Genomic DNA, 55,295 nt, shown 5'->3' on the forward strand with positions numbered 1-55,295 from the left:
CGAGAGCGGACGCCGTGATCGCGGCCGACGGCATCGGCAGCAAGCTGCGCGAACAGCTCGTTCCCCGCCACCCCGGGCTACGGCGGACCGGCCGGATGGACCTGCGCGGCATGCTGCCCCGCCCTCCCGGCCTGGTGACAGACCTGCTCGCCAGCCAGCTGGTCGACCGCCGCAGCGGGGCGATGTTCGGCCTGTTCCCCGTCGGCGAGCACCGCCTGTACTGGTTCACCGACTCCGTCCTGCACGGCACGCCGCCCGGCGCGGACGAGGCACGCCGACAGATGCTGTCCCTGATGGCCGACTGGCACCCCCTCGTCACGGCACTGATCGAGGCCACCCCGCCCGCCGACGTCTACGTCGACCCGATCGCTCGCCTGGCCGAACCCCTGCCCTCGTTCACGGTCGGCAGGATCGCGCTCCTCGGCGACGCCGCGCACGCCATGCCACCCGACCTCGGCCAGGGCGCCGGCCAGGCCTTCGAAGACGCGGCCTCACTGACCCGCCACCTGACCGGCGCGGAGCCGGCGGACGTCGCCCAGCGGCTCCTGCGCTACGACGCCGAGCGCAGGCCCATCGCCAACCGCATGATGCGGGCGGCGTCCCGGCAGTCGCGGCTGACCTCCCAGACCGGCGTCGCCGCGTGGCTTCGCGACACGTTGCTGCGCGCCGTACCGTCCCGGCTCGCCACCCGGCAGCTCGCCGCCCTCTGGCACGCCTAGTCGGTGATCGCAGGCGATCGGCGATCGGGTGATGGGCCGACCGGCGTGGCGGTTGTGCCGAATGGCGGCGGTCAGGGCCAGGACGCGCCGGGCGATGCGGGCGCCGATGCCGGCGGCGGTGCGGGCTCCGTGGAGTTCCGGACCGGGCCCGCCCGCTCAGCCGTACATCCCCTCCGCGTAGGAGGGGCCGTAGTAGCGCTCCAGCTCCTCGATCGGGTCCTCAGGCCGCTCCAGCGCCTGGGCGATGCGCGCCCGCGAGGGCAGGGTCTGCGGGTTCCAGCTCTCCGGGCGCCACAGCTCCGAGCGGAGGAACGCCTTGGCGCAGTGGTGGAAGACCTGCTCGATCTCGACCACGATCGCGAGCCGCGGCCGGTGCCCCTTCACCACCATCCGGTCGAAGAAGGGGGCCTCGCGCACCAGGCGCGCCCTGCCGTTGACGCGCAGGGTGTCACCGCGGCCGGGGACGAAGTAGATCAGACCGACGTGCGGGTTGCGCAGGATGTTGTGGAATCCGTCCGCCCTGCGATTGCCCGGCCGTTCGGGGATCGCGATCGTCGAGTCGTCCAGGACCAGGGTGAACCCGGGCGGGTCGCCCTTGGGCGAGACGTCACAGGCGCCGTCGGTGTCCGAGGTCGCGACGAGGCAGAACGGCGAGGCGGCCAGCCAGGCCCGGTCCAGCTCGTGCAGGGTCTTCCGCTCCTTGGCGATCGCGGCCGGTTTGGGGGTGCCGAGCAGCTCCCGCAACTCGTCGGCGGAGTCGATCGATTCCCAGCCCTCGGCCGCCATGTTTCTCCTTCATGCGGAAAGCACTATGCAGAAAGCACGGAAAGTCTATTTTGATGCCGTCCACGTTGGCGAGCGCCGCACCCGGTACGGCGGGCCTCGCGCGAGACCGCCATCGCGACCTCGGGCAGGGGCCGCGGCCGGTTGCGATCATCGACCGGGACCTTGCCTCGCCCGGTAAACGGCTCCACGATGTGGCCCGGCTGTGCCGGCGGCACGCCGGATGGCGGGAAAGGAGTGACCAGGCCGAGGTGGGCCCTCATGGCGGTCGGGGGTGCCGGCTGTCGACTCGACGCGTGCATGGCCGGAGCCACGGCGGGTATCGGTGACCGCATGGCGTGCCGGATCAGCGAGTTGGTGCTCGACAGCCGTGAACCAGAGCGTCTTGCGGCGTTCTGGTGCGAGGTGCTCGGCTACGTGGTGCTCGATCGTGTCGACGGGAGCGTTGAGATCGGCCCGAAGGAGGGCTTCGGCGGCCTACAGCCGACCATCGTGTTCAACCCGACCGATACCCCCAAGGCGGGTCGGCTTCCGCTGCACATCGATGTGAATCCAACCGATCACGATCAGGCCGCCGAGCTCGACCGCCTGCTGAGCATCGGCGCCCGGCACGCCGATGTCGGGCAGACGGGCGAGGAGTCCTGGCACGTCCTGGCCGACCCGGAGGGCAACGAGTTCTGCTTGCTGCGCCGGCGCTTGAGCGGCTAGTTCCGTGATCGGGATGTCCGTCAGGCCCGTGCGACGAGTCCCGTACACCGGACAGCACCACCAAGCCGTTCAGGGGGGCTCGGGGCCGTACGACCTTGCTCCAACGACGACACGCATACGACGCGAGCAACCGTAGAGCGCCGTTGACGACCATGAACAGCCGAGCGTGCGAGAAGAGCCCCCATACCGCGTTTCCGCTGGTGTGGGGTTGTCAAGCGAACTGGATGGTCAGAAGCTTGAAGATCCTTGAGTCACGTGAAGCAAGTACGCTGACCGCGATCGCCCGCGACGGTGAAGGAGCCGCCGATGACCGCCGACCCGACGATGGCCCGGATCGGCCAGGGGGTGGAGCTGCATCACCACCGAGGTCAGCGTGAAGCCGCTCGCGACTTGTTCGCGCAGATCTGGGACGACATCGGCGGCGAGCAAGGCGACCCACTGCATGTTTGCGTCCTTGCCCATTCGATGGCCGACGTGCAGGACGACGTGCACCAGGAGCTGATGTGGGATCTGCGGGCGCTCGCCGCCGCCGATCTGGTCACCGACGAGCAGGTGGCGCAGGCAGGGGTGCCGCTTTCGGTGGCCGGCCTGTATCCGTCGTTGCACCTCAATCTGAGCGACTGCTATCGCAAGCTGGGCGACCTCGGCCGCGCCCGCGAGCACCTCCAGCAGGCGCGAGCCGGGATCGGCGCACTGGGCGACGACGAGTACGGGAAGCTCATCAAAGGTGGCCTGGAGCGGCTGGCCGAGCAGCTGGATGACGCCACCTGACCGTGTCACGACGAATTCTCCGCACCAGTTGTTGACCTTCTTCCTGGATGTTTCGAGCCGGGGTGCCCTCGGGTCGGGAGGTCCAGTGTTTCGGGCGTTTCCAGACTGTCGGCTGCCGCGCTGACATGCCTGGAGCCCCCCTGAATACCGGTGACGCAGGTACGCCCTACCTCACTTGCCTCAGGCCTCCCTGAGCCGGCGAACGGGCGGGAAGGAAGATCGTGATTCTCTCTGCTCGTCTCGAGGCCGGGAACTATCGTCGCGAGCATGGCCGAACACGATGTCCTCAGTACCACCCGCGAGGCTTACGACGCTGTTGCCCTCACCTATGCGCAGCTGTTCCGCGACACGCTGCGTGACAGTCCCCTGGACCGCGCGATCTTGGGCGCCTTCGCCGAGGTCGTACGTGCGGGTGGTGACGGTCAGGTCGCGGACCTGGGGTGTGGGCCTGGCCATGTCACCGCTCATCTTGAAGAGCTGGGGCTGGCGGCGTTCGGCGTCGATGCCTCTCCCGCGATGATCGAGCTGGCTCGACAGGCCTATCCGGGCCTGCGGTTCGACGTGGGCTCGATGACCGCGTTGAACATCGCTGACGGCGTGCTGGGCGGCGTGCTCTCACGGTGGTCCATCATCCACACTCCGCCGCGGGAAATCCCCGTCATCCTGGCGGAGTTCCATCGTGTGCTGGCACCTGGCGGACACCTTCTGGTCGGCTTCTCGGCAAGCGATGATCCGTCTCACCCGACGCAGGTCTTCGATCACACAGTCGCGCCGGCCTATCGGTGGTGGCCTGATCACCTCGCCGCGATGCTGCGCGAGTCCGGGTTGTCCGAGGTGGCCCGGATGGTTCGCGAGCCTCAGCCCACCGACCGACGGCAGTTCCAGGAGGTTCACCTGCTCGCCCGCAAAGCCTGGTCAGGGGCTGTCTGACCGAGCACATGACCGCGTCCAGCCTGCCGCACGAGGAGCCTCCAGGCGTCGACTCGTGATCAGAGCTCACCGCCCGTTCGAGCTCCGATTTGATCGAACGAGGGGACTCCGAGGAACACCCTCGACGACCCGCGCTCCTGGCGGGCATCGAACTGAGCGATCCTCCCTTCCGCCCCGGTGAGGCCGGCTCCTGGCCCTTCGACCTCGCCGGACAGAAAGAGATCGCCGGCAAGCGGATCGGTGACGCGCTGACCGCATGAGAAGCGCGCCGCACGACCAGGGTCCCGGCCACCACCGGGCCCCTTCGGCGGCGGACACGTCCGTCGACGTTCACGATCGTCCGCGCCCGTCGTCACGCGGCCGGCTACGGGATGCGGGAGATCGTCAACGCGATCCTCCACCGGGGCCGGACCGGCCGCCGGTGGGGATCCCGATCGCGGGCAGGATCGCCTGGTCGACTATCGCCGCGAGGTCCTCGTCGCCGGGCGGTGCCCCGTCGATCAGGCGCTTGGTGACGAGGGCCTCGCCGATGTCGGCCACGACCGGGGTGAGCAGCTCAGCCGGGAAGTGGCCCCGGTCGGCGTAGTGCTGCAGCACGGTGCGGGTGAACGTGCCGCCCCGGTTGGCGAAGACCCGCTCGAACAGGGCCTCGGACATCAGTGCGGCGCTTTTCGGGTCGGTGAGGATGGCCGCGACAGCGCGGCCCGCCGGGCTGAGGGCCCAGTCCACCATGAGGCGCAGGGCGCGGATGAGGTCACCGCGCAGGTCGTCGGCCCCCGCCGTCGGCTCCTCGACCGGGTGCTGGTGGTAGAGCGCGTCGAGGAGCACCTCCAGCGGGTCCGACCAGCGGCGATACAGGGTCGTGCGGGGCGTGGCCGCGCGCCGGGCGATGCCGTCCATGGTCAGCCGCCCCGCACCGACCTCCACCACCTCTTCCAACACGGCGTCCTGGATGGCCTTCAGCAGTTCTTCTCCGCGCCGGCGCGTCCGGGCGTTGTGATCGCCCATCGCTCCCCCTTGCTTAGCTGCACGGGCGTATCTTACTCTCAAACATTAGCTACATCTCTGTATCTAATTTCAAGGGGACAACCATGTCCATCGCCCCACCGGCTCCCGTTCACGGGGCCACTCCGATCACCCAGCGCGCGCTCGCGCCCGATCTCGCGCGTGGGCTGATGCTGCTGCTCATCGCGTTGGCGCACGCGCACATGTACCTGTCAGGCCACGAGGCGGGCTTCCGCGGCTACGCGCTCGACGGCGGCCCCCTGGACCAACTGGTCGCCGGGACGCAGATCCTGCTGGTGGACGGACGTGCGCTGCCCATGTTCGCCGCCCTGTTCGGCTACGGCCTGGTGCAGCTCGCCAACCGGCAGCTCGCCACCGGCAGGAGCTGGCCACAAGTGCGCACGGTGCTGCGCCGGCGGAGCCTGTGGCTGCTGGCGTTCGGGTTCTGCCACGCGCTGCTGCTGTTCTTCGGTGACATCCTCGGGGCGTACGGGCTGGTCGGGCTCGTGCTCGTCGGGTTCATCCGGCGCGAGGACAGGGTCGTGCTACGGGCCGCCATCGTAGGGCTGGTGCTGCACGTCGTGATCCTGTTCGGTTTCGGGCTGCTCACCATCTCCGCGCCCAAGGGCGACACGCCCGCCGCCATGGCGGACCCGATCGAGGCGACCGTGATGCGGCTCATCGGATGGTCCGCGATGACGCCCACATACTTCGCCGCCAGCGTGGTGCCGGCCTTCCTGTTCGGGATCTGGGCGGCGAGGCGCCGCCTGCTGGAAGACCCCATCTCGCACCGGGACCTGCTCTCCCGGGTCGCCGTCCTGGGCACCGGACCGGCCGTCGTCGGCGCAGTGCCGCTGATGCTGATCGACACCCGCGTCTGGACGCCATCCGACATGGTGGCCGTGTCGGCGTACGCACTGCACAGCGTGACCGGCATCGCCGGCGGGCTCGCGTACGCGGCCATCATCGGACTCGCCGCCGGCCGGATGCGGCGCGGCCGTTCCGGCCCGGTCGTCAGGGCTCTGGCCGCGTGCGGTCAATGGTCGCTGACCTGCTACCTCCTCCAGTCGGTGATCTTCGTAGCGGTGTTCGCACCGTACGTCGGAGGGCTCGGCACGCGTGTAGGCGACGCCGCGGCGTCCGGCATCGCCGTGGTGACCTGGCTGGCCACCGTGGTGCTCGCCGCGCTGCTGGCGCCCGGTGGGCGAAGAGGACCGGCCGAGGCCGCACTGCGGCGCCTCACCTACTCGCGCCGCTGACTCCCCGTACGTCGGGGTACAAGGCCCGACGGGTCTCGACGGTCGGCCGGCGGACATCCGGTAATGCCAAAGGCCGCTTCCAACGCCCTGGAAGCGGCCTTCGACGGGGATGGGCGGCTCGTCGGCAAGACGCTCAGGGTAGTCGTACCGCCTCGATCTCGGTCTCGGTCAGCAGCGCTTCGATTAGAACGGGCTGGTGTGGTGGCGGCTGGGTGTGAACGTCGTGGTGGCGGGGTGAAGATCATGGCGGTGGATCGTCTGTCAGCGGGCGACAATCAGCCGAACTGCCAGCCGAGCAGGTTCCAGTGCAGGCAGAACCAGACGAGGGCCAGCATTCCGGCCAGCAGGGTCACCTGGTGACCGCGGGCCAGGATGCCGATGGGCCGGTGTCTCCAGCCGATCACGGTGGTCGCGATCGCGGCGACGGTGAGGGCGAGGAACAGCGGGGGAAGAAGCAGCAGGACCCGGAGGGTCGCCGGCACGCCGTACAGGATGCTCGTGTCGCCGGTCAGCATCAGCGCGAACATGACGACGAACACCAGCCCGACGGCGCCGGCCAGGCCGGCGAGGAGGCGGCCGGCACGCCAGGCGCGAGGCGTTTGAACGGGACGTCTCCGCAGTCGCCGGAGCGCGGCGGCCGACGGCAGGCCGAGTACGGCCGTCAGGGCGGTGACGGCGAACACCAGGACGACGACGAGGTTGGCCGGAGGGGTGTCCCACCAGGGGATGAGTTCGTAGGCGGGCCCGTCGGTGGCCGCGTACGTGACGCCGGCGCCGTTCGTGACGAACGCCAGCCGCTGGGAACCGCCGTCCTGCTGATAGAGCCCTGGCGCCAGCGGACTCCACGTCATGCCCTTGAAGGCGAGTTTCCCGCCGTCCTCGACCCGCAGCCGGGAGGAGCCGGTGAGGGTGAGCACCTTCTCGATGGTCGACTCGACGGTGCGGGCCGGCTTGTAGAAGCCCGCCACGGGCGTGGCCGCCTTGCCGGGAGGGGCGGAGGGCGCGGCGCGGTCGCCGGGGAGGAAACGGTTGAAGAAGGCGGGTATGAGCTCGGTGACGGTATCGATGCCGCCCATGCCGTTGGTGGAGACGAACAGGCCGATATCGGCGTCGGGCACCAGCAGTAGCGCGCTCTGGAAGCCTTCCCAGCTGCCGTCGTGCATGATCACGCGATGCCCGTTGACGGTCTGCTCCTTGAACCCGTGGGCGTACCCGTCGATGCGGGGGTCGGCGGCGAAGGACCGCTGGTGCATGAGACGGGCGGTGGGCTCGTCGAGGATGGGCCCGTTCTCCAGATGGGCGATCATGAAGCGGGCCATGTCGTTCGCGGTGGCGCTGATCGATCCGTCGGGCGGGAGGTTGTCGAAGACGAAGGGCTTGCGCTGGTACATCCCGTCTTCGTAGTCATAGCTACGTGCCTGGCCCGCGGCCAGGCGGGCAGGGACCGGCTCGGAGGCCGTGCTGTGCCGCATGCCGAGCGGGTCCAGGATGTGGTCCTGTACGTACCGGTCGTAGGGCTGCCCGCTCACCTGCGACACGATGTATCCGGCCAGCGCCGCGCCATAGTTCGAATAGGCCGACACCTCTCCGGGCGGGCGTATCCGCGCCGGCATGTGCTCGGCGAGATACGTGCCCAGAGGCGGCACGTCGGCCTTGCGCCGCGCGCCCACGCCGATGGTGCGGTCCTCGAACCCGGCGGTGTGGTTCATCAGCTGCGCCAGCGTGATCGGCTGGGGGTACGTCGCGGGGACGCGGAATGTGGTGAGGTAGCGGTTCACGTCCGCGTGCAGGTCGAGCCTGCCCCGCTGCACCTGTTGCAGCACCGCGGTCCAGGTGAACAGTTTGGTGATCGAGGCGATCCGCACCAACGAGGTGCCGGAGTCGAACGGCGTCCCGTTCTCGCGGTCGGCCAGGCCGTACCCCTTGCTGAAGAGGGTTTTCCCGGCGCCCACCACTGAGACCACCGCGCCCGGCACGTGGTTGGCCTCCAGTCCTCTCGGCATGGCGGCGTCGAAGAAGTCCGCCAGTTGACGGGTGTCCGGAACGCGCGCCGAGGCCGCCGCCGCGGCAGGCGGCCAGACGGCCACCAGCGACAGCGCGGCGATGAGCAGCAGGCGTGGAAGGGCGACTGGCCACACGGCGTGACTCCTGACGTTGTCGGGGGTCATCAACGGTGCCGCCGGTGAGGGCGCGGCCGCATCGCCATCACGGCCATGGTCGCATCACACTAAAGTCGGAAATTTTCGGACGGACGGCATCGACGTTCGTAGGAGGTGACGCGCCGCCGCCCTGGCTACGCTGGGCCGATGGTGACGTACCGGAACGCGCTGCGGCGGGTCGTCACACTCGGCCCGCACGCGATCAGCGCGGCCTCCGTGGCGTTCTGCCTGGTCCTGGCCATTCTGGCGGTCAGGGTGCCGTGGGCGCCGCTGCCGCGCGTGGTCATCGCGGCCGCCGGGCTGGTCGCCACGGGTGCCGTGTGGTTCCGCGATCGGTGGCCGACCGCGGTCACCGCCATCGGGGCGGGTGCGTACGCGCTGTCGGGCAACCCCGGGCCGCTGCTGATCGGCCTGTTCTCCGGTGCGGGGGCGCGGCTGGGCCCGCGGTTCGCGGCGCTGGCGGCGATCGGCGTGGCGGGATTCCTGGCACAGCAGTGGGTCGGCAACGGCAGGTTCAGCACGGACGCGCTGCTCTCCGCGATGGCCGCCACCGCCGCCGTGCTGGTGGCCGGCGGGTACACCGCCACCCGCCGCGAGCTCACCAGATCACTGCGGGAACGCGCGGAGCGCGCCGAGACCGAACAGCACCTGCGCGACGAACAGGCGAAGGCCGCCGAACGCGGCCGAATCGCACGGGAGATGCACGACGTGCTCGCGCACAAGGTCACCCTCATCTCGCTGCACGCCGGCGGGCTGGAGGTCAACTCCGGCGCGGAATCGGCACGGATCGAGCGGGAGGCGGCGCTGATCCGGGTCACCGCGCAGGAGGCCCTCGAAGAGCTGCGGAAGATCGTGGGCGTATTGCGGGCCGGACATGACGACGGGTTTCCCGACCTGCGGCGATTGGTGGAGTCCTGGACGGCGGCCGGCAACGCCGTCACGCTGCACGGCGACCTCGGCACATTGCCGGTGGCGACCGCCCGGGCCGCCTATCGGCTCGTACAGGAAGGGCTGACCAACGCGCACAAGCACGCCGCCGGAGCACCCGTCACCGTCTTCGTGACCGGGAGCCCGGATGACGGCGTCACGATCACGGTCACCAACGAGCGATCGCTCCGGCCCGCCGCGCGCCCTTCCGGCGCCCGGGCCGGTCTCGTCGGCCTGGCAGAACGTTTCCGGCTGATCGGCGGAACGGTACGCAGCGCGCCCGGCGATGCGGGAGGCTGGCGTCTCGAGGGCCGGTTGCCGTGGGACGCGTCCGCGAGGGACACACATGATCAGGACGCTGCTGGTGGATGACGAATCGCTGATCCGCGCCGGGCTGCGGTTCATCCTCGAATCCGCGCCCGACGTGGAGGTCGCGGGGGAGGCCGCGGACGGGGACGAGGCGGTCGACGCCGTGCACCGCCTGGGGCCGGACGTCGTCCTGATGGACATCAGGATGCCGCGGACCGACGGCCTCGCCGCCACCGAGGCCATCCGCCGGCTCGCCCGTGCGCCCGCGGTCGTGATCCTCACCACGTTCGACAGCGACGAGCACGTCTTCACCGCCCTGGAGGCCGGGGCCTGCGGATTCCTCCTCAAGGACACCTCGCCGCACGATCTGATCCGTGCCGTACGCCTCGCACACAGCGGTGACGCGATGCTGTCCCCGCAGGTGACCCGGCGGCTGATCCACCGGGTCACCACCGACGTGCCCATCCGGCGTCGCCGTGACGCGCTCGCCCGGCTGGAAACCCTCACCGGCCGCGAGCGGGAGGTGCTCACCGAGGTGGGGCTCGGCCGCTCCAACACCGAGATCGCGGCCAGCCTGCACATGAGCGAGGCAACCGTCAAAAGCCACGTATCCCATCTGTTCGACAAGCTCGCCGTCACCAACCGGGTACAGGTGGCCATCGCCGCCTACCGCGCCGGCCTGGTGGACTGAGCATTTCTGAGCTCCCCCCGTAGCTCGGACAGCGGCGGTGTCCGAGTCGGGCCAGCGCGACAGCGCGCTCACGAAACTCAGGCGAGTGAGATACAGGCACGGGTCTCTTCCTTCCCAGCCGACACAAGGTCGGCTCAGACGAGGTGTTCGTCCTGCGGGGGGAACCTGAGGGGTCCTTCTGCGTTTCAGGAAACTTGTTCTCAGCCCTGTGCCGCCCTGGCGGCCCTAACGGCGGCGGGAACCTCCTGGAGATAGAGCCGGAACCCTTCCGCTTCCGGCTCGAAGCCCAGCGAGGTGTAGAGGCGGTGGGCGCCATCGACGGCATGGCGCTTGTGGGACAGGAGCTGGACCTTGTTGCACCCCGCGGATCGAGCGTCATCGAGGAGTCGGCGCATGATCGCGGTGGCCACGCCCGCGCGGCGATGACCGACAGCGACTACGAGCGCTTCGACGAACGCGGTAGGGGCACAGCCGTAGGTCAGGTTCGGCATCGTCATCAACGTCGCCGTCCCGACCACCTGATCGTCGACCTCAGCGAGGTAGACGGTGAGATCGTCGGATCGCAGCATCCGTGCCCAGGTCCGCTGTTCAAGATCCGAAGCTATGTGGGGAGAGCCATCCTCGGGCTCCCGCTCGGCGGCATAGACCCGCAGGACCGCCAACAGGTCCTCTGGACGGGCAGTCCGAACAGTGCACGGTACGACAGCGTCCATCACCTGATCAGCATGCCCGTCTTGAGCGACCATGGCCACCAGGGCAACGCCCGCGGATTCGCGGCGAGCCGATGCTCAAGGCCACACCGGGCCTCTGACCTCAGCGTGCGGGCCCTACCGCTCCTCCCACACCAACGGCACGCATGATCCGACCGAACGGCTCCGGATCCTCCTGAGCGGCGACCCGTGACGCCCGGCCGGTTGCATGAGAATCACGACCAGCGATGACTGAAGCGTGAAATATCGTCATCCTTTGTCGCACGCACCCAGGACTCCTTTCGATGCGCTCTCACACATAGATCATCCCGGCCGGGAATGCATGCGGGAGGCACGTAGTAGATCAACTTCCGAGAGGAAGCACTGCCAGGATAGGAGTATGTCCCGCGAACGCCTGCGATCCACCTTCGACACCGCGGCCTCCCTGTACCAGAAGGCGCGCCCCGATTATCCGGTTGATCTGTATTCTGACCTACTCGCGATCACTGGGATCACATCACCCGCGCACCTGCTCGAAGTCGGATGCGGCCCGGGTAAGGCCACTCGGCCCCTGGCCCGGATGGGCTTTCAGATCACCGCGATCGAACTGGGCGGCGCCCTGGCGGCGGAGGCACGAAACCATCTCGCCGGATTCGCCGACGTCTCGGTGATCACCTCATCGTTCGAAGACTGGGAGCCGCCCGCGGGAATCCTCTTCGATCTCGTCTACGCGGCCACGGCCTGGAAGTGGGTGGACCCGGAGGTCAAGTACGCGAAGGCGGCCACCCTCCTCGCCCAGGGCGGCCACCTGGCCGTATGGAACGCCGACCACGCGTTGCCGGCGGGCTTCGACCCGTTCTTCACCGAGATCCAGCAGGTCTACGAGGAGATGGACGAAGGCCATGACGGCCCGTGGCCACCACCCGAGGACCGGCCCGACCCCATGGCCGCCGAGTTCACCGCCTCCGAACACTTCGCGGTTGTCGGGACACGGCGGTACGTATGGGCCGTGCGTTACACGGCAGACGAGTACATCGCCCTGCTCGACACGTTCTCCGGCCACATCGCCATGGAGCCCGCCAAGCGCCGGCACCTCTGCCAAGAGATACGCCGCCGCCTCGCCGTACGTCCAGACGGACACCTCACCCGCCACTGGTCGGCCGTCCTGACGATCGGCCGACGCCTGTGACGTCATCGGAGCCCGGACAGCGGGCGGGCCGTGCGGCGGCCGGGCATGCGGCCTGGAGACCGGCGTCTCGGGCCGCCTGCCGTGAGCACCGACGTAGCTCACTTCACTCGGCGATGAAGATTCGCGCCGTCTTCTGGTCGAGCAGGTTTCCGAACATCTCTGTCAGGTCTTCGAGCGAGGGGGTCGTATAGAGTTCCAGCCGATTCTCTACGTGGATGCCATGCACGTGATGGTTCATCTCAGCGAGCAGGGCGGCATCTCTCCCCGGGGTTGCCTGGCGGATCCGTAGCCGTGACGCCACGTACCTCTCCCTCCGGCGTGGGCGCCGAAGAATTCATGATCGCACCAGATGCCAGTACGCATCTCCGGGACCGCACCTCCGCTCGCCCGATCACGCGGTGTCCCAATGCGGCACGAAAAAAGCCGGGGTACGTCGACTGCCGGACAGCGGATGGCTGAATTAGCATGGTGGTCTCGCGGCATGAGCGGGGGTTGAGGATGAGCGGTGCGCAGTACCGGCAAGGTGATGTCCTGCTCGTGGCGGTGGACGCGATCCCGGCACAGGTGTCGCCGGTGGCTCGCGAGGATGGTGTGCTGGTGCTGGCACACGGTGAGGCCACCGGACATCGGCACGCCATCTCCGAGCCGCACGCCAACCTGCTGGCCGTGCCCGGGGAAGAGATCGAGCGGCGGTTCCTTCGAGTCGTCGGTGGTCCGGCTCACCTGGTGCATGAGGAGCACGACCCGATCGCCTTGCCGGCCGGCAACTATCAGGTGATCCGGCAACGGTCATACGAGCCGCAGCCGGGGGACGCCGTCGCGGCCCAGGTCTTGTTCGTGATCGACTGAGATGTTCCCACGGCGGCGGCGGCGTGCGCCCAGCCCGCAGCAGCTGCACCTGGCCGAGGCGATCGTCGAGGAGTGGGCCTCCTGTTCGGTCTCCACCGAGCCCGCCGACCGGCCGGCCGCGGAGCGGGCGATCCGCGAGTTGTACCGCCTGCACGGGTGGCCGGCACCAGGCTTCGTCTGGGTCGACTCACCGCTCGGCGGCGAGGTGGCGGCCTGGATTCTCGGCGCCCGGCCGGCCGGGCCGGACCGCGGGCGGCACAGCCTTCGGGAGATCCTGTCCAAGGCGCCCTGGGACGAGATCGCGCCCGGTTTCCTGGAATCCGTGCTCGCATCGGTGAGGCACGCTCTCGGCGACGAGCTACGGCTCGACGATCCACCGGGCCAACATCTGTATTCCGACACGTGGCCTGACACGTGGGCCGGCGGGCGGGTGCGTCTGCCGTTCTACGTTTGGCTACTGAGCCTGCCCGGCACGTCGCCGTTCCCCGACGGACACCGCACGGGACCGCTGCACATCGAGGAAGCACTGCGGAAGGCGTACCACTCCCAGGTCCGGCACGCCGTTCGCCTGGTGCTCGACGAGTCGTTCACACCGCCCCCACCCGAGCAGTGGCGGCACCTGACCTCGGGCCAGGCTTACCGCGCACTACAAGAAGCAGGCCGCGCTCAAGCTATGTGGTCCAGTCGTCGGATCAGCCCACTCGGTCCCGCGGCGACGCCCGCCGCGAGCTGGATCAGCCGTTATGACCTGTACCGCCGGATGGGCCTGGTCCGGTACCCGCGCGAGATCGACATGATGCTGGACTTGTGTGTCACCGCCACTCGGTCCTGCGGCTTCTGGACGCCCTACCCGCAACTGTGCGTGGTCAGCGACCGGCCGACCCGGTTCGAGTTCGACCTGCCACGACCCCACCAGCCCCGGCCGCACAACGCCACCGGGCCGGCGCTGGTCTGGCGGGACGGCTGGAGCATCCACGCCTGGCGCGGCGTCGGCGTGTCCAAGGCACTGATCGATGGGGAACTCACCATCACCGACTGGCTCAGGGAGCGCAACGCCGAGGTCCGCCGCGCCATCCTGGAACGGATGGGTTACGAGTGGCTGCTGGACAACGGCACTGCTCGGAAGATCGCCACGGATGACTACGGCACACTGTGGTGGATCCTCGACCCGTACTCCCTGATCGGCATCGTCGTGGTCGATGTGGTGAACGCGACGCCGGAACCCGACGGCTCCTTCAAGCGCTACATACTGCGTGTGCCACCGGACCAGACCGTCCCCCGGGACGCGATCGGATGGACCTTCGGGCTACAGCCCGGTGAGTACGGTCCCACCACGATGACCTGACTGTCGTAGCGGACCGTCCGGGCTGAAGCACACGAGGCGACAAGGCCGCCATCGACCGGCAGCGGTGCTCCAAGGACGATTCCATCAACATCGATCCGCATGGTGCAGAGAAGGCTGACGCACCCCGGCGCGGTTCGCCTAACTGATTGTCCGGTATTCGAGCAGGACTACGCGCGCATCGAGAATCTGGGTCTGCCGGAGTTCGTGGCGCTGCAGCTCTCCCTACCCAAAGATGGGATCGCGTCCAGCATCGCCGCAGGTCAGCGGAAATACCATCAGACGCAGCCTGTCAACAAGGCCGGCGATCACTAGGTTACGGACCAGCGAGACGCTGCCCATGGTTCGCAGCGGTATCTGGCTGTCGTTCTTGATTGCCGGCAGCACATCAATCGCATCGCCGGACACGAGGCGGGTGTTGGCCCACTGCAGCGGCTCTGACAGTGTCGATGTCACCACGAGCTTCGGCAACGCGGTCAACTGCTGGGACATGGGGTCCGTTCCAGCGGAGGTGATGGCCGCCATGGCCTCGTAGGTCCTTCGCCCGAAGACGACAAGCTGAGGTTCTTCGAGTTCGGGGTGGCCCAGGGCGAGGCAATGCGCCGGATCTGGGACGCCACCAAGCCCTGAAAACTTGGGCACGTATTCGGCACAGCGCCCCGTAGATGCCCGTTGACGACCATGGACAGCCGGACATACGAGAACAGCCCCCGCACCGCGTTTTCGCTGGTGAGAGGGCTGTTTCTGCTGGTGTGGCAGGTGCAGGACTTGAACCTGCGTAGGCTGAGCCGACGGTTTTACAGGACGTGACCGTTCTTCGAGTGACATGGCCGCTGACCTGGTACGCAGCACGTTCATGGCTCTTCTGTCACCATGATCATTGCACGCATATTGCACGTCACGGCAGACGCGGCCGGAGATCCATCCAGCGATCGATCTGCGTCTTCATCGGCCCCTCCTCCAGCCGATCAGTGATCAGCTCCATGGCGGCGAGGAGGTTCTTGCAGATACGCAACGCCAAGATCTCACCGCGAGGACGCGCCCGCCAGTCCTCCGCCCAGTCGGCTGCCTGCTCCAAGCTCAACGGCAGGGCCTCCAGAACATCCAAGGCAAGCCGATCCGGATCCCACAGCGGATCATCACCGGGACCAAGATCAGTGATCAGCAACGCCCGAAGATGAAAGCGGCCTGCATCCGCGTTCTTTGTGGGACAACCGGCCTGCTCGGCACCATCGAGGGCGGCGAAAGCAACTCGTGCCCAGATTCGCCGAGCCTCACCCCGATCGCGATCCTGCGCATAGGACTGGTTGAGCTGCCACGCGCCCAACCACTCGTTGATGCGATCCACGCTGTCCTCGGCGCCATCAGTACCCTCCATGCCCTTACCATCGCGTTCGCATGATGCCAGCGGTCTCGGTAAGTGTCATCGATCTCCAGTCGCGGGAAACAACGATCGTCCAGCAGAGGGCTTTGCTCATCCAGTTCCCCTCCAGGAGGCGCTGGTAGTAGCGATACGCGTTGGAGGCTTCGGGCCATCCAACATTCATGTCTTGAAGCTCCGTCACCGTTAAGTCTGCAGGTTCAAGATTTACCTCTATGAGATCAACTCGCCAGCACAGCTATCCGTTGGTAAGCCTTTCACATGTCTTCACTAACGCGAGAAGCTTTAGGACAGCTAACTTCCTAAAAACATTTTGTGCATTAATGCCTGTCGTCATAGCGCACACAAATCGCTACCTGGACACAAAAGAGCTCAGCCTGCATCTGAGGATCCATAGTACAAGTTTCCCAATTCGTCGACACCTAAAGCGCATGACGGCTCCCAGTCCGGCGCATTCCCTCATTCTCGCACTAGTTCGCGACTAGTGTCACCAGCGCATTCAGCTTGGCATGTATCGACCCATCTGGCGCACAAAAAGTATCTCAATAATCTTCCACTCCCACAGGCAATAATATAAGATAGACACATGGCCGACTCCGAGAAGAACCAAATCATCCGCCAGCAGGCACTCTCGCTGGCCAACACTCAAGCCACCAAAACCCATTCCGTTGCGCCAATGCCATTCATTGTGATTGCGGGCCGCAAACTCCGCCCCACGCCAGTCTTCGACACTTACTGGCGATTTGCCAGCGAACGCCAAAAAGTATACGAGGCCAGACTGAGCAGGCAGGCTCCTCCGTGGACCGGGGATGCCATTTTACAGAAACATCGATTCACTAATTGCTATAGGGCAGCGGACCGTGTTAGCCAGTTTCTTATCTCCCAGGTCAGCTACCTCGGCAATCAAGACTGGTCTGAGATATTTTTTCGAACCCTCATCTTCAAGTTCTTCAATCGAGTCTCGACTTGGCGGCTTCTAGAAAAGAAAGTGGGAGAAATTAGCTGGAAAGATTACGACTTTACTATATATAATCGCATATTGACAGATGCTTTCGAGTCGGGACAAAAACTATATTCACCTGCCTATGTCGTACCTCCCCCACAGCTAGGCGATGCACGTAAGCATACGAATCACCTTCGGCTGTTAGAAATGATGATGCATACTGGTGCGCCAGAGAAGGTGGCAGATTCCGACAGTATGCGAGAAGCCTTCGAAGCGCTGAGATCCTATCCTGCCATCGGGGACTTTCTAGCCTATCAATATCTGATAGATCTGAACTATTCTTCGGCCCTAAACTTCAGTGAAATGGAATTCGTCGTACCAGGACCAGGAGCACGAGATGGAATCCGAAAATGCTTCGGGCCTGCCGCTAATGGTATCGAGCAGGAGATCATCCACTACATGGCAGAGTCCCAAAAGGATCAGTTTGCCAGGCTAGGGCTGAATTTCGGAGGACTAAGAGGGCGCCCTCTTCAGTTAATTGACTGCCAAAACCTATTTTGCGAGGTGGACAAGTATGCTCGCGTTGCTCACCCAGAAATCTCTGGAATTTCGGGACGAACAAGAATTAAGCAGGTATACAAACGCGACGCAGAGGCGCTAACCGCATGGTTCCCTCCGAAATGGGGAATCAACGCAGGTGAGATGCCCCAACCAGCCGGCGGAGCAGTAACATCATCGCAGAGCAGAGCCGCCGAGAGCTTCGGCTTTACCTCTCTTCCAATCTTTCCCATTTAGCCCCATACGATTGCCGAGTCGGCGTATTCACTGTGCTGATTCAGCTTTAGCAGTTTTGCGGCAAATCTCCGCGTGGTGAGCGCGTTCGGATTTGGTAAGAGGACGTGCGGATATAGTGCGAGCATCTAGATCGCAACAAATAGCAGCATGGCCATAGCTTCGAACCAAACGCCAGACTGAAAACCCTTCTAGAATGGTGCGCTCCCATTCCAAATCTGCGCATTTTCGGACTTCTAGATTGGCGGTCATTCTTCGACATAGTCGAAGGATATCGCCATCTACACATTCAGCGCCCTCGAAGTAGCCAGCCCTTGAGGCAGCTTCGAATATGAACGCACTTAGCCCTTCTTCTATAGCAATCGATCTCCCTCCATCCTCGACATCATCTATAAGCGGAGTTGCCTTTCGTTTACGACCAAGAAGAGCACGAAAAACCGGACTCCATCCCAGAATTGCTAGATAAGCCAAGTGAAACGCGTCGTGGTACCGGTAGCCATCATCATCATAGGAATTATCGCCGAGGATGTTTCCGCACGGCCTTTCCCCCCAGACAGGTAAAACCCGCGGGGAGACATCCGGTGTAACCGTGATGGGGACCGTCGCTAAATGGACTTCCAGCCGCCGAGGCAATCGCTCATCCCGATTTGGGTGTGCCCCGTCAAACAAGTGGGCTGGGCCAAGCCCTCCATGCCTCCCTGGCTCGGGGAGCAGAGGAACGGGGGCCGTGCCATACGGCATCGGCCGACTGTGGCTGGCCCATCTTGCTCTGATCTTCTCTAGGTTCGCCTTCGCTATCTCATCCAAGCTCACGCCCAGCCATGAGGCCGTATCAGCGATGTACCACAGGACATCGCCGAGGTCTTCAATCATGAGACTGCGACTGTCGATGTAGATGGCCCCATCGCGAACGATCTTCTTCTGGTTCGTCTGGAGAGAGCCCACTTCACCACCGAGACCAAGTAGAGCCACCGTCAGCGCTCGCTCCGGCTCGTCAGGGTGCTGGTCGTAGCGCCAAGCCTCCGCCTGATACGTCTCGAAGTCCACCCAACCTCCCTTGATTGATTTTCAAGCAGTGTCCACTTATGCTGACGGATAGTCAAGCAGTAGGGGGGGCCGTGACCGACCGCATGGTCATCCGCGAGGCGATCATTGCCGGCCGAGCCGTCGCGAGCGGTGATAGCCCTGAGGACGTAGAGGCAGCGATAGCGGCTAACGGCGGAGATGATCATTTTGAGCTAGACAGTAAGACTGCAGAGTGGGTCATCGTGTACGTCGAGCAAGTGCTACAGCTGGGGACTAAGCTGCCCACGCCTAGCGATCTCGGCCGAGACCAGTTCGCCACGATTGGGGCATTGATTACAGCTATCGCTGACGCTCTCGGCGTCACTGACTGACAGGGGTAGCAGATGAGCAAATATATTGATGCTGGCAACATCGGGGCAGCGTGGCTGCGAGCTTACGAAGCGCTCATGAGCGCTCCAGGACGGCAAATCGTAAATCTTGCCGTAAACATCTCAGAGCCGCTGATGGAAGATGTCGGGGTAAGAGCATCTTTAGAAGGAGACCTCGCTCGTCTCCGGGACAACCCGACGCGTCGCGGTAACTGGCAAAGCGTACACACAGTTGCAAATACGATCTTCCCAATATCCCTCTATACAGCAGATTTGTCAGACAGCGCTGACCGTTTCTTCAAACATGCAATCGCAGCAGATCGCAACCGTAGAGGGATGCGCAGCGGCTGGGGAACTTACATCGGGCGGCTCTTGGACTACGAGCGACCAGATGGCAGCCGTGTCAACCAGCTTGAAAAGATGCTGGAGGTTCTGGGCGAGGACCGCAAATGGTCAGATCTATATGAGGCGCCGATCACATACCCAGGCGAAATTGCGGATATTACCACCCCAGCAAGTGCCGATTTTCACCTCATCAGCCCTAGTGATAGGCGCCGGCGTGGCGGGCCGTGTCTCGCACATATCAGCATAACCGCACTAGACGGCCAGTTGCACCTGGCTGCGCAGTATCGCCGCCACAGCTATGTAGCACGGGCTTATGGAAACTTCTTGGGGCTTGCTCGCCTCCTGAACTTTCTTGCCATTGAAAGCGGCAATCAGGTCGGCACCATGCTTGTTGTGGGAACGCACGCAGAAATAGAAAAAGAGGCCGGAGCTAATCGCGGAAACTTACTCATGGCAGCGCAAGCTGCAGAAGGAGAAATTCGGTCTATCGAAACCACGAATAGACCTCTAGGCGCCTCTTGGCGTGATCTTGAGCTTCCCATGTCGGGGGCAGGAGCAAAAGTATGAAATCAAGAACTTCTCCCCCTTCCTTGGACGCAGATAGCGAAGAATGCAAAGGATACTGTCATCAGGAAGGCGAACTAACAGCACACGCTGCTACTCGGCTACTGCAATCAGTTGCAGGCGCTACGCAAGCTCCTCTGGTCCGCATAGGAGTCGATGCATGCAATATTACGGCTCTTCAACGCCAGCTTGCGACATCAATTGCTGATGCCTTCCTGAACACTATATACACCGCGAGTGAACTTGACTATTGCAATGGTCGGGTCGAGCGCCTTGCTACCCGATGGGCAGCGAAAGAGGCTGTAGCTAAGGCTATAGGGAGTGGTTTCCGCGGTTTGCGGCCGAGCCAGATCGAAATCTGCCGGCAATCAGATGGCATGCCATACGTTAAAGCAGCCGGTAACCACAGCTGGCCTAACCGGGCCGAAGACTGGACTTGGTCGATCTCTCTCGCTCATGAAGAGGATGTTGCAGTAGCTGTGGCATTGGCAATAGTCCGGCCGCAAGAACAACATCATCAACAGGAGCTATAGAGATAGGAGGCGCACCAATGGATGGTGCGGATCGCACTCGGGATATTCGCGTTGATCAGGAGGGAATGCAACTCGCTGACCGTATTCGAAAAGAGCGCGAATATCTTAATCTGAGTCAGGAGCAGGTAGCAAGTGTCCTTGGCGTCTCCCGGGCGGCCGTAAGCGCAATGGAGACTGGAAGACGTAAGGTCAGCGGCCAGGAGCTCAAGCGTTTGGCTCAACTGTTCGGAACCAGCGTCGACAGGTTGCTGGGAGCCGAGTTGGTAGAGGATCCCACTTCACAGGCTCTATTTCGCGCCGCAAAGAGCCTGTCAGAACACGATCGCGAACAAGTTCTGAGGTTCGCAGAGTTCCTGCGTAACGCAGGAGCACCACCAGCGATAGAGACAGAGGGGTAGTTTGCTTAGGACGCTCGTGTTCCATCTCGAACAGGAGGAAGAGTGCCGACAGAGGCTCAGCGAGCAATCTCAAATGCCAGCATGGAGGCAACACGTCTAATCCAACAGCACAATGTTCCTCTGAATCAACCCGTAGATGTATTCATGCTTGCGCAACGTCTAGGTTTGTGGCTTAGCGCTCAACCTCTTGATAGTGCAGCGGGCTTCTATCTCAGACAAGGGGCTGTAGCGGGTGCCGTAGTGAACAGCCTTCATCCCGAGAACCTCCAACGCTACACATGCGCTCATGAGATCGGTCACCACGTACTTGGACACCAGAGCCATGCTGACAACGAAGACCTTTTGGGGAAGTATTCGAATATTCCAATCCCAGAGCTAGAGGCGCAGGTTTTTGCGGCTTCTCTTTTGATGCCGCTACCGCTTGTAAATGGCACGTTGAGGAAACTTTTTGGTACGGCGAAACCTGCGACCATCAATGCCGCTCAACTTTATCTGTTTAGTCGAGATATAGGTGTCAGCTATGCTGCCGCAGCATGGCAACTTTCTCAGCGTAAGGTAATTGGTGTCAACCATGCACGGGCTCTCATTGAAAGCGGGGCGGCAGCGGCTAAGACGGAATTGCGGGGCATGCGTTGGGTGGAGGACGCGCGTGCTGACGTTTGGTTGTTCGACGAAGGTAGCAACGGCTTAACTGCTGCCTGCCGCGTTGGCGACGAGCTGCACTTCCGACTGAGCGAGAACCTCAGTACTGGCCGGGCTTGGGCTCTGACTGAGCCAACCATGGACAGGTTCGCAGCAATGCGGGAACAAGAGGATATGTTCGCGTGGGATGGTGATGCAACATTGGAGATTGCGGATAATCCGCCTTTCGCTTCGTCCCCCACACAATCCGAAGGGGCAGGTCTGGATCTTGCTTACGACGCGCATGTTGGGTCCAGCGGCGCACGAGAGATTTATGTAAGCGAGGTTCCCGATCTGAATATTTTTCCCACTACATCTGTAGCAGTAGAACAAGATTCACATGCACTAGCGCAACCCGGTAGGCGCGAAATCGTGCTAGTAGCCCGAAAAGCGGGAACTTACAATGTGAGACTCGATTTAAAGCCAGCCTGGGCTTCTACTGGACAGGTAGAGGCAACTATCTACATCGAAATCGCTGTGACCGAGCGCAAGCGCCTACAGCGCGCTGGGTTGGCTTCCCCTCAGAAAGAGATCAGAGTTGAAAGGCTTGCTGCTGCGTGAGTCCAGCTTCCGGTCCGTCACTTCATTGGCTTGCAGACTATAGAACAGCCATGTCTCCTATTGGTGACCAGGGAATTCGTGGCACATGTTTGGCATGGGCCGCAACGGCCGCCCATGAGAAGAGCGTTCATGAACAGCTAAGTGTTGAGTACCTCCACTGGGCATGCGATCCCCCGTCTGGGGGGCGGGGGACTATCCCGGCTTTGACATCTGCACTGCGCAGTAAAGGACAGCCATCGGAATCGCAATGGGCGTACGACGATCTTATCGACGAAAAAGCACCTGGATACGCCCCACCGTCCACAGTTGTAGGGCCCTTTTGGAGGGCGAATCTGAGACGGATAAGTACAGGCCCAAGCGATTTGGCTTCGGAGCTCAACGCCGGACGATTCCCAGTAGCAGCTATACGTGTTACTCGCGCTTTTGTGAAAGCAGAAAAAGGGGTGGTACATGGATCGGATCCCGGTACTGATGGTCACGCTGTCACTATTGTCGGAGTTGCGGAATTAACTCGGAATTTAGGTTCTCTAAGCGTCGGCGAAAGGCTGATCTGCGCGCGTAACAGTTGGGGAACTTCCTGGGGAACTGGCGGGCTAGCTTTGATCTCCGAAACCGCATGGCACGCCTGCGTCATGCTTGCCTTTGTTCTAGAGGGCCCAGTTCCCTAGTAGCGTATGGCAGCGGAACACTCCGGACTGCAGAAATGAACCGCACCGAATTTTGATGTACCCCGGCTCTTTGATTGACTTACATGTCTCCATCCCCCTCAAAAGCGGTTGGCATGTCAAGGAGATGTCCCTCTCTTTTCCCATCCCATCGGGCACGACTCGTGAGCCCTGCGGGGACGCGCATACCCCCGCCTGATCATCCCGTCTGCCGTCGACCCGCCCGAAGGGGAAGCGGGCCGGGGTCATGGGGCCAAGGTGGAGCGCCCGACCGGACGAACGACCTTGGCCCCATGACCCCGGTCTGCTCGGCTTGTCCCGGGTCGATGACAGACGGGATGATCAGGCCCCTACCTCAGCCATCTATGGACCGCGCAAAGAAGCTCGCGATCATCCCGGAGCCGGAGCGCCCCCGCTGAGGGCGAGTTTTCTGTTTTGGCCACATCGCAAGAGCCTCAGCTATATGTTGGGCTTGCTCACGCAACAATGTTCCACCACACCCAGCTGCCACCTCCGGCGTGGCTACTCGTCCTGCTCAAGGCGAGGGAAAGCCGAGTGTCATTGTTAAGTGCGCGCTTTAGTAATGCGCTACAGGGTCCCACCCACTGTGATGTCGGAGATCACACAGAGTAATGGGGCTTCCTGTGGCGCTTTTTGCGTAGAAAGGAGGGATATGGGAGCGTCGGAGGAGATCGGACGGACGGCCCGGTTCGCTGCCACGAACTGGGGCCGTACCGCCCGAATGTGTCTGCTAGTGATGGTCGCCGCCGTAGCGGTAGGAGCCTTCATAGCGACTAGGAACCTGCCCCTCATCACCTGGTAGCAGGTTCCATCCACGAGGTTGCATGCATGCATGGATGCCATGGCATCCATGCATGCATGCAAGACGTACGTTCGAAGGTAGCGGAAGTTCGCGGAAGTTCGCGTAATCTCGCGGAACTTGACGAGACATTGTGGGCTCTAAGGCCCAGGTGCGGTCTCGGCTTCTAGGCTCGGAGTTGGGCGAGATTCCAGACATGAGAGAGCGAGCGGGCTGGCGCAATGTGAAGCACCCGAAGGGCCTCGAAGAGGTTGAGCCTGCCAGTCGAAGCTCTCGCCCTAGGCGGCGGTGCGGCCCCACTGTGGCGGGCGATGGTCGAGTACGGCGCGCAGCCGGTGCGGCGGGCGGGCCGATTCCCGCCGCCGTTCGGGACCGGCGCCCACGCCGCACGCCCGGACGGCGGGCGGTGGGAGGGCCGTGCGGCGGCGCGCCGCGCCGACGCCTTGATACCTCACAAGAACAATTCGGCAACTCGACGACGCGCGGTCGAGCACCTGACTCACCAGCGCCGGCAACAGGGTCCTGACTCGACTGCACATAGACACGGGTCGACAGGGTTGCCTATATGAAGACATGGCCAAACAACCCCACCTTAGTGACAAGGCGTCGGCTTCACGGCTTCAGTCAGCCGCCGACCGTAGTGGCGACCCAGATCTGAAGGCAGCTTCTCAACGCATGCAGTCGGTTGCTGATAAACGAGCGCACCATCAGCGCCAGCAACGCAGCCGGTGATCCCTGGTCAGCACCAAAGAGGTTCGTGTCGACAAAGCCCTTTTGGAACGACTGTCGGGCTTCTACCGCTTTTTCTGTTTCTTCTGCCAGGTCCATGGAGCGGGCCTGCTTCCTTGTGGTGCTTCAGGGTGAACGAACTCCTCGCCCCTGGTGTCCAAGCCACACGAGAGACAAGACCCAGCCCCTTTGTTGCCGGGCACCAAATCATCCGAACTGCAGGACGCACACACGATCTCCGTCATGCCTCCCAATAGAGGCACCCTCGTCGGATCTTGTCCATACGAAGCATCCAGCTTCACGGAGCAACGTGGACGATCTCTGTCCGCTTCTACCCGTGTACGACAGGGGTCTTGGCCGGTAACTTCGCTGTGTGGCTACCAACGAAGAGCGGTCGCGGTGGATCGTGCACGGGGAACGGCTCATCTATGACAACCGGTGGATCCGGTTGGGGCTTGTCGACGTGGCGATCCCGGACGGGGAGCGGTTCGAGCATCATGCGGTGCATCTGGATCGGGCGGCGATCGCTGTGGTGGTCGACGAGCAGAACCGGGTGTTGATGATGTGGCGGCACCGGTTCCTGTTCGACCGGTGGGGCTGGGAGCTTCCCGGCGGTCTGGTCGACGCCGGCGAGGAAGCGATCACGACAGCTGCTCGTGAGGTGGAGGAGGAGACGGGGTATCGGCCCAAGGAGATCGAGCCTTTAATCACCTACCAGCCGATGGCGGGCATGGTCGACTCCGAACACAGTCTCTTCCTGGTGCGAGGTGCTGATCTGGTCGGAAGCCCGACCGGCGAGATCGAGGCGGATCTCATCGAGTGGGTGCCGATGGCAGAGATCCCGGCGATGATCGCTCGCGGTGACATCTGGACGTCGGGGACGTTGATCGGTCTGTTCGCGGCGCGGGATCGGCTCAGCGCAACGAGCGGCTGACAGCTCGGGCGAGTTCCTCGACGCGTCGGCGTTGCCGGCTGGAGCCGGTCATCGTGGCGAGGTGCTGGGCGCGCTGGATATGAGGTTGGGCGGCGTCGGGCTCTCCGCGGGCGAGAAGGGCATGGCCCAGGTCGCAGCGAACGCCGGATTCGGCGCGGTTGTAGGTGCCGTCCATGCCAGCCAGTGCTGAGCGCAGGTCCTCGACGGTTCCCGGGTCACCGAAGCGCACCAGGCAACTGCCCCGCCAGCGGGCCAGGTGGTGCGCGTTGACCGACAGGTAAGGCATGTCGGGGTCGGCGTCGCCGTCGGGCAGGAGTGCGGCGGCTTGTTCCAGGGCGGTACGGCAGGTCGGCTCGTCACCGAGGATGGCGGCGCCTTCGGCTTCGGCTGCGGACATCCAGGTGCGGAGCCGGGCGGGGATGCGGTCGCGGTAGGTGGCGTGGATGTACTGGAGGAGTTCGGTGCCTTCGGCTGGGCGGCCAAGTTCCATCAGGACGTATGCCTGCTCACCGGAGACGTAGGCGATGAGGGCGGGGTCGTCGGCTTCACGGGCGGCAGCTTTGGCGTGCTCGTAGTGGTTCCAGGCATCGTTGAGCGCTCCAGTGTGGATGGCCTGCCATCCGGCCAATGAGGCGGTCTCGGCCAGGACGTGGGCGAGTTGAGCACGGATGCCAGGGCGTACGGCGTGACGGTGGGCGTGTTCCACGTGGGAGATCTGGGCGCGCATCTTGTCGGCGATGGCGATGCCGCCGAGTCGGCGATCCATGAGGCGCAGATTGTTGGTGTCGGTGGTGAGGATCATGACCATGGTGGGGTCGATGGCGGCGGCTGCCTCGATCCGGGCTGTCAGTTCCTCGCTCTGCTCTTGGTGGTGGTCGCCGTAGTTCCCAGTCGGGGATGCGGTGTCGAGCGGGGCCAGGCCGAAAACCATCCGAGCGTGGTCGGGCAGGCCGAGACCGGTGGCGATGCGCTCGTAGACGTCCAGTTCGGTGATGTGGGACTGGTTGTGGCTGATCCTGCTGACGCGTCCTTGGGACAGGCCGGTTGCCGCACCGATGTCCACTTGGCTGGCGCCTGCGTACTTCGCGGCAAGTTTGAAAAGTCCTGCTACGTCGCGATTTTTGAGGATTTCTCTGCTGTCTTCGCGGTCCCATACTTCGGTTGGGATCTTGATCGGCTCGAAAGCGCTCCCGTGCATTCCGCCCTCCGGCTGTCGGTTCCCGAGGTGGTGCGTCGCTACATGTCGAGACCCTATATGCCTTGGTGGAATATACGCGTGGGATAGGGCTGAGAAGTTCTTCCATCGATCCTTTCCGGTATGACAACACCGGTTAAGTGCGATGAATGCGATGGGCGCGGCTGGAAGATCGTCACGCGGCGCGGACATGTCGCCACCTCGTTTCTGGGAGGTGCGGTTTCCTCTCAGGAGGACTGCCTGTACTGCGATGGTCCCGAGCCCATTGTCGAGATGTTCGAGTGGGAGGTCTTCACCTCCGAGGGCGTCGACCGGCTCGGGCCGTGCGGCACCAGCTCGGGGCAGGCGACCTCGATGGACGAGCTGCGCAAGGCGCTGCGCAGGCTGGAGCCGCAACCGGCGCTGTGGGGGCGGATCACGCGGCGGGTCTATGACTTCGGCCTGGCGCCGGGCGATTGGTCACGACAGGTGATCTTTCACGCCACGGTGGACCTGGCCGGTTCGGTGCGTTTCGAGCGGCGGGAATCGTGAGTGAGAATTTTTCCCGACGGGGAGCGTCATGTCTGTCCGAGCATCTTGTTCCGGCCGCTCCGGGGTGCATGCCTTTGGCCTGGCATAGGTCGCGGCGTTTCGGGCGGGTTCGGGTGGTGGCCTGGACCTGTCATGAGCATCGGGTGACGTTTTACGAATTGTGCGATGCGGGCGGGTTGTCGTTCATTCGTAAGACGGTTCAGGACAAAGGGAAGGTGACCGTGTTTCACAGTGATGCGTGGTCGCCTGCTCAGGCACGGGTGGTGTGGATCAGAGTTCTGGCAGGGTTGGCCAGGTAGGTGTTTCCTGCTGTCGCGGGTCCTGACAGGGCTGCTCTTAGCCGGTACTGTACTTGTGCAGACAAGTGGAAGAGTGATCGGGCGGTTAAGATGAGCAAGGATTTCGCCCCTCCGAAGTATGCCCAGGTGATGGGCACAATTCAGGAGCGCATCGAGGCCGGGCAGTACGCGGCCGGTGACATGCTGCCCTCGGAGACGCAGCTCGTCAGAGAGTTCGGCGTAGGTCGCACGACGGTGGTCCGGGCGCTTCAGACGCTGGCCATGCAGGGCTGGATCGAGCGTGAGCACGGCCGCGGTTCGTTCGTGAAGGGCCGTCCCGAGAGTGCCACTGATCGCATCCGGCCAGGGCTGGCGGTGGCCGAGCAGGCCGAGAGCGGTGACCTGGTTACCGACGTTGCCCGTGTTCCGGCTCCTCGCCACATCGCCCGCCTTCTCGGCGTTGAGGACAAGACCCCGGTGATCTCGCGTCGGCGGGTGGCCAAACAGGGTGGCCGACTGTCTGCGGTGGAAACCCTGTGGTTCCCGCTGGAGATCGCATTGGGCACCGACGTCGACAAGCCCGAACCGCTGGCACGCGGGGTGCGTCATCATCTCCAGGCGGTCAAGCATCTGCGTTTCGATCACGTCACCGAGCGGCTGACCGCGCGCAACCCCACCAAGGAAGAGGCCGAGCTGCTCGGCTCTTCCAAGCCCGTCATGGGGGTGCTGGCCAGCGTGCATGATGCTGCCGGGGCTGTGCTCCTGGTGATGAGCGTGGCGCTCCCCGGTGACCTTCACGAACTCCAGGACGTCTACCCGGTGAGCTAACTAGGCGTTGCGCCAGGCATCTGTGACGCAGGAAGCCTCGAAGTGCCACCAACCGTCTTCCTCGCCACGCGTCAGTAGCGCCTTTATCCGGCCGAATTCCGCGCGGGCCGGCACGTTGAAGGCGACCAGCGGCAGTTCCTTACTGAAGACCTCTCCCCCCAGGCCGAACGGTGCCAGCCGCTCGTGTACGGCCTCGGCGCTTGTCCCGAGTGGACCGCTGGGAACAGGCAGGACCCGAACGGTGCAGTTTCCCGACGCTTCCACGCGCTCCGTAGACCAGTGGAGGCCGTCGGCATTGGTAAGAAACCGCACGACATCTCCCTCGGCCACCCCGTCCTGTAGGAAGGGGACGTTTTCCAGACGCGCGGTGTCCTCGCTGATCCGCGTGGCCCAGAGCCCCTCGGTGTCGTAGGGAAGCCAGTCTTCTCGCGGCACGAACCGGAACCAGACCTTGATCCGGTTGTTCTCGGCGGTGTCGTGCTCCGGCGAAGTCATGGAGGCCATGACCGACATGATCGCGCATCCTCCTTGAGCGCCGAGCACCGTTAAGACGCCCGAGGGGCAGGCTGGCACACCTGGCCATCCCCCTCTACCGATCCACTCATTCACTTGTGCGGACAAGTTGTCGTAGGCTACTCTCAACTCAATCGGACAAGTGGACGACCGAACATCGATCGTCCAAGTGAAAGGAACAACCGACATGGCCATCCAAGGCCCCATCCCCGTCCACTTCGGGCAGGTCTTCCCGCACGGCTGCTTCATCGTCGGAGAGGTCGAGCAGGTCAAGGACTTCGACGCCTCGTCCAAGGGCCGCACCGTCTACGCCAAGGACAAGAACACCGGGGAACTGGTGTGGCAGGTCGCGGTCATGGACGCCGACCCGACCGTGAAGGCCGGCCAGAAGACGGTCTCGGTCAAGATCCTGTCCCCCATCCAGCCGACCGTTCCGGCCGCACTGCCGGGCCTGCCGTTCGTGCCAGTGGAGTTCGACGGCATGACCGCCACCGCCTACGTCAACCAGAACACCGGACGACTGGCCTGGTCCATCCGTGCAACCACGATGCGCCCTCCCCGCACCGCCACTGCTCCCCCTCGGCAGGCCGCTCAGGCGCCGGCCAAGGAGACGGTCGGTAAGGACGTGGCCGCATGAGCGAACACAAGCCCTACACCTACGTCACCGCGTCGATTCACGACGGCGTCACCCGATTCGATGTCTCGTTCTGCACCTCGGAGATGTCGGCCAAGGCGTTCGGGGGCGACGGGGAGCGACCGTTCCTGACCCTATCCAGCAGTGAGGCACACATGACGGTCACCACCACGGGCGGCGGGCCGGTCACCGAACAGGACGTGACCCTCGCACGGGAGATCTTCACCGCTTCCGCGCGCTACCTGGCCAACTGCGAGCGCCTCCACGCGGAACAGCCGACCGACCCCACTGACCAGACCACACCGTCCGGTGAGGTCGCGGCCTGACACGTAAGCGGGGCCGCCAGAAGCGCCAACTTCCGGCGGCCCCTCGGTTCTCCCTCGGACGCAAATTCAAGGAAGGCCCCCAGCCTAATGTTCAAGAAACTGCCCGGCGACGAGGCACAGAACCTCGTCTCCACCACCCCCGATACCGCCGTCGTCTTCCGCCCGGCCGTCCTCCGCACCCCGGCGATCGTCACCATTGTGATCTTCGCGTGGCGGCTGCTGGCCGGTGCCCTGCGGCTGCTGTGGCGCCACCCCATCGCCTCGGCCGTCGTGCTCACCCCCGGCGTGGTCACCTACGCCTGTGGCTGGCGTTGGGGCCTTGGCCTCGTCACCGTGACCCCTCTCAGCCTCACCGCCTGGTTCTTCGTCGCTCGTCCCTCCTTCCTTCGCCTGCTGGGCTGGCGGCTGCTGGCCTGGTGGCGGCTGGTGTGGATCTACCGGCGGCACTGGCAACCGGTAATGATCATCTCTGGGCTCGGACGGCACTTACGCGGCCGGGACTACCTGCCTCGCGTCGTCCGCGTCACCTGCACCTCGTGGGCCGACGTGGTCACGGTGCGAATGCTCACCGGACAGGCGGTCAAGGACTGGGCCGACCGCACCGAGCACCTCGCTCACGGGTTCGGTGCCCGTTCCTGTCGGGTCTCCATCGCGCGCTCGGGCCGGCTGCTGCTCGTCTTCCCCCGCCGTGATCCCCTCGCCACTCCGCTCCCGGCCGTACCGGTCCCGGATGAGGCATCGGTGGGGCCGGTAGAGGTCGGTAAGTGTGAGGACGGCAAGCCCTGGCTCTTGAAGGTCCACGGCACGCACGTCCTGGTCGCCGGGGCCACCGGGGCGGGCAAGGGCTCGGTCATCTGGTCGGCGATCCGCGGCCTGCTGCCCGCCACGCGTGCGGGCCTGGCACAGGTCTGGGCGCTAGATCCCAAACGGATGGAACTGTCCTACGGGCGCGACCTGTTCGGCAACCGCTACGCCGCAAGCCCGGCCGACTGCGCCGATCTGCTGGAAGCCGCTGTGAAGATCATGCAGGATCGGGCCGACCGTTATGCCGGACTCCAGCGCTCCCACACTCCCTCTGTCGATGACCCGTTCGTCCTGGTGGTGGTCGACGAGGTGGCGTTCCTGACCGCCTACCAATCCGACAAGGGCCTCAAGCTCCGCATCTCCGCTGCCCTGGCGACGCTCACCACGCAGGGCCGCGCGGTCGGCTTCGGTGTCCTGGCCGCTCTCCAGGACCCGCGCAAAGAGGTCATGAACATCCGCAACCTGTTCCCCGACAAGATCGCACTTCGCCTCGACGAGTCCGAGCAGGTCGACATGGTCCTCGGCGACGGCGCACGGGACCGCGGGGCACTGGCCGATCACATCTCCCCGATCCCCGAGCAGGGCGCCGGTATCGGTTACGTCCGGCTGGAGACCTCACCCGATCCGATCCGGGTCCGTGCCGCCTACGTCTCCGACAGCGACATCCGCGCGATGGCCATGGAGGTGACCGCATGAGGGTCAGCTTCTACGGCACCGACGAGGAGATCACCCGCCTCTGCGAGCGGCCCATCCTCGCCGTTCTGGGACCGCACCATGCTCAGCCCGTCCTGGCCTTCGAACTGTTCAACGTGCGCGTCACCGCCGACCCGTACCAGACCATGTTCCGGCTGGTGGCCGACCTGTCCGAAGTACGGGAGAGGGGCGACCGTGACTGAGCTGGCCTACATCCTCGACGGCCTGCGCTGCGCGGCCTGCCACGCGGTCAACACGCTGTGGCTGGACCTGATCCGCGGCCTGGTCGAGTGCCACGACTGCGGACAAGGCGCACTCCTCGACCACGACCAGGAGGCGGACGCGTGAGCAACCCCAACGACCGCGGCCTGTCACGCGCCGAGCGTCAGAGAATGCCGCTCGCGCTGGATGTGGCGGTGGAGATCGCCAAGCACAACGGAGTGTGCATCCGGCCGATGGTCCTGCGGCGACTCGACACGCGCACCGGGCTCACTGAGGACGTGAACGTGCCCTGCGGGGCCACCATGGACGCCAAGTGCTCGTCGTGTGCCCGGCGTAATCGCTACCTGCGGATGGCCCAGTGCCGGGAAGGTTGGCACCTGGAGGCCGAACCCTCGATCACTCCGGATGAGCCCAACGAGGAACAGCTCTGGCTGGTGGAGTTCCGCGCGGACATGCAGGCTCAGCGCGACGCCGCGGAAAAGGCCAGCGACGACACCACCGACCTGGACGCGATCCTCAGCGGACTGGATGCCGAGATCACCGCGGCCGGGATGCGCGGCACCCTGCTCGGCCATACCACCGCCAAGCGCAACCGCTCGACCCGGCGACGCCAGGACGCCCCCGACCTGCCCAGGAAGGTCCGGCAGAACACCACCCTGGGGCGGACGTTCACCAGCTCCGACGGGATGGTCTACCGGCCGTCGCTGTTCGTCACGCTCACGCTTCCCTCCTACGGCAAGGTACGCAACGGCGTGCCCGTCGACCCGGACGGCTACGACTACCGGCGGGCGGTCCGGGACGCGCTGCACTTCTCCAAGCTCGTCGACCGCTTCGTGCAGAACCTGCGCCGCGTCGCGGGATATGACCTGCAGTACTTCTCCTCCGTCGAACCACAGAAGCGACTCGCACCGCACCTGCACATGGCCATCCGCGGCACCATGCCACGCGCCGAGGTCAAGGCAATCGCGGCAGCCACCTACCACCAGGTGTGGTGGCCCTCGGTCAACGAGGTGCGCTTCGAGGACGATCACCTACCGGTGTGGGTCGAGCGTCCCGCGCGGGAAGACGGCACCCCCTACCCGGACGGCCAGGACGGCGACTACTTCGATCCGGTGACCGGGGAAGTGCTTCCTACCTGGCGCGAGGCGCTCGACCGGCTCGACGCCGACGAGGAGGCCGAACCGCTGCACGTGGTCCGCTTCGGTGACCAGGTCGATGTTCAGGGTGTTCTCGGTGGCACCCCGGATGCCGACCAGTGCATCCGCTACCTGTCCAAGTATCTGACCAAGAGCCTCGGCGACACCCTCGACGCCGCCAACCCTGCCCAACGTGAACACGCGGCCCGCATGGTCGAGGCGCTGCGCTACGAACCCTGCTCCCCGGCCTGCCCGAACTGGCTGCGCTACGGAGTACAGCCCAAGAGTCCCAAGGCGGGCATGGCGCCGGGCCGATGCCGGAGCAAGGCACACAAGCCCGAGCACCTCGGCTACGCGGGTCGTCGCGTCCTGGTCTCGCGTAAGTGGTCGAACAAGACCCTGTCCGAGCACAAGCGCGACCGCCGCACCTGGGTCATGGAAGCCCTCGGCCTGGCCGACGAGCCCGTCGACCCGCACCGCTACGTCTGGAAGCCCGTCCCGGCCGGCGACGGCAACATCCCCTCCCTGGCCCTGCGGCTGCTGCGCATGGTCGCCGAACGCCAGCGCTGGCGAGCAACCCTGCTCACCCTGCAACAAAAAGCGACCGGACACGACCCTTCGGCAATCGAGACTAGGGAGGCAGCGTGAGCAAGCACCGCGACCAGCTCATGACCATTCCGGAAGTCCTCGACGAACTCGGCGGGGTGTCCCGGCGCACCTTCTACCGCTGGCGGGAGATCGGCCACGCTCCACAGGGCCTCAAGCTCCCGAACGGCGAGATCCGCATCTACCGCAGCGACTTCACCGCGTGGTTGGAAACCCTTCGGGAGGCCGCGTGAACACCTCCTACGACGTGAAGTTCTGGGAGATTCGCCGGAACGAGACGAGCAAGACGCCGTCCTACGTGATCCGCTGGAAGGTCGGTGGTCGCCAGAAGTCCAAGACGCTGCGGACCAAGGCTCTCGCCGAGAACCTCCTGTCGGACCTGCGGCAGGCGGCGAAGCGAGGGGAAGCCTTCGACATGGAGACCGGGCTCCCGCTCTCCATGCTCCAGGCCAAGAGCGCCCGGACGGTCTTCGAGTTCGTGCGGGCCTACATCGACATGAAGTGGCCTCACGCGGCGGCCAAGAGCCGCGACAGCATGTCCGACGCGCTCTCGACGGTGCTCCCCGCCCTGACCAAGGATCGCCCTGGCCGTCCCGACGCCGACACCCTGCGAACCGCTCTCCGCAAGTACGCGCTCCTCCCGAACGGTAAGAGCCTCGACGTTCCCGCCGAGATGGCGCAGGCGATCCGCTGGCTTGAGGCGGCCTCCCTTGACCTGGTGGACTTGGAAGAGACCAGGGTCGTACGGCTGGCGCTGGATGCGCTCGCCCTTCGTCTGGACGGCAAGGCTGCGGCGCCGAACACGATCGCTCGCAAGCGGGCCGTCTTCCATGCCGTTCTTGAGTACGCGGTGGAGTTGGAAGAGCTGGCGGCCAACCCGCTGCACAAGGTCAGATGGAAGCCTCCCAAGACCACCGAGACCGTTGACCCTCGCGTCGCGGTCAACCCCCGGCAGGCTCAGGAACTCCTGACCATGGTCACCTACGTCGGCAAGCGCGGACGGGGCCGGCGACTCATGGCGCTGTTCGCCTGCATGTACTACGCGGCGCTGCGCCCGGGTGAGGCGGTCGGCCTGCGTCTCCAGGACTGCCACCTGCCCGCGAAAGGTTGGGGGCGGTTGACGATCGACGTCTCCCGGCCCGAGGTCAACAGGCAGTGGACGGACAGCGGGGACGCTCACGAAGAGCGGGGTCTCAAGCACCGGGGCAGTGCCGACGTCCGGCCGGTGCCGATTCCTCCCGAACTGGTGAAGATCCTGCGGCAGCACATCGACGAGTACGGGACCGGCGCGGACGGGCGTATCTTCCGCAGCGAGCGCGGCGGGGTCATCGCCTCGACGGCCTACACCGAGGTCTGGCAGGACGCGCGGGCACTCGCCCTCACTCCTGCTCAGGTCGCTTCTCCCCTCGGCCGGCGACCGTACGACCTGAGGCACGCGGCGGTCTCGCTGTGGCTCAACGCGGGCGTCTCGGCTCCCGACGTGGCCGAGCGGGCGGGCCACGGTGTGGACGTCCTGCTGAGGGTCTACGCCAAGTGCCTCGACGGGCAGAAAGAGATCGCCAACAAGCGGATCAGTGACGCGCTGACCGTATGAGACGCTCACCGTACGACCAGGGTCCCGGACACCACCGGGGCCCTTCGGCGTTCCAGGGCTGGTTCTCGTCCGTAGAACACCCGGAAAGCCCTACGCTACCTGGGAAAACGGCCCCAAGATCATTGCGCGTATATTACGCGACCACCGACATAGGGCCGCTCAGGGTGGCATCCGACTGCACACCCCGGAAACGCAAAAGAGGCCCCGGAGGGCCTCTGAGCTGCCAGTTTGGCTGGTGGCAGGTGCAGGACTTGAACCTGCGTAGGCTGAGCCGACGGTTTTACAGACCGCTCCCTTTGACCACTCGGGCAACCTGCCGTGTCCTCCGCTTGCGGCGGCGACAGGAAGAAGAATAGCGGACTTCCGGGTGTGACGTGACATCGACGCGGGGCACCTCCCGATACCCACTCCTATCAGGACTTTTGGTACGCATGTCGCCGCTTGTGCCGGTGTCCTCTGGGGAGGGAGTGACGCCAGAGGCGTCGCGGTGCCGGCGAGACGGGCCTCAATGGCGAGGGTTCCGAGGAATGGCCGGGAGGCGGTGCGAGGAGACCGAAGGAACGGGGACACGCCAAGGCGAGCGGGAGGACGGGAGTGGAAACGAGACACGCCGAAGTGGGACAGGACCCGCTGATGGCGGGAGAGGGACACGCTTCCGCCTCGGCATCGGCGGGAGATGCTGGCTAGGCTGATCTGTTACGTACGCGTCTACCGAACCGGCTCGCGGGCGCCACCGCGATTCGAGGTCCGTGGCTTCCGGGAGCCGGGCGGCGATTGATAGTTCCAGCAGGTCAGAGGGGATTGAGCTTTGGCGGATTCATCGTTCGACATCGTTAGCAAGATCGACCACCAGGAAGCAGACAACGCGCTGAACCAGACGGTCAAGGAGGTCGGGCACCGATTCGACTTCAAGGGCACCGGCGCGACCATCGCCTGGTCGGGCGGTCAGAAGGCCGTTGAGATCAAGGCCAACAGCGAGGAGCGCGCCAACGCGGTCCTCGACGTCTTCAAGGACAAGCTGATCAAGCGGGGGCTCTCCCTCAAGATCCTGGACGCGGACGAGCCCAAGCTGTCCGGCAAGGAGTACCGGCTTCTGGTGACCCTCAAGGAGGGCATCGACCAGGAGCACGCCAAGAAGATCTCGAAGATCATTCGTGATGAGGGGCCCAAGGGCGTCAAGGCCCAGATCCAGGGCGAGGAACTGCGGGTGAGTTCCAAGAAGAGGGACGAGTTGCAGGAGGTCATCGCCCTTCTCAAGGGTAAGGACCTGGAGATCGCGCTTCAGTTCTCGAACTACCGCTAGCAGAAGGGAAACCGAGGCTCTGACCTGTGGTTTCAGGACCTTACTGCTCCGGGGAGGGCACATCCAGGGCATACGGCCGGGGCAAGAGGCTCTCTTGTGCCCCGGCCGCTCACCCGTTTCACCAAAGAATTATCGTCCTGTTTATGGGGAAAATTCATGACAGGATTAACGGTCGGCTGCGTGAGTTCATCGGAGCGCAGCCGGTCTACTTCGTGGCGACGGCTCCCGAGCAGGGCGGCCACGTCAACATGTCCCCCAAGGGATACGCCGACACCTTCGCCGTCCTCGATGACACCACCGTCGCCTACCTGGACCTGGACGGCAGCGGGGTGGAGACCATCGCCCATCTCCGCCAGAACGGCCGCATCACGGTCATGTTCTGCGCCTTCTCCGGCCCTCCCAACATCCTCCGCCTGTACGGCACCGGCCGGGTCGTCGTACCGGAGAACCCCGACTTCGCAACACTGATCAAGAAGTTCGGCCCGCATCCGGGCGTGCGGTCGATCGTCGTCGTCGACTGTGACCGGATCTCCGATTCCTGCGGCTTCTCGGTACCGTTCATGTCCTTCGAGAAGGACCGGACGCTGCTGGACGAGTGGGCGGGACGCAAGGACGTCCAGCAGCGGCGCACCCACCGGGCCCGGAAGAACCGCGAGAGCATCGACGGCATCCCCGGCCTTTCCGCGGAGGAGACCGACCCGGTCACACAGCACTCCTGAGCCGGTCGGCCGGTGGCCGCCCCGGGACCGGCCCTCGCGGGGGCCGGTCCGTTCGCCTGCGCCGGAGGGGTTTCCGCTCGCTCCCCGCGATCGGATGACACTCACGGCGACACCGCCGGCCGGCCTCTCCCTGGGCGTACAGTAAGCCGGTAAGCGACGGACACCCCCCGTATGTCCGGAAGACTCGGGGGGCCTCAGTGGGGTTGTTCTGCCGCTTGAGCGTTTGCGTCGGCGCGGTCGCCATGGTCCTGGGGGCGGGCGTCCCCGCGGAGGCCGGAGGTGCGAGCCCTCCGGTCCGGTACGCGGGACTCGACGGGTGTGTCTGTGCTCCGTGGAAACTCTGGGTACGCGGCGGTGGGGTGCTCACTCTCCCCGACGCCCGGGTTTTCTCCGTGGGGAGGCAACGAGCACCGCTGGCCCTGTCGCCGAACGGTAGATATGTCGCGTACTTCCAGCGTCGGGATGGGGCGCTGGTGGTGCGGGAGGTGGCCACCGGCGAGATGCGCGCGGTGCCGGGAGTGATGTGGTCGAACGCGATGCGCGCGGCACGGGTCGATCTCTCTCCCGGCGGGCGGTACGTGGTGCTGGGCATCGGCTGGGAGCATCGGATCCTGGACACGTACAGCGGGGAGAGCATCCCGGTGCCACCTGGCCTGCGACCGTGGAGTTTCAGCCCTGACGCGAAGTTCGTACTCGTGGTGGACGACACGTTCCAGGCGGGGATCTACTCGATGTCGCCCTTCACCGAGCGGGGGCGCGTTCCGGTGGGGGGCGCGCTCGGCCCGGACGGCGAGACCGTCGCCCACTTCACGGCACGTGACGCGGGGATCCGCCTGTGGAACGTGCCCACCGGCGGCATCCCCAGGCACGATCCCATCGCCGTGCCCGTCGACAGGACTCCGACCCGGATGCGCTGGAACCGCGCGGGCCGTCTCGACCTGCAGACGGTCACCCCGCGCAGGATCAGGAAGGGGGGCGGCACCCGCTACACCTGGTATCGGGTCGATCAGGAGTCGGGCGGCACGGAACGGGTGAGTGGCTTCGTCGTGCCCGGGTCCGTCCACAACCCGATCGTCACCGGACTGACTCCCTGACCCAATCGTCACCGGACTGACTCCCTGACCCGTCACGGACCGTAGAGGCTCACGGCGGCACGGAAGCGCGGGGTCAGCGGCGGTAGCCGGCCATGCGCTCCAGGCGGGCGACACGCTCGGCGGTGGGCGGGTGGGTGGAGAACATCCGGCCGATCCCGGCGCCGCGGAAGGGATTGGCGATCATCAGGTGGGAGGCGGAGGCGATCCGGCCGTTCTCCGGGAGGGGCAGCTGGCGGGTGCCCATCTCGATCTTTCTCAGCGCCGAGGCGAGGGCCAGCGGATCACCCGTCAGCCGGGCACCGGACTCGTCCGCCTGGTACTCGCGGGAGCGGGAGATGGCCATCTGGATCATTCCGGCCGCGACCGGGCCGAGCACGATCATGAGGATCGCACCGATGAACCCGGGACCCTCGTCCTCGTCCCCGCCGCCGAAGAACAAGCCGACATAGCCGAGGTAGGTGATCATCGTGGCGAGCGCGCCGGCCACCGAGGAGATCAGGATGTCGCGGTTGTAGACGTGGGAGAGCTCGTGCCCGATGACCCCGCGCAGCTCGCGCTCGTCGAGGAGCTGGGTGATCCCGTAGGTCACGCAGACCGCGGCGTTGCGGGGGTTGCGCCCCGTCGCGAAGGCGTTGGGCTGCATGGTCGGCGAGACGTAGAGCCGGGGCATGGGCTGGCGGGCCTCGGTGGAGAGCTCGCGCACGATCCGGTAGAGGAGCGGCTGCTCCACCTCACCCACCGGCCGGGCGCGCATGGCCGACAGCGCGATGCGGTCGGAGAAGAAGTAGGCGACGCCGCTGGTCGCCAGCGCGACCAGGACCGCGATCTGCACGCCGGTGCCGCCTCCGAACCACGCCCCCACCACGATGATCACCGCGGACAGTGCGCCGAGAAGGACCGCGGTACGCAGACCGTTGTGGTGCACTACACCCCCCTTTCGGTTGATGCTGACTCACCTGTGACAACGTCTCCTGCCAGGTCGAACGTTCCCGGATGGTTCAGCCCGCGCCGATGAGCGCCGCGGGGACGAGGTCGAGGACCAGCTGGGGGGCGGCCGAGAACGCGATCGCGACGATCCCGGCCACCGCGACCGCCACACTCGCGGGTATCCATCCGGTGCCGCGGCTGCCCGTCTCCACGCCGACAGGCACGACGCCGCCCGTCATGGCGCTTCCTGTCACGGCGCCGCCCGGCACGGCACCCCCGATCACAGCGCTCCTCGTCACGGCGTCCCCGATCACAGCGCTGCCCGCCATGGCGCTCCCGATCGCGGGGCTCTCGGTCACCGGGACCGGAGTGAAGATCCGCACGACCCAGGCGACGTAGTAGTAGAGACCCACGACGGTGTTGACCGCCATCACGGCCGCCAGCCAGCCACCGCCTCCGCCGAGGAGCTCCCGGAACACCACGATCTTGGCGAAGAGTCCGGCCAGCCCCGGGGGCAGGCCCGCCAGGCAGATCAGGAAGAAGGCCAGCGCCAGCCCGGCCGCGGGGCTCCGGAACGCCAGGCCCCGGTAGTCGTCCAGCTCCCCGCTGCCCGACCTCCTCGACACCAGCGTGACCACGGCGAACGCCCCGAGGTTCATCGCCGCGTAGAAGATCAGGTAGGCGACCGAGGCGTTCATCGCCTCGTCGTTCCTGATGCCGAGGGGAGCGAGGATGTAGCCCGACTGGGCGACGGACGACCAGGCGAGCAACCGCACGGCGTGGCGCTGACGCGTGGCCAGGAGGTTGCCGACGGTCATGGTCAGCGCGGCGAGAATCGCGACCAGCGGGACCCAGGTGGCCCCCTGGCCTCCCAGGGCGACGACCAGGATAAGGATCAGCCCCGCGAAGCCCGCCGCCTTGGAGATGACGGAGAGAAGCGCCGCGACGGGGATGGGCGCGCCCTGGTAGACGTCACCCGCCCACGCGTGGAACGGCACCGCCGCGATCTTGAAGGCGAACCCGGCGAGGACCAGGACCACGGCCACGGTGACCACGGCGGGCAGGTCGTAGGCGATCTGCAGCGAGGACTCGTAGGCGCCGCCGTCGCCGATGTCTCCCTGGCCGGGCCCGGGGCCGGTGGCCGCGGGGACATCCTGTCGCAACACGTGGGCGATGCGGTCGAGGTAGACGGTGCCGGTCGTTCCGTACAGCAGGGAGACCCCGAAGAGCATCACCGCCGTGGAGACCACGGAGACCAGGAAGAGCTTGACCGCCGCCTCGGAGCTCCGGCCGTCGTAACGCTTGAGCGCGGTGAGCGCGAACACCGGCAGCGAGACGAGCTCCAGCGCGACCACCAGCATGATCAGGTCACGGGAGGCGGGCAGGGCGACGGCACCCGCCAGCGTGCAGAGCAGCAGGAAGTACCACTCTCCGACGGGGATGTCCCCGGAGGAGAGTTCGGCCGCCGACAGCAGCACCACGACGATCCCGGCGAACAGCGCGAGCCCGGCGAAGACCAGCGTGAAGTCGTCGACCACGAACGAGCACGGTGCCACGACGGCCGTGGGCGCCGTCGGCTCGGCGACCGAGGGGACGATGGCGCCGATCACCGCGCGGGGGGAGCCGAGCAGCCCCTCTGGCACGCAGAAGGTTCTCAGCGGCTCTCCGGCGCGTACGGCCTGGGAGATCACCACTGCCAGGGCGGCGACCACCCCGGACAGCGTGACCGCGCCGAGTGCCGTCCGGACGTGCGGCCTGCGGGGCAGGAAGGCGTCCAGGAGCAACACGAGCCCTGCGGTGAGGGCGAGGATCAGGGGCGGCGCGACCGCGTAGTAGTCGATCGACTGGATCACGGCGCGCCCACCAGGGTCCGGACCACCGGATCGGTGAGGAGGAGAAGCGCCTTGGGCCAGAGCCCGAACAGCAGGATCAGCGCGATCAACGGCACCCAGGCGGCCAGTTCGTGGCCCGAGACATCGGGCATGCGCGATCTGCCCGTGCCCGTCGCCCCCAAAGCGACTCGCGAAGTCGCCCCCGCCCGCGAACCCCCCGAAGTCCCCAGAGCAGCCGCAGTCGCAGGGGTCGCCGGAGTCGCCGGAGTCGCCGGAGTCGCCGGAGTCGCCGGAGTCGCCGGAGTCGCCGGAGGGGGAGCGCCACCCCCGCCGACGGTTGCCATGAGGGGGCCCTCCTTCTCCCCCGCCTCGCCGTCGGGGGCACCACCGTCGTGATCGCCCTCCTCCCCGGTCGGTCCCGTGGAGGGCAGGCCGCCCGCGGCGGCCGCGGCGAGGACCGGGACGTGGACGGTCTCGGTGCCCCGGCCGTGGGTGACGCGGGAGAGCATGAGCAGGAAGTAGGCGGCGGTCAGCACGGTACCGAGACCTCCGAGGGCCATGAAGACCAGGTAGAGGGGGCGCGACAGACCCGCGGCCGGTTCGAAGGCACCGAGGAGGGCCAGCATCTCGCCCCAGAAGCCCGCCAGCCCCGGCAGCCCGAGCGAGGCGACGCAGGCGAAGGTGAGCAGGGAGGCGAGGCGGGGAAGGCGTGTCAGCATGCCACCGCCGAGGGCCGGCATGTCGGAGGTGCCGTAGCGCTCCTTGATCGCTCCGGCGACGAAGAACAGCAGGGCGGTGATGAGACCGTGGGCGATGTTGCCGAACAGGGCACCGTTGACTCCGGCCGGAGTGAGCGTGGCGAAGCCCAGGAGCACGAAACCCATGTGGCCGACCGAGGAGTAGGCGATCATCCTCTTGAGGTCACGCTGGGCGAGACAGGCCAGCGAGCCGTAGACGATGCCGATCACCGCGAAAGCCCCGAGCCATGGGGCCATCGCGGCGGCGCCATCGGGCAGGATCGGGATCGCGACGCGGGCGAAGCCGTACGTGCCCATCTTGAGCAGCACGCCCGCCAGGAGCACCGAACCGACGGTCGGCGCCTCGGTGTGGGCGTCGGGCAGCCAGGTGTGCAGCGGCCACATCGGGGTCTTGACCGCGAAGCCGATGCCGACGGCCAGGAAGGCGATGGTCTGCACGGCGGGGGACATGCCCGTTCCCCGTGCCCGCGCGAGGGCGATCATGTCCAGGGTGCCGGTCTGCGACCAGATGAGCAACAGGCCCAGCAGGAGGACCACCGAGCCGAGCAGGGTGTAGAGGATGAACTTGATCGCCGCCGCCCGGCGGGCGCGCCCGCCCCAGATGGCGATCACGAAGTACATCGGGATGAGGACGACCTCGAAGAACACGAAGAACAGCAACAGGTCGAGCGCGAGAAAGGTGCCGATCATGCCCACTTCGAGGACGAGCAGCGTGAACACCAGCGCCCGTGGCCGGTTGCCACCGGGCCGGGGACTGAGCAGCTGCCCGGGGCCGTCGGCGCGCCCCCGGCACAGGTAGACGAAGCAGAGGAAGGTCAGCAGCGTGGTCAGCACGACCAGCGGCAGCGAGATCCCGTCCACGCCGAGGTGGAATCTGAGGTCGAGGCCGGGGATCCAAGCCAGGTCGGTCGCGAACTGCACCCGAGCGGCGTCGCCGTAGTCGAACGCGGCGACCAGCACCACCGACAGCGCGAACGTGAGGCCGGAGACGACCAGGCCGTGCACCCTGAGCAGCCGCCCCCTGGCCGCGACGTCCGACCCGAACGGTGCGAGCAGCGCGGCGGCTCCGGCGAGTGGCACACCGAGGAGCACGATCAGCATCCAGCTCATGGCGTGGCCACCTCACCGAAGTTCGGCACCGGGTTCGGCCCCGAGTTCGCCCCGGTGTCCGGTCCTGGGTCCGGCTTCGTGTTCGATGTCGGGTCCGGGTCCGATATCGGGTCCAGTGTCGGGTCCGGGTCCGGTGTCGGATCCGGTGCCGGGTTCGAGTCGGGTGTCGAGTCCGGTCGTGTGCTCGGTCGCGGAGAGGAGGTCAACGGCGCGTCACCGCCAGACGGATGAGGAGCAGCACGACGAGGGCCACGACGCCCCAGAACAGCAGAGAGATCATCTGAAGATCACCGCCCCGGCCGCGATCAGGAGGACTCCGGCCAGCAGGCCGGTGATGTAGAGCTGGGCGTTGCCGTTCTGCACCAGGCGGACCAGCCCGGCCAGGCCCAGGGTCGCCCGGCCCGAGCCGCGCACGGCACCGTCCACCACGCGACCGTCGGCGCGGACGACAAGACTCGCCAGGAGCAGCACGGGTCGGACGAACAGACCGGTGTAGACGGAGTCGACGTGGAAGGCCTGCTCGCAGGGGGCCCGGAAGGGGCCGAGCAGGCGAGCCGGGTCGGCCAGGGGGTCGGAGCGCCACACGGCGTAGACCGCTCCCGCCCCCAGCAGCGCCACCGCGAGGCTGAGGGCGGCGGCGTCCCAGTGAACGTCGCCGACACGGGCGAAGCCGAGGAGAAGGGCTGGAACGGCCAGGACGAGAATGGGCCAGCGCATGGTGGCCGGAGCCTCGTGAACGGCCGTGTGAGCGGCGGTGTGGACGGCGTGCGGCGCACCGGACGCGGGCTGGCTCTGGGGCTGGGGGGCACGCTGCCCGAAGAAGGTTCGCAGCCACGCGCGGGTGGCGTAGGCGCCGGTCACCGCGACCGTGGCGAGGGCGCAGCCGTAGAGCAGCAGGGCCGCGGCACTCGTCAGCGACCCCGAGGACAGGGAGCCCTCGATGGCCACCAGCACCTCGTCCTTGCTGAAGAAGCCGCTGGCCGGAGGCAGGCCCATGAGCGCGGCGAAGCCGATCGTCATCGCGGCGAAGGTGACGGGAAGCCCCCTCCTGAGGCCCCCCATCGTGCTCATCAGGTTGGAGCCGACCGCGTGGATCACCGCTCCGGCGCAGAGGAAGAGGAGTGCCTTGAAAGCGCCGTGGGTGATCAGGTGAAAGATCGCAGCGCTCCGGGACCCGGCGGCCAGGGCGCCGGCCATGTAGGCGAGCTGGCTGATCGTGGAGTAGGCGAGGACGCGTTTGAGGTCGTCCTGGGCCAGGGCGGCGAGAGCCGCGCCGAGCATGCCGATGGCGGCCAGGACCGCGAGGACGTCCAGGGTGGGGCGGGCGCCGAGGAAGGCCGGGTAGAGCCGGGCGACGACGAAGATGCCCGCGGCGACCATGGTGGCCGCGTGGATGAGGGCGCTGATCGGTGTCGGTCCGGCCATCGCGTCGGGAAGCCAGACGTGCAACGGCACCTGGGCGCTCTTCCCCGCCACCCCGGCCAGCAGCAGCATGGTCGCGGCGATGAGCGTGCCGGAGGACATCTCGGGGACTTTGGCGATGACGTCGGCGATCCTGAAGCTTCCCGCCGCCGTCCCGAGGACGAAGATGCCGAACAGGAATCCGACGTCGCCGATCCGGGTGACGAGGAACGCCTTGATCGCCGCTCGCGAGTTGGCCCTGTCTTCCCACCAGTGCCCGACCAGCAGGTAGGAGCACAGGCCCATGATCTCCCAGCCCACGTAGAGGACCATGAGGTCCGCCGCGTAGACGACCAGCAGCATGGCGCTGGTGAACAGGCTGATGAAGGAGCTGTAGGACGGGTAGCGCCGGTCACCGCGCATGTAACCGACGGAGTAGATCTGCACCGCCAGCGCGACCACGGCGACCAGCACGGCGATCGACGCGGCGAGGCCGTCGACCAGCAGCCCGACCGAGATCGGCACCGAACCCGTCTCGATGACGGTGAACGCCGCGGTGACACCGTCGATCGCCCCCTGGCCTCCCGGCCCGACCGGGGCGGACGGCTCGGCTCCGCCCCCGCCGGTGGCGGCCCAGGTGGCGTAGGCCAGCCAGATCGCCAGGGCCGCGGAGACGGCGGTGGGCACCACGGCGATCCAGGCGGCCCGGTGGTTGGCGGCGGTGTCGGCGTTGACCTTGAAGGCGTCACTCCTGGGAGCGTCGGCCTCGGGGGCGTCGGCCCCGAGGATGCCGCCTTCGCCGGTCTCCGGGGGCCTCACGCTGTGGGGACGCCGAGGGAAACGGGAGCCGAGAAGGCCGGTGACCGCCGCGAGGAAGGGCAGCAGGATCACGAGCGAGGCGATAGTGATCATGGCACGTCACCCGGCCCGGTGTCCGCCTCGGATCCGGCCCCGGACCGGGACCGCCGCGTATCGGTCACGGTCTGCGGGTGTGTCTGCGTCTGGGACGGGCTCCGGGACCCGGCCTGAGGCTGCTCCACGAGCGAGGAGTCCGAGCCGGTGTCGCCGGGACCGGCGTCGGCGAGGTCTGTGTCCGTGGGGTCGGGGTCCGTGGGGTCGGACAGGGAGCGGAGGCGGTCGAGGTCGACGGTCTGGCGGTTGCGGTAGAGCGCGAGGATGATCGCGAGACCGAGGCCGACCTCGGCGGCGGCGATCACGATGACGAACAGCGTGAGAACCTGCCCGCCGTGCAGCCGGTCGCGCAACCACACGTCGAAGGCGACCAGATTGAGGTTGACGGCGTTGAGCATGAGCTCGACGGACATCAGCACGAGGATCGTGTTGCGGCGGGCGAGCACCCCGTACACGCCGATGGAGAACAGCAGCGCCGAGACGACCGCGGGATAGACGACGTGCACGTCAGTCCCTCCCGCGGATGTCCGTGCGGGACAGGACGATGGCGCCGATCAGAGCCGCCAGCAACAGGACCGAGAGCGCCTCGAACGGGAGCACCCAGTTACGGAAGATGCTGGAACCGAGCTCGCCGGCCGATCCACCACCGGGCTCAAGCGGGACGTAGGCCATGCGGAAGCCGTCGACGACGACGGTGACCAGCACGGCCGCGGTGGCGATCGCCACGATCGCCGCGGTCGGACGGTTCGGACTGTCGAGGTCGGCGCTCCTGCCGATCGGGGCGCGGGTGAGCATGATGCCGAACAGGAGCAGGACCACGATCGCGCCGACGTAGATCAGCACCTGGACCCAGGCGACGAACTCGGCGGTGAGCACCAGATAGCACCCGGCCAGCGCGCCGAAGCAGACGACCAGCCACAGGGCCGCGTGGACGAGCTGCCTGGTGGTCACGACGAGCAGCGCCGACCCGACGGCCACCGCGCCCAGCAGAAGGAAGACGATCTCCTGCCCGGTCGGCGACAGGTAGGACGGCACCTCGGTCACCTCTCCTCCTCGGGCTCTCCACTCGGATCCGTGGAAGGAGTCTGCTCCGGTTTGGCCGCCGCCGGAGGTGCTTCACCCCCGCCTGTGGATAACTTCTCGACGGATGGCCCACCTGTGGACGGATCGTTCTTCTTCGGAAGGGCACCCGGTGGCCGGATGGCCCGGACGCTCGCGTGCCCCGCCGAGGTGCCCGGTCTGGACGACCTGCCCGGGGATGGACCGCGCCGCGCGGGCGGCGCGTCGGGGGTGCCGGGAGCGGGCGAGGCGGGTGGCGAGGACGGGGAATCGGACGGCGAGGACCCGGATGACGAAGGCCCGGACGGCGAAGTCCCGGACGGCGAAGTCCCGGACGGCGAGGACGGGGCATCGGACACGGAGGTGCCGGAACCGGGCGCGGACGCTCCAGGGCCCGGCTGGAGACCTGGATCGGAGCGGGAATCGGCCGGGGACGCCGGGGATGCCGGGGCTCCGGACGGTGAAGCAGACGCGCCGGGCGCGGAGGCCGCGGGACCAGGACCGGCGGCGGGACCAGAACCGGCGGTAGGGCCGGAACCGGCTGCGGGACCGGGGCCGGCGGTGAGACCAGGACCGCCTGCTGGGCCAGGACGGGCGGTGGGGCCGGTCCTGGTTCCGGCAGCGGGAGCGGGAGCGGGCTCGGAGGGAGCCGGGCGAGGACGGACCGGTCGGGAGGTGGCCGCCAGTTCCTTGGGCGGATCGGCGTTGGGCTCGTGGGCCGGAGGCGGCGGTACGGTCTGGGCCCAGGCGGCAAGTTTGTCCTTCTCATGAAGAAGGTTACGGATATCGCCTTCGGCGTACTCGAACTCCGGAGACCAGAACAGCGCGTCGAAGGGGCAGACCTCGATGCAGATCCCGCAGTACATGCACAGGGAGAAGTCGATCGCGAAGCGGTCGAGCATGTTGCGGGCCCGGGGACGGCCGCCTTCCGGGGCGGGGAGGGTCTCCTTGTGGGAGTCGATGTAGATGCACCAGTCGGGGCACTCGCGGGCACAGAGCATGCACACCGTGCAGTTCTCCTCGACCAGCGCGATCACCCCCCTGCTCCTCGGGGGCAGCTCCGGCCGGACTTCGGGATACTGCTGGGTCACCGACCTGTTCAGCATGTGGCGAAGGGTTACGGAGAGTCCCTTCGCCAGTCCCACTCCTGGTATCCGTGCCACAACTCAACATCATGGCGCACAGCGGGGCGCTCGGGAATGCGTGGGCCCCGGAGACCGTCGCGGTGAGAGGTATCAGCCGGGGAATCGGGTTATCCACAGAAGTTATCCACAGACTGTGTGTTCGATAACCGCTCCCCAACCACAGGCTCACCACCGAAGCGACTGCAGACCTTCTGAAAAAATCGTATTGTTCGCCACATGTCCCACCAGTACGGGCCGGCTTGGCAGTCGCAACCACCGGCGCGATCCAACACGGCGTGGAGCGTCGTGTGGGCGCTGGTACCCCTGCTGACCTGCGGCGTCGGGACGCCGTTCGTGATCGGCCACGCCGCGCGCCGGCTGCGGAGCCCGTTGCTGGCCGTCGCCGCCGTCTTCTACGGGCTCGGCATCGGCATCTTCATGGTCGCCGCGGCGATCTACGGAAGTTCCGACGACATCCCGGTCGTGCTGGACACCATCGGGACGATCGGCCTGTTGGGCAGCTGGATCGGCGGGCTGGGCCACGCGCTGATCCTCAGGGGATCGGTTTTCCGGCGGTGGCCGTCCCGGGAATTCCATCCGGGACCGCCTCAGGGGTACGGCCACGCGCAGGGCCCGCCCCGGGTGCCGTCGTACCAGACGGGTCCCACCGCGGCCTCGGTCGTGCACCCGGCCGCGCAACGGCCGCAGCCACACCACCAGGAGCCTCCGTACCACGGCGGGTACCAGCGGCCGCCACAGCCCCGCCATGACGACCGGCCGCCGCAGTACGCACCCCAGCACACCCAGGGCCGCTTCGCGCAGGGCCAGCCCACCCACACTTCGCAGGGCCCCCACGATCCCTTCGCGCAGGGCCGACCCACCCACACTTCACAGGGCCCCCACGCCCCCTTCGCGCAGGGCCGGCCCGCCTACACCTCGCAGAGCCAGAACGCCCCGGCCCCGCAGGGCTGGCTCGGGCCGTACCGGTTGATCGGCAGCCTGGGCAAGGGCGGCCAGGGAACGGTTCACCTCGCGCTCAACCCGCAGGGGCAGAAGGTCGCGATCAAGGTGCTGCACGAGCACTTCAACGGCAACCAGGTGGTCAGGGAGCGGTTCCTGCGGGAGGTCGAGGCGACCCGCAGGGTGGCGACGTTCTCCACGGCACGGGTACTCGACGTGAACATCAACGAGGACCAGGCGTACGTCGTCAGCGAGTACGTGGAGGGCGACTCCCTGGAGCAGCTGGTCCGCGACAAGGGTCCGCGCGACGGGGACGGCCTGACCAGGCTGGCCCTGGCCACGGCGGGCGCGCTGGCCGCGATCCACCGGGCCGGCGTGGTGCACCGGGATTTCAAACCGGCCAACGTGCTGATCGGCACCGACGGCCCTCGCGTGATCGACTTCGGCATCGCCCGAGCCCTCGACCAGGTCACCGCGACATCGGGCAACATCATGGGCACCCCCGCCTACATGTCGCCCGAGCAGCTCTCCGGCGGGGCGATCGGCCCGGAGACCGACGTGTTCAGCTGGGCCGCGACCATGATCTTCGCCGCCTCGGGGAAGGTCGCCTTCGGGGAGGACACCATCCCCGCGATCCTGAACCGGGTGATCAACCACCAGCCGGACCTGGCGGCCCTGCCCCGGTCACTGCGCCCGCTGGCCGCCGCCTGCCTGGACAAGCAGCCGGGCAACCGGCCCACGGCCGCCGACATCATGCTGCGGATCGTGCAGTAGGGGACCGGTCTAAGGAACCGCGTCCTTCGCCCGCGCCGTCAGCTCCAGGTACTCTTCGCGGGTCAGCGCGCGGACCTCGAGCTCCAGGCCGTTCCCTGTGGCGAAGCGCTCGACGTCCTCGGCGTCCCAGTGGCCCGGCAGGTGGAACAGCTCCCCGCCCACCATCAGGCCGGTCACCCCGGACTCCGCCGAGTACAGCAGCAGCTCGGACGCGTCCAGCTCGCGGGTCCTGCGCGCGGTCTCCAGCAGCAGGCGGCCATGGACGACCACCAGGCGGCAGTGCGGCTGGCCCTCGCGCCTGAGCACGCGTCCCTCGGCGGTCTGGTTGCGGGACCTGCGGCGGCCGACCCCGACCACGACGACGGCCCCGGCGACCGTCAGCGCGGCCAGCACCAGGGCGGCGATCCCGAGCGGGCCCATCCCCCGGGTGACGTCGGCGCGGGTCTCGGTCAGGTTGAGGAGCACGAGCGCCACGAAGACCGCCCCGTAGGCGAGCACCGCCCACATGAGCACGTACAGCAGCTGCTCGCGCCACCACACCTTCGGCGAGCTCAGAGGCGGTCTGAGGCTTCTCGCGCCGGGCACGCGCAGGCGCGGCAGGGGCGCGGGCGCCCGCCGCCAGGTCACTGCGCACCACCTCGGCGACCTCCGGGCGAGGGCGACCCTGGCCCGCTGCGGCGTGTCGAACGCCCGGAACTCGAACTCCAGCCCGTTGTCAGCGGCGAACGCCTTCACCGCCCTCTTCGACCGAGACCCCGGAGCCTCCAGCATGACCAGGCCGGACTCGTCGAGCACCGCCAGGCCGTATCTCGTCCTGCCCCTGCCGGGATAACCGAAGATCAGCAGCGTGCTCGCCCGGCCCTCCCCGGCGAGCGGCAGCCGCACCGCCGGATGTTCCGGCACATCGACGACCAGTTCATCCTTTTCCACGGCAAGCGCGAGGGTCATGCGTTCCGTCCTTGGCAGGTGGTGTCACAGAGTGTATTTACTCCCTGCCCTGCGTGGGCACTTCGAACGTCAGATCGTTCGGTACGACGGCCCGGACGGTACGCGGAACGGCCGGAAAGGAGGGGATCATCCCACGGCGACCCTGACGATTCCCGTCAGCGCCAGCTGGACCAGGGCCAGCGGTACCAGGCCGACCCAGGCGAGCCGCTGCAACTGGTCCTCGCGCAGGCGGGGATAGCTCACCCGGATCCAGATGATCACGAAGACCAGCAGGAAGACCTTGAGGAGCATCCACACCGGCCCCGGCAGGAACGGGCCGTGCCAGCCACCGAGGAAGAGCACGCTGGTGAGCGCGGAGACCACGATGATCCCGGCGTACTCGGCCAGCATGAACAGGGCGAACCTCATGCCGGTGTACTCGGTCATCGGACCCATGATGATCTCGGAGTCGGCGATCGGCATGTCGAACGGCGGGCGGCGGAGTTCGGCGAGCCCGGCGACGAAGAAGACCACGCCGCCGATCGCCTGCCAGGGCAGCCACCACCACTGCCAGGCCTCCACGATGCCCGGCAGGGAGAGCGTGCCCGCCGCCATCGCGACGCTGGAGGCCGCGAGGACCAGCGGCAGCTCGTACGACATGAGCTGGGCGGCCGAGCGCATCCCGCCCAGGACGGAGTACTTGTTGCCCGAGGACCACCCGGCCATGATCGAGCCGAGCACGCCGACCCCCATCACGGCGAGGACGAAGAACAGTCCGGCGTCCAGGTCGACCCCGACCAGCCCGGGTCCGACCGGGATGACGACCATCACCAGGAGGTAGGGGACCAGCGCCACGCCGGGGGCCAGGCTGAAGACCCGGCGGTCGGCGGCGGTCGGGATCACCTGCTCCTTCTGCATGAACTTGACCCCGTCGGCGATCAACTGGGCCCAGCCGTGGAAGCCCCCGGCGTACATGGGACCGAGGCGCGACTGCATGTGCGCCATGACCTTGTGCTCCATCTGCCCGGCGACCAGCGGCAGCACCAGGAAGATCGCGACGATCACGACAAGCCGTACCGCGACGTCGAGCACCTCGGCGATCACGGGCACCTCCGGTCCTTCGGGGGAAACCCCCGGCCATAACCGATATCGCGGGCATCACAGGCGTCGCGGGCATCGCGAACGTCGCAGGCATCGCGGCGAGACGGCCGCCGGGGAGTCTCAGGTGCCACGTTCGTGCCCCCAGTCGGCGGGCACCCCCGGCGGGAGCGTCTTGCGGCGGCTCGGCGAGCCGTGGCCGGACTCTCCGGGCTCCTTGGCCCCCGGCCAGGCCTTGGCGACCCGGGCGGCGAGCACGAAGTCCTTGCGCAGCGGGAAGCCCTCGAAGCCCTCGGGGAGCAGCAGCGGCACCAGGTTCGGGTGGCCCTCGAAGACGACGCCGAACATCTCGAAGGTCTCGCGCTCGTGCCAGTCGGCTCCGCGGAAGACGCCGACCGCGCTGGGCAGCCGGGGGTCGGCGCGCGGGACCCGGGTGCGCAGCAGCAGGTGGGCGTGCGAGACGGGGGCGAAGAGGTGGGCGACGACCGCGAACGTCTCCGGCGGCTCGTCCACCGCGGTCAGCCAGTCGAAGAACTCGTAGCCCCCGGCTCTGGCGGACTCCAGCAGGCCGATCCAGCCGCCGGGATCCACGTCGACCGTGGTCTGGCCGAAGGACTCCGACACCCGGGCGCCCTCGCCGTACGCGAAACCGGGCACGGAACCGGGCACGGAATCGGGCACGGAACCGTACCCAGGGCCGGGCTCGGGTTTGGACGCGGAACCGTTCCCGGGGCCGGGCTCGGGCTCGGGCGTGGAACCGGATGCGGGTTCGGGCAGGTCAGGCATAGCGGTCACCCAGGTTCTCCGCGGCGATCTTCTCCTGGAGCATCATGATGCCGTGGAGCAGCGCCTCGGGGCGAGGGGGGCAGCCGGGGACGTAGACGTCGACCGGGATGATCTGGTCGACGCCCTTGGTCACGCAGTAGGAGTCCCAGTACGGGCCGCCGGAGTTGGAACAGGCGCCGAAGGAGATCACGTACTTCGGGTCGGGCATCTGCTCGTAGAGCCGCTTGACCGCGGGCGCCATCTTGTCGGTCACCGTGCCTGAGACGATCATCAGATCCGCCTGCCGGGGACCGTTGGCGAACGGGATGACCCCGAACCTTATGAAGTCGTGCCTGCTCATCGAGGTCGCGATGAACTCGATCGCGCAGCAGGCCAGACCGAAGTTGAACGCCCACAGCGAGTAACGGCGCCCCCAGTTCAGGATGAAGCGCATGGGTTTGGGGGCCAGACGCGAGACTGGCCCCACGGTGGGCATCGGGAGATCCGCCATGGCACGCATTCTCCTTCAGAGTCGGTGCTCGCGCTCGCCCGGCCCTTGGAGCCCTCAGGTCCGGTCTGTCGAGCTTCCCAGGCCGGGCTTTCGAGCTCTCAGGTCCAGGTGAGCGCGCGCTTGCGCCAGGCGTAGAGGATGCCGAGCGCGATGAAGCCGAGGAAGACGAACATCTCGACCAGGGTGGTCGTCCCGAAGCCCGGCGCGGCGAAGACCGTCGCCCAGGGGAACAGGAAGACCGCGTCCACCGCGAAGACCACGTACAGGTAGGTGAACACGTAGTAGCGGATCTGGGACTGGGCCCAGCCGTCACCGACCGGGTCGACGCCGCACTCGTAGGTGAGCAGTTTCTCCGGGGTGGGGCGACTCGGCCGGAGTCCCCGGTTGACGAGCAGTGCCCCGGCGACGATGAGCAGGCCGATCGCGAACAACGCGAGGACCACCACATAAGAGCCGAAATATCCGCTCATGGCCTCTCCTCCTCGGGGCCGCCGCCCGAACGCCCCGGGACGCCCCACAACGCTCCGGGACGCCGCACGACCTTCCGCGACGCCATAACGCTCGGGACGCCGCACAACGCTCCGGGACCTGCCGTACGGGGCTCTCCGCCCTACCTATAGCAGTATCCGCGCTTCCCGTCACGCGGGGAAACCGGCGGGCGCGAAACGCTAAAGCCTCTGTCCACTTAACATCAAGACGGGGTAAACACCTCATAACCCCCTATAGCGTTAGTTTATGTTTAAACTGCGATTCGGCGGAGGAATCGCGTTGACGGCCGCGATGCTGGCCGGTTGCGGTGTGGCCACCGCCTCCCCCCACGGGGATTCCCCGATCCCCTCGGAGCCAACGCTGATCAATTACGTCGACCCCTCCATGGTCCAGGGCCTGAGCACGAGAAGCCTGAACGCGGGAGAGACCAAGGGCCGGCGCGTGCACGCCACTTACCCGGCCATCGCCGACGCCCCCCGGCTCACCGAGAAGCTCCTCAAGACGGTGACCAGGAGTCTCAACCGGTTCACCTGGCACGACGTCCCCGCCGACGCCCTGCCCAACCCCGAGTTCAACGTGGACTGGCAGCTCGCCGCCGCGTCCCCCGAGGTCCTGGGGGTGCGGCTGCGCATCGGCCAGTCCACGGGCTCAGGCTGGAGCGAGTCGCGGACCACCGTCTGGTACGACCGGGCGAGCCGGCGCGCCCTGGACTCCCCCGGCCTGCTCAGGGACGGCGCGGCGCTGACCACGCTGGCCGGGATCGTCAGGAGCGAGCTGGCGCTGCGGGGACCGCTGGTGAACCCCAACGCGCTCAGACCGGAACCCTCGATGTTCGACTCCATCGGTTTCAACCCGCGCGGCGACCTCGTCGTGGAGTTCGACGACAAGCAGGTGGGCCTGGGCGTCGCCGGCCGGGTGGCGGTCGCCGTGCCGTCCGCGACCGCGGCGCCGCTGCTGTCGGCGACCGGGCTGCGGGCACAGCGGGCCTCCGTGAGGACCGCGACCCTCACCTCGCAGAAGGACATGCTCGCGGCGAGCATGGACAGGCCCGCGGCGCGCAGTTCCATGGCGGGCACCGTGGACTGCGCGAAGGCCAGGTGCGTGGCGCTGACCTACGAGGACGGGCCGGGCCCCCAGACCGGGCGGCTGCTCGACATCCTCGGCGCGCACAAGGCGAGGGCGACCTTCTTCAGCCTCGGTTCCAACGCCTCCGCGCATCCCGAGCTGCTGCGGCGGATGCGTGACGAGGGCCATCTGGTGGCCAACCACACCTGGTCCCATCGCGACCTCAGCGTGCTGCCCCCCGTCATGCTCGCCGACCAGCTCACCCGCGCGCAATACGCGATCACCCAGGCGATCGGCCAGGTCCCCACGCTGATGCGCCCGCCGTACGGCGTGACCGACGAGCAGGTGGCCGCCATCTCGCGCCGGCTGGGCGTGTCCGTGGTGCGCTGGAGCGTCGACGCCGAGGACAGGCACGACCCCGACCCCCGGGCGATCGCCCGCCGGACCATCGCCCGGGTCAAGCCCGGGGCGATCGTCCTCATGCACGACTTCCACCACGCCACCGTCGACGCGGCCCCCGCGATCTTGCGCGAGCTCACCGCAAAGGGTTATACCTTTGTCACTGTTCCGGAGCTGTACGGCCCGCGCGCGATGGAGCCGGGCCGGACCTACGACTCCGGGGCCATGCCCACCGTGCTGGAAAAGCAATCCCTGTCATAGCCGGAGGCTATGGGGTCATAGCCGGAGGCGATGAGAGCGCCTTCGCGACGGGACATATAGTTGGGCATCGTGATCCCAACCGTCCTCTTCGGCCGCCTGCACGTTGACCTGTGTCGGCTCGCGGCCGGGCTGTGTCGGGCCGACCGTCTGCGATCGTGACTTCCCCGTAGGCCGTACGACGGCCGCGACGCGCGATGTCCGCGCCCAGCTTCGACTCAGTTTCGACTCAGCGGCCGTCAAGGATATGCGACAAAGGTCACTTTCCTTCGCCGAGTGGAACGCGAAAAGACTACGCGTGACCCCGAGGATCTAGCATGGAAAAAAGAATGTGCCACGAGCAACGGCGCCCTGTCGCGTCGAGGAGGACTGAGCTGTGACCAAGCAGGTTCAGCAACTCGACCGCGTGATCATCCGGTTCGCCGGCGATTCCGGCGACGGTATGCAGCTGACCGGTGACCGCTTCACCGCCGGAACCGCGGAGTTCGGCAACGACCTGTCGACGCTCCCCAACTTCCCGGCGGAGATCCGCGCCCCCGCAGGCACCCTGCCGGGCGTGTCGAGCTTCCAGCTGCACTTCGCCGACCACGACATCCTCACGCCGGGCGACGCTCCCAACGTCCTGGTCGCGATGAACCCCGCCGCGCTGAAGGCCAACCTCTCCGACCTGCCGCGCGGTGCCGACCTCATCGTCAACACCGACGAGTTCACCAAGCGCAACCTGCAGAAGGTCGGCTACGACGGCAGCCCCCTCGACGACGACTCGCTCGCCGAGTGGCGGGTCCACGCGGTGCCGCTGACCTCGCTGACGGTCAAGGCCCTCGAAGGCTTCGCGTTGTCCAAGAAGGACGCCGAGCGCTCGAAGAACATGTTCGCCCTCGGGCTGCTGAGCTGGCTCTACCACCGGCCCACCGAGGCGACGATCCAGTTCCTCGAGACCAAGTTCGCCAAGAAGCCCGACATCGCCAAGGCCAACATCGCCGCCTTCCAGGCGGGCTGGAACTACGGCGAGACCACCGAGTCCTTCTCGGTCTCGTACGAGATCAAGCCGGCCAAGCTGGCCCCCGGGGTATACCGCAACATCTCCGGCAACCAGGCGCTCGCCTACGGCCTGATCGCCGCCTCGGTGCAGTCGAGGCTGCCGCTGTTCCTCGGCTCGTACCCGATCACCCCGGCCAGCGACATCCTGCACGAGCTGTCCAGGCACAAGCGGTTCGGCATCCGCACCTTCCAGGCCGAGGACGAGATCGCGGGCGTCGGGGCGGCGCTCGGCGCCGCCTTCGGCGGGGCGCTGGGCGTCACGACGACCTCCGGGCCGGGTGTCGCGCTGAAGGCCGAGACCGTGGGCCTCGCGGTGACCACCGAGCTGCCGCTCATCGT

Annotated in this window: 57 protein-coding genes, 1 tRNA gene and 2 pseudogenes (2 of these 60 cut by a window edge); 35 read left to right on the plus strand and 25 right to left on the minus strand. The window is 66.5% G+C overall.

Annotated features, from left to right (window positions below):
* On the plus strand, nt 1–719 hold the 3' portion of the coding sequence (locus ACTOQ2_RS30030) for an FAD-dependent monooxygenase (protein WP_440104107.1). It extends 427 nt beyond the left edge of the window; 719 of the gene's 1,146 nt are visible here — the last part of the coding sequence; its start codon lies beyond the left edge, outside the window; it ends in the stop codon at nt 717–719.
* A 3-nt stretch (nt 720–722) separates the two neighbouring features.
* Here ACTOQ2_RS30030 and ACTOQ2_RS30035 read toward each other — a convergent pair.
* Together ACTOQ2_RS30035 and ACTOQ2_RS30040 are read right to left on the minus strand one after the other, a co-directional pair.
* Nucleotides 723–857: pseudogene (locus ACTOQ2_RS30035) on the minus strand (IS982 family transposase); the annotation flags it as partial.
* A gap of 18 nt (nt 858–875) precedes the next feature.
* Nucleotides 876–1,505 carry a pyridoxamine 5'-phosphate oxidase family protein gene (locus ACTOQ2_RS30040; RefSeq protein ID WP_440104109.1) on the minus strand — a complete coding sequence of 210 codons (630 nt, stop codon included), beginning with the start codon at nt 1,503–1,505 and terminating at the stop codon, nt 876–878.
* A gap of 330 nt (nt 1,506–1,835) precedes the next feature.
* Between ACTOQ2_RS30040 and ACTOQ2_RS30045 the strand changes: the two genes are divergently transcribed.
* The 3 genes from ACTOQ2_RS30045 (at nt 1,836) to ACTOQ2_RS30055 (ending at nt 3,911) form a co-directional block, all read left to right on the plus strand.
* Entirely contained in the window at nt 1,836–2,210 is a 375-nt protein-coding gene (locus ACTOQ2_RS30045) for a VOC family protein (RefSeq protein WP_440104205.1), read from the plus strand.
* A 306-nt stretch (nt 2,211–2,516) separates the two neighbouring features.
* A complete protein-coding gene (locus ACTOQ2_RS30050; protein WP_440104111.1) occupies nt 2,517–2,981 on the plus strand; it encodes a hypothetical protein in 465 nt (154 codons plus the stop codon).
* Between the two features lie 267 nt (nt 2,982–3,248).
* A complete protein-coding gene (locus tag ACTOQ2_RS30055) occupies nt 3,249–3,911 on the plus strand; it encodes a class I SAM-dependent methyltransferase (protein WP_440104113.1) in 663 nt (220 codons plus the stop codon).
* A gap of 384 nt (nt 3,912–4,295) precedes the next feature.
* On the opposite strand, the gene ACTOQ2_RS30060 is transcribed toward ACTOQ2_RS30055, so the two are convergent.
* On the minus strand, nt 4,296–4,919 hold the full coding sequence (locus ACTOQ2_RS30060) for a TetR/AcrR family transcriptional regulator (RefSeq protein ID WP_440104114.1): 624 nt from the start codon (nt 4,917–4,919) through the stop codon (nt 4,296–4,298).
* 83 nt (nt 4,920–5,002) lie between these two features.
* Here ACTOQ2_RS30060 and ACTOQ2_RS30065 point away from each other — a divergent pair, with 83 nt between their 5' ends.
* A complete protein-coding gene (locus ACTOQ2_RS30065) occupies nt 5,003–6,175 on the plus strand; it encodes a DUF418 domain-containing protein (RefSeq protein WP_440104116.1) in 1,173 nt (390 codons plus the stop codon).
* Between the two features lie 275 nt (nt 6,176–6,450).
* On the opposite strand, the gene ACTOQ2_RS30070 is transcribed toward ACTOQ2_RS30065, so the two are convergent.
* On the minus strand, nt 6,451–8,313 hold the full coding sequence (locus ACTOQ2_RS30070; protein WP_440104118.1) for a serine hydrolase domain-containing protein: 1,863 nt from the start codon (nt 8,311–8,313) through the stop codon (nt 6,451–6,453).
* A gap of 168 nt (nt 8,314–8,481) precedes the next feature.
* On the opposite strand from ACTOQ2_RS30070, the gene ACTOQ2_RS30075 reads away from it, so the two are divergent.
* Nucleotides 8,482–9,633: a sensor histidine kinase gene (locus tag ACTOQ2_RS30075; protein WP_440104120.1), complete on the plus strand. Its 1,152-nt coding sequence runs from the start codon at nt 8,482–8,484 to the stop codon at nt 9,631–9,633.
* Complete coding sequence (locus ACTOQ2_RS30080; protein ID WP_440070557.1) at nt 9,608–10,261, plus strand: response regulator transcription factor; 654 nt, start codon at nt 9,608–9,610, stop codon at nt 10,259–10,261. The genes ACTOQ2_RS30075 and ACTOQ2_RS30080 overlap by 26 nt, the downstream gene beginning before the upstream one ends.
* A gap of 200 nt (nt 10,262–10,461) precedes the next feature.
* Here the strand turns inward: ACTOQ2_RS30080 and ACTOQ2_RS30085 are convergent, their stop codons facing one another.
* Nucleotides 10,462–10,974 (minus strand): N-acetyltransferase family protein, encoded by a 513-nt coding sequence (locus ACTOQ2_RS30085; RefSeq protein WP_440104122.1) that lies wholly within the window; start codon nt 10,972–10,974, stop codon nt 10,462–10,464.
* Nucleotides 10,975–11,350: 376 nt separating this feature from the next.
* Between ACTOQ2_RS30085 and ACTOQ2_RS30090 the strand changes: the two genes are divergently transcribed.
* Nucleotides 11,351–12,139 carry a class I SAM-dependent methyltransferase gene (locus ACTOQ2_RS30090; protein WP_440104124.1) on the plus strand — a complete coding sequence of 263 codons (789 nt, stop codon included), beginning with the start codon at nt 11,351–11,353 and terminating at the stop codon, nt 12,137–12,139.
* Nucleotides 12,140–12,242: 103 nt separating this feature from the next.
* Here ACTOQ2_RS30090 and ACTOQ2_RS30095 read toward each other — a convergent pair whose 3' ends face one another.
* Nucleotides 12,243–12,440 (minus strand): hypothetical protein, encoded by a 198-nt coding sequence (locus tag ACTOQ2_RS30095; RefSeq protein WP_440104126.1) that lies wholly within the window; start codon nt 12,438–12,440, stop codon nt 12,243–12,245.
* A 197-nt stretch (nt 12,441–12,637) separates the two neighbouring features.
* Between ACTOQ2_RS30095 and ACTOQ2_RS30100 the strand changes: the two genes are divergently transcribed.
* Both ACTOQ2_RS30100 and ACTOQ2_RS30105 read left to right on the plus strand, forming a co-directional pair.
* Nucleotides 12,638–12,988: a hypothetical protein gene (locus ACTOQ2_RS30100; RefSeq protein WP_440104128.1), complete on the plus strand. Its 351-nt coding sequence runs from the start codon at nt 12,638–12,640 to the stop codon at nt 12,986–12,988.
* A 1-nt stretch (nt 12,989) separates the two neighbouring features.
* Entirely contained in the window at nt 12,990–14,333 is a 1,344-nt protein-coding gene (locus ACTOQ2_RS30105; protein ID WP_440104129.1) for a DUF6745 domain-containing protein, read from the plus strand.
* 222 nt (nt 14,334–14,555) lie between these two features.
* Here ACTOQ2_RS30105 and ACTOQ2_RS30110 read toward each other — a convergent pair whose 3' ends face one another.
* Both ACTOQ2_RS30110 and ACTOQ2_RS30115 read right to left on the minus strand, forming a co-directional pair.
* Entirely contained in the window at nt 14,556–15,188 is a 633-nt protein-coding gene (locus ACTOQ2_RS30110; protein WP_440104131.1) for a dihydrofolate reductase family protein, read from the minus strand.
* A 40-nt stretch (nt 15,189–15,228) separates the two neighbouring features.
* A complete protein-coding gene (locus ACTOQ2_RS30115; protein WP_440104133.1) occupies nt 15,229–15,708 on the minus strand; it encodes a hypothetical protein in 480 nt (159 codons plus the stop codon).
* A 589-nt stretch (nt 15,709–16,297) separates the two neighbouring features.
* Between ACTOQ2_RS30115 and ACTOQ2_RS30120 the strand changes: the two genes are divergently transcribed.
* Entirely contained in the window at nt 16,298–17,449 is a 1,152-nt protein-coding gene (locus ACTOQ2_RS30120; protein WP_440104135.1) for a nucleotide kinase domain-containing protein, read from the plus strand.
* A gap of 27 nt (nt 17,450–17,476) precedes the next feature.
* Here ACTOQ2_RS30120 and ACTOQ2_RS30125 read toward each other — a convergent pair whose 3' ends face one another.
* Nucleotides 17,477–18,493, minus strand: coding sequence for a hypothetical protein (locus ACTOQ2_RS30125; RefSeq protein ID WP_440104136.1), 1,017 nt, complete (start codon nt 18,491–18,493; stop codon nt 17,477–17,479).
* 71 nt (nt 18,494–18,564) lie between these two features.
* Here ACTOQ2_RS30125 and ACTOQ2_RS30130 point away from each other — a divergent pair, with 71 nt between their 5' ends.
* The 6 genes from ACTOQ2_RS30130 to ACTOQ2_RS30155 all read left to right on the plus strand — a co-directional run bounded on the left by ACTOQ2_RS30130 (nt 18,565) and on the right by ACTOQ2_RS30155 (nt 22,590).
* A complete protein-coding gene (locus ACTOQ2_RS30130; RefSeq protein WP_440104138.1) occupies nt 18,565–18,843 on the plus strand; it encodes a hypothetical protein in 279 nt (92 codons plus the stop codon).
* A 12-nt stretch (nt 18,844–18,855) separates the two neighbouring features.
* On the plus strand, nt 18,856–19,752 hold the full coding sequence (locus ACTOQ2_RS30135) for a hypothetical protein (protein WP_440104140.1): 897 nt from the start codon (nt 18,856–18,858) through the stop codon (nt 19,750–19,752).
* Complete coding sequence (locus ACTOQ2_RS30140) at nt 19,749–20,282, plus strand: holo-ACP synthase (RefSeq protein ID WP_440104142.1); 534 nt, start codon at nt 19,749–19,751, stop codon at nt 20,280–20,282. The genes ACTOQ2_RS30135 and ACTOQ2_RS30140 overlap by 4 nt, the downstream gene beginning before the upstream one ends.
* Nucleotides 20,283–20,347: 65 nt before the next feature.
* Nucleotides 20,348–20,680 carry a helix-turn-helix transcriptional regulator gene (locus tag ACTOQ2_RS30145; protein WP_440104207.1) on the plus strand — a complete coding sequence of 111 codons (333 nt, stop codon included), beginning with the start codon at nt 20,348–20,350 and terminating at the stop codon, nt 20,678–20,680.
* Between the two features lie 81 nt (nt 20,681–20,761).
* Nucleotides 20,762–21,922 carry an ImmA/IrrE family metallo-endopeptidase gene (locus tag ACTOQ2_RS30150; RefSeq protein WP_440104143.1) on the plus strand — a complete coding sequence of 387 codons (1,161 nt, stop codon included), beginning with the start codon at nt 20,762–20,764 and terminating at the stop codon, nt 21,920–21,922.
* Complete coding sequence (locus ACTOQ2_RS30155) at nt 21,919–22,590, plus strand: C1 family peptidase (RefSeq protein ID WP_440104145.1); 672 nt, start codon at nt 21,919–21,921, stop codon at nt 22,588–22,590. The genes ACTOQ2_RS30150 and ACTOQ2_RS30155 overlap by 4 nt, the downstream gene beginning before the upstream one ends.
* Before the next feature lie 1,441 nt (nt 22,591–24,031).
* Here ACTOQ2_RS30155 and ACTOQ2_RS30160 read toward each other — a convergent pair.
* On the minus strand, nt 24,032–24,235 hold the full coding sequence (locus ACTOQ2_RS30160; RefSeq protein WP_440104147.1) for a hypothetical protein: 204 nt from the start codon (nt 24,233–24,235) through the stop codon (nt 24,032–24,034).
* 307 nt (nt 24,236–24,542) lie between these two features.
* Here ACTOQ2_RS30160 and ACTOQ2_RS30165 point away from each other — a divergent pair, with 307 nt between their 5' ends.
* Nucleotides 24,543–25,070, plus strand: coding sequence for an NUDIX hydrolase (locus tag ACTOQ2_RS30165; protein WP_440104149.1), 528 nt, complete (start codon nt 24,543–24,545; stop codon nt 25,068–25,070).
* Here ACTOQ2_RS30165 and ACTOQ2_RS30170 read toward each other — a convergent pair.
* The gene (locus ACTOQ2_RS30170; protein ID WP_440104151.1) at nt 25,051–26,133 is read right to left on the minus strand and encodes an XRE family transcriptional regulator; all 1,083 of its coding nucleotides are present in this window, start codon (nt 26,131–26,133) and stop codon (nt 25,051–25,053) included. The two genes, ACTOQ2_RS30165 and ACTOQ2_RS30170, sit on opposite strands and share 20 nt — an antisense overlap.
* A 405-nt stretch (nt 26,134–26,538) precedes the next feature.
* Here ACTOQ2_RS30170 and ACTOQ2_RS30175 point away from each other — a divergent pair, with 405 nt between their 5' ends.
* Nucleotides 26,539–26,796 carry a hypothetical protein gene (locus ACTOQ2_RS30175; RefSeq protein WP_440104153.1) on the plus strand — a complete coding sequence of 86 codons (258 nt, stop codon included), beginning with the start codon at nt 26,539–26,541 and terminating at the stop codon, nt 26,794–26,796.
* 389 nt (nt 26,797–27,185) lie between these two features.
* A complete protein-coding gene (locus ACTOQ2_RS30180; protein ID WP_440104155.1) occupies nt 27,186–27,902 on the plus strand; it encodes a GntR family transcriptional regulator in 717 nt (238 codons plus the stop codon).
* Here the strand turns inward: ACTOQ2_RS30180 and ACTOQ2_RS30185 are convergent, their stop codons facing one another.
* On the minus strand, nt 27,903–28,415 hold the full coding sequence (locus ACTOQ2_RS30185) for a DUF4265 domain-containing protein (protein WP_440104157.1): 513 nt from the start codon (nt 28,413–28,415) through the stop codon (nt 27,903–27,905).
* Between the two features lie 187 nt (nt 28,416–28,602).
* On the opposite strand from ACTOQ2_RS30185, the gene ACTOQ2_RS30190 reads away from it, so the two are divergent.
* The 8 genes from ACTOQ2_RS30190 (at nt 28,603) to ACTOQ2_RS30225 (ending at nt 34,430) form a co-directional block, all read left to right on the plus strand.
* Entirely contained in the window at nt 28,603–29,052 is a 450-nt protein-coding gene (locus ACTOQ2_RS30190) for a plasmid replication, integration and excision activator (RefSeq protein ID WP_440104159.1), read from the plus strand.
* Nucleotides 29,049–29,375: a hypothetical protein gene (locus ACTOQ2_RS30195; protein WP_440104161.1), complete on the plus strand. Its 327-nt coding sequence runs from the start codon at nt 29,049–29,051 to the stop codon at nt 29,373–29,375. The genes ACTOQ2_RS30190 and ACTOQ2_RS30195 overlap by 4 nt, the downstream gene beginning before the upstream one ends.
* Nucleotides 29,376–29,462: 87 nt before the next feature.
* Entirely contained in the window at nt 29,463–30,875 is a 1,413-nt protein-coding gene (locus tag ACTOQ2_RS30200; protein ID WP_440104162.1) for an FtsK/SpoIIIE domain-containing protein, read from the plus strand.
* The gene (locus tag ACTOQ2_RS30205; protein ID WP_440104164.1) at nt 30,872–31,075 is read left to right on the plus strand and encodes a hypothetical protein; all 204 of its coding nucleotides are present in this window, start codon (nt 30,872–30,874) and stop codon (nt 31,073–31,075) included. Before ACTOQ2_RS30200 ends, ACTOQ2_RS30205 begins: the two co-directional genes overlap by 4 nt.
* The gene (locus tag ACTOQ2_RS30210) at nt 31,068–31,220 is read left to right on the plus strand and encodes a hypothetical protein (RefSeq protein WP_440104166.1); all 153 of its coding nucleotides are present in this window, start codon (nt 31,068–31,070) and stop codon (nt 31,218–31,220) included. Before ACTOQ2_RS30205 ends, ACTOQ2_RS30210 begins: the two co-directional genes overlap by 8 nt.
* Nucleotides 31,217–32,878, plus strand: a complete 1,662-nt coding sequence (locus ACTOQ2_RS30215) for a replication initiator (protein ID WP_440104167.1) — start codon at nt 31,217–31,219, stop codon at nt 32,876–32,878. Before ACTOQ2_RS30210 ends, ACTOQ2_RS30215 begins: the two co-directional genes overlap by 4 nt.
* Nucleotides 32,875–33,069 (plus strand): helix-turn-helix transcriptional regulator, encoded by a 195-nt coding sequence (locus ACTOQ2_RS30220; protein ID WP_440104169.1) that lies wholly within the window; start codon nt 32,875–32,877, stop codon nt 33,067–33,069. Before ACTOQ2_RS30215 ends, ACTOQ2_RS30220 begins: the two co-directional genes overlap by 4 nt.
* Complete coding sequence (locus ACTOQ2_RS30225) at nt 33,066–34,430, plus strand: tyrosine-type recombinase/integrase (RefSeq protein ID WP_440104171.1); 1,365 nt, start codon at nt 33,066–33,068, stop codon at nt 34,428–34,430. Before ACTOQ2_RS30220 ends, ACTOQ2_RS30225 begins: the two co-directional genes overlap by 4 nt.
* Before the next feature lie 233 nt (nt 34,431–34,663).
* Here ACTOQ2_RS30225 and ACTOQ2_RS30230 read toward each other — a convergent pair.
* Nucleotides 34,664–34,748, minus strand: a tRNA-Tyr gene (locus ACTOQ2_RS30230).
* A 490-nt stretch (nt 34,749–35,238) separates the two neighbouring features.
* Here ACTOQ2_RS30230 and ACTOQ2_RS30235 point away from each other — a divergent pair.
* The 3 genes from ACTOQ2_RS30235 to ACTOQ2_RS30245 all read left to right on the plus strand — a co-directional run bounded on the left by ACTOQ2_RS30235 (nt 35,239) and on the right by ACTOQ2_RS30245 (nt 37,546).
* Entirely contained in the window at nt 35,239–35,733 is a 495-nt protein-coding gene (locus tag ACTOQ2_RS30235; RefSeq protein ID WP_362698251.1) for a YajQ family cyclic di-GMP-binding protein, read from the plus strand.
* A 143-nt stretch (nt 35,734–35,876) separates the two neighbouring features.
* Nucleotides 35,877–36,452 carry a pyridoxamine 5'-phosphate oxidase family protein gene (locus ACTOQ2_RS30240; RefSeq protein ID WP_440068127.1) on the plus strand — a complete coding sequence of 192 codons (576 nt, stop codon included), beginning with the start codon at nt 35,877–35,879 and terminating at the stop codon, nt 36,450–36,452.
* A gap of 392 nt (nt 36,453–36,844) precedes the next feature.
* Nucleotides 36,845–37,546 (plus strand): hypothetical protein, encoded by a 702-nt coding sequence (locus ACTOQ2_RS30245; protein ID WP_440104172.1) that lies wholly within the window; start codon nt 36,845–36,847, stop codon nt 37,544–37,546.
* Nucleotides 37,547–37,619: 73 nt separating this feature from the next.
* Here ACTOQ2_RS30245 and htpX read toward each other — a convergent pair whose 3' ends face one another.
* The 7 genes and pseudogenes from htpX to ACTOQ2_RS30280 all read right to left on the minus strand — a co-directional run bounded on the left by htpX (nt 37,620) and on the right by ACTOQ2_RS30280 (nt 46,651).
* Nucleotides 37,620–38,471: a zinc metalloprotease HtpX gene (htpX, locus tag ACTOQ2_RS30250; protein ID WP_362698260.1), complete on the minus strand. Its 852-nt coding sequence runs from the start codon at nt 38,469–38,471 to the stop codon at nt 37,620–37,622.
* A gap of 73 nt (nt 38,472–38,544) precedes the next feature.
* On the minus strand, nt 38,545–40,326 hold the full coding sequence (locus ACTOQ2_RS30255) for an NADH-quinone oxidoreductase subunit N (RefSeq protein WP_440104174.1): 1,782 nt from the start codon (nt 40,324–40,326) through the stop codon (nt 38,545–38,547).
* On the minus strand, nt 40,323–42,173 hold the full coding sequence (locus tag ACTOQ2_RS30260; RefSeq protein WP_440104176.1) for a complex I subunit 4 family protein: 1,851 nt from the start codon (nt 42,171–42,173) through the stop codon (nt 40,323–40,325). Before ACTOQ2_RS30260 ends, ACTOQ2_RS30255 begins: the two co-directional genes overlap by 4 nt.
* A gap of 276 nt (nt 42,174–42,449) precedes the next feature.
* On the minus strand, nt 42,450–44,486 hold the full coding sequence (locus ACTOQ2_RS30265) for an NADH-quinone oxidoreductase subunit 5 family protein (protein ID WP_440104178.1): 2,037 nt from the start codon (nt 44,484–44,486) through the stop codon (nt 42,450–42,452).
* Nucleotides 44,487–44,710: 224 nt separating this feature from the next.
* Nucleotides 44,711–44,992, minus strand: a pseudogene (gene nuoK, locus ACTOQ2_RS30270) (NADH-quinone oxidoreductase subunit NuoK); the annotation flags it as partial.
* A gap of 1 nt (nt 44,993) precedes the next feature.
* A complete protein-coding gene (locus tag ACTOQ2_RS30275) occupies nt 44,994–45,530 on the minus strand; it encodes an NADH-quinone oxidoreductase subunit J family protein (RefSeq protein ID WP_440068117.1) in 537 nt (178 codons plus the stop codon).
* Nucleotides 45,527–46,651, minus strand: a complete 1,125-nt coding sequence (locus tag ACTOQ2_RS30280; protein WP_440104180.1) for a 4Fe-4S binding protein — start codon at nt 46,649–46,651, stop codon at nt 45,527–45,529. Before ACTOQ2_RS30280 ends, ACTOQ2_RS30275 begins: the two co-directional genes overlap by 4 nt.
* Nucleotides 46,652–46,906: 255 nt before the next feature.
* On the opposite strand from ACTOQ2_RS30280, the gene ACTOQ2_RS30285 reads away from it, so the two are divergent.
* A complete protein-coding gene (locus tag ACTOQ2_RS30285; RefSeq protein WP_440104182.1) occupies nt 46,907–48,403 on the plus strand; it encodes a protein kinase domain-containing protein in 1,497 nt (498 codons plus the stop codon).
* Between the two features lie 9 nt (nt 48,404–48,412).
* Here the strand turns inward: ACTOQ2_RS30285 and ACTOQ2_RS30290 are convergent, their stop codons facing one another.
* The 5 genes from ACTOQ2_RS30290 to ACTOQ2_RS30310 form a co-directional block, all read right to left on the minus strand.
* Nucleotides 48,413–49,351 carry a hypothetical protein gene (locus tag ACTOQ2_RS30290; protein ID WP_440104184.1) on the minus strand — a complete coding sequence of 313 codons (939 nt, stop codon included), beginning with the start codon at nt 49,349–49,351 and terminating at the stop codon, nt 48,413–48,415.
* A gap of 126 nt (nt 49,352–49,477) precedes the next feature.
* Nucleotides 49,478–50,431: an NADH-quinone oxidoreductase subunit NuoH gene (nuoH, locus tag ACTOQ2_RS30295; protein ID WP_440104209.1), complete on the minus strand. Its 954-nt coding sequence runs from the start codon at nt 50,429–50,431 to the stop codon at nt 49,478–49,480.
* Nucleotides 50,432–50,551: 120 nt separating this feature from the next.
* Nucleotides 50,552–51,214 carry an NADH-quinone oxidoreductase subunit C gene (locus ACTOQ2_RS30300; protein WP_440104211.1) on the minus strand — a complete coding sequence of 221 codons (663 nt, stop codon included), beginning with the start codon at nt 51,212–51,214 and terminating at the stop codon, nt 50,552–50,554.
* Nucleotides 51,207–51,704 (minus strand): NADH-quinone oxidoreductase subunit B, encoded by a 498-nt coding sequence (locus tag ACTOQ2_RS30305; protein ID WP_184537730.1) that lies wholly within the window; start codon nt 51,702–51,704, stop codon nt 51,207–51,209. Before ACTOQ2_RS30305 ends, ACTOQ2_RS30300 begins: the two co-directional genes overlap by 8 nt.
* 98 nt (nt 51,705–51,802) lie before the next feature.
* The gene (locus tag ACTOQ2_RS30310) at nt 51,803–52,174 is read right to left on the minus strand and encodes an NADH-quinone oxidoreductase subunit A (RefSeq protein WP_362698286.1); all 372 of its coding nucleotides are present in this window, start codon (nt 52,172–52,174) and stop codon (nt 51,803–51,805) included.
* A gap of 265 nt (nt 52,175–52,439) precedes the next feature.
* Between ACTOQ2_RS30310 and ACTOQ2_RS30315 the strand changes: the two genes are divergently transcribed.
* From ACTOQ2_RS30315 to ACTOQ2_RS30325, 3 genes are all read left to right on the plus strand, one after another.
* Nucleotides 52,440–53,918: a polysaccharide deacetylase family protein gene (locus ACTOQ2_RS30315; protein ID WP_440104186.1), complete on the plus strand. Its 1,479-nt coding sequence runs from the start codon at nt 52,440–52,442 to the stop codon at nt 53,916–53,918.
* Between the two features lie 69 nt (nt 53,919–53,987).
* Nucleotides 53,988–54,077 (plus strand): putative leader peptide, encoded by a 90-nt coding sequence (locus ACTOQ2_RS30320; RefSeq protein ID WP_362698292.1) that lies wholly within the window; start codon nt 53,988–53,990, stop codon nt 54,075–54,077.
* Nucleotides 54,078–54,291: 214 nt separating this feature from the next.
* Nucleotides 54,292–55,295, plus strand: the 5' portion of a protein-coding gene (locus tag ACTOQ2_RS30325) for a 2-oxoacid:acceptor oxidoreductase subunit alpha (RefSeq protein WP_440104188.1). Its footprint extends 850 nt past the window's final position; only the first 1,004 of its 1,854 coding nucleotides appear in the window; its start codon is at nt 54,292–54,294; the stop codon falls past the right edge of the window.

This window comes from Streptosporangium sp. H16 (assembly GCF_051918855.1).
GTDB lineage: Bacteria > Actinomycetota > Actinomycetes > Streptosporangiales > Streptosporangiaceae > Streptosporangium.

Coding starts and splice junctions, on each gene's coding strand:
- ACTOQ2_RS30260 (WP_440104176.1), bottom strand. CDS start 42,173: ATGAGCTGGATGCTGATCGTGCTCCTCGGTGTGCCACTCGCCGGAGCC.
- ACTOQ2_RS30055 (WP_440104113.1), top strand. CDS start 3,249: ATGGCCGAACACGATGTCCTCAGTACCACCCGCGAGGCTTACGACGCT.
- ACTOQ2_RS30280 (WP_440104180.1), bottom strand. CDS start 46,651: ATGCTGAACAGGTCGGTGACCCAGCAGTATCCCGAAGTCCGGCCGGAG.
- ACTOQ2_RS30075 (WP_440104120.1), top strand. CDS start 8,482: ATGGTGACGTACCGGAACGCGCTGCGGCGGGTCGTCACACTCGGCCCG.
- ACTOQ2_RS30050 (WP_440104111.1), top strand. CDS start 2,517: ATGACCGCCGACCCGACGATGGCCCGGATCGGCCAGGGGGTGGAGCTG.
- ACTOQ2_RS30105 (WP_440104129.1), top strand. CDS start 12,990: ATGTTCCCACGGCGGCGGCGGCGTGCGCCCAGCCCGCAGCAGCTGCAC.
- ACTOQ2_RS30160 (WP_440104147.1), bottom strand. CDS start 24,235: ATGGACCTGGCAGAAGAAACAGAAAAAGCGGTAGAAGCCCGACAGTCG.
- ACTOQ2_RS30150 (WP_440104143.1), top strand. CDS start 20,762: ATGGAGGCAACACGTCTAATCCAACAGCACAATGTTCCTCTGAATCAA.
- ACTOQ2_RS30145 (WP_440104207.1), top strand. CDS start 20,348: ATGCAACTCGCTGACCGTATTCGAAAAGAGCGCGAATATCTTAATCTG.
- ACTOQ2_RS30045 (WP_440104205.1), top strand. CDS start 1,836: ATGGCGTGCCGGATCAGCGAGTTGGTGCTCGACAGCCGTGAACCAGAG.
- ACTOQ2_RS30090 (WP_440104124.1), top strand. CDS start 11,351: ATGTCCCGCGAACGCCTGCGATCCACCTTCGACACCGCGGCCTCCCTG.
- ACTOQ2_RS30175 (WP_440104153.1), top strand. CDS start 26,539: ATGTTCGAGTGGGAGGTCTTCACCTCCGAGGGCGTCGACCGGCTCGGG.
- ACTOQ2_RS30060 (WP_440104114.1), bottom strand. CDS start 4,919: ATGGGCGATCACAACGCCCGGACGCGCCGGCGCGGAGAAGAACTGCTG.
- ACTOQ2_RS30190 (WP_440104159.1), top strand. CDS start 28,603: ATGGCCATCCAAGGCCCCATCCCCGTCCACTTCGGGCAGGTCTTCCCG.
- ACTOQ2_RS30240 (WP_440068127.1), top strand. CDS start 35,877: ATGGGGAAAATTCATGACAGGATTAACGGTCGGCTGCGTGAGTTCATC.
- ACTOQ2_RS30115 (WP_440104133.1), bottom strand. CDS start 15,708: ATGGAGGGTACTGATGGCGCCGAGGACAGCGTGGATCGCATCAACGAG.
- ACTOQ2_RS30310 (WP_362698286.1), bottom strand. CDS start 52,174: ATGAGCGGATATTTCGGCTCTTATGTGGTGGTCCTCGCGTTGTTCGCG.
- ACTOQ2_RS30040 (WP_440104109.1), bottom strand. CDS start 1,505: ATGGCGGCCGAGGGCTGGGAATCGATCGACTCCGCCGACGAGTTGCGG.
- ACTOQ2_RS30140 (WP_440104142.1), top strand. CDS start 19,749: ATGAAATCAAGAACTTCTCCCCCTTCCTTGGACGCAGATAGCGAAGAA.
- ACTOQ2_RS30285 (WP_440104182.1), top strand. CDS start 46,907: ATGTCCCACCAGTACGGGCCGGCTTGGCAGTCGCAACCACCGGCGCGA.
- ACTOQ2_RS30180 (WP_440104155.1), top strand. CDS start 27,186: ATGAGCAAGGATTTCGCCCCTCCGAAGTATGCCCAGGTGATGGGCACA.
- ACTOQ2_RS30200 (WP_440104162.1), top strand. CDS start 29,463: ATGTTCAAGAAACTGCCCGGCGACGAGGCACAGAACCTCGTCTCCACC.
- ACTOQ2_RS30300 (WP_440104211.1), bottom strand. CDS start 51,214: ATGCCTGACCTGCCCGAACCCGCATCCGGTTCCACGCCCGAGCCCGAG.
- ACTOQ2_RS30135 (WP_440104140.1), top strand. CDS start 18,856: ATGAGCAAATATATTGATGCTGGCAACATCGGGGCAGCGTGGCTGCGA.
- ACTOQ2_RS30315 (WP_440104186.1), top strand. CDS start 52,440: ATGTTTAAACTGCGATTCGGCGGAGGAATCGCGTTGACGGCCGCGATG.
- ACTOQ2_RS30065 (WP_440104116.1), top strand. CDS start 5,003: ATGTCCATCGCCCCACCGGCTCCCGTTCACGGGGCCACTCCGATCACC.
- ACTOQ2_RS30110 (WP_440104131.1), bottom strand. CDS start 15,188: ATGAACGTGCTGCGTACCAGGTCAGCGGCCATGTCACTCGAAGAACGG.
- ACTOQ2_RS30085 (WP_440104122.1), bottom strand. CDS start 10,974: ATGGACGCTGTCGTACCGTGCACTGTTCGGACTGCCCGTCCAGAGGAC.
- ACTOQ2_RS30265 (WP_440104178.1), bottom strand. CDS start 44,486: ATGATCACTATCGCCTCGCTCGTGATCCTGCTGCCCTTCCTCGCGGCG.
- ACTOQ2_RS30100 (WP_440104128.1), top strand. CDS start 12,638: ATGAGCGGTGCGCAGTACCGGCAAGGTGATGTCCTGCTCGTGGCGGTG.
- ACTOQ2_RS30195 (WP_440104161.1), top strand. CDS start 29,049: ATGAGCGAACACAAGCCCTACACCTACGTCACCGCGTCGATTCACGAC.
- ACTOQ2_RS30120 (WP_440104135.1), top strand. CDS start 16,298: ATGGCCGACTCCGAGAAGAACCAAATCATCCGCCAGCAGGCACTCTCG.
- ACTOQ2_RS30305 (WP_184537730.1), bottom strand. CDS start 51,704: ATGGCGGATCTCCCGATGCCCACCGTGGGGCCAGTCTCGCGTCTGGCC.
- ACTOQ2_RS30185 (WP_440104157.1), bottom strand. CDS start 28,415: ATGTCGGTCATGGCCTCCATGACTTCGCCGGAGCACGACACCGCCGAG.
- ACTOQ2_RS30290 (WP_440104184.1), bottom strand. CDS start 49,351: ATGACCCTCGCGCTTGCCGTGGAAAAGGATGAACTGGTCGTCGATGTG.
- ACTOQ2_RS30205 (WP_440104164.1), top strand. CDS start 30,872: ATGAGGGTCAGCTTCTACGGCACCGACGAGGAGATCACCCGCCTCTGC.
- ACTOQ2_RS30080 (WP_440070557.1), top strand. CDS start 9,608: ATGATCAGGACGCTGCTGGTGGATGACGAATCGCTGATCCGCGCCGGG.